Source organism: Streptococcus infantis (assembly GCF_047465525.1).
GTDB lineage: Bacteria > Bacillota > Bacilli > Lactobacillales > Streptococcaceae > Streptococcus > Streptococcus infantis_R.
Map to the genome: position 1 here is coordinate 1 of NZ_JASGZS010000014.1, position 53,467 is coordinate 53,467.

45 protein-coding genes, 1 tRNA gene, 2 pseudogenes and 1 other annotated feature are annotated in these 53,467 nt (G+C 39.2%); of the genes and pseudogenes, 39 read left to right on the forward strand and 9 right to left on the reverse strand.

Annotation, left to right across the window (positions count from 1 at the left end; translation table 11 throughout):
• Positions 1-227: 227 nt before the first annotated feature.
• The 9 genes and pseudogenes from pgdA to pyk all read left to right on the forward strand — a co-directional run bounded on the left by pgdA (position 228) and on the right by pyk (position 9,908).
• Complete coding sequence (gene pgdA / locus QM374_RS06395; protein WP_414311211.1) at positions 228-1,619, forward strand: peptidoglycan-N-acetylglucosamine deacetylase PgdA; 1,392 nt, start codon at positions 228-230, stop codon at positions 1,617-1,619.
• A gap of 85 nt (positions 1,620-1,704) precedes the next feature.
• Positions 1,705-1,835 (forward strand) — a sequence feature (ribosomal protein L20 leader region).
• A gap of 15 nt (positions 1,836-1,850) precedes the next feature.
• Complete coding sequence (gene infC / locus QM374_RS06400; RefSeq protein WP_000848177.1) at positions 1,851-2,381, forward strand: translation initiation factor IF-3; 531 nt, start codon at positions 1,851-1,853, stop codon at positions 2,379-2,381.
• A gap of 32 nt (positions 2,382-2,413) precedes the next feature.
• Positions 2,414-2,614, forward strand: coding sequence for a 50S ribosomal protein L35 (gene rpmI, locus QM374_RS06405; protein WP_001125942.1), 201 nt, complete (start codon positions 2,414-2,416; stop codon positions 2,612-2,614).
• Positions 2,615-2,665: 51 nt separating this feature from the next.
• Complete coding sequence (rplT, locus tag QM374_RS06410; RefSeq protein ID WP_000124830.1) at positions 2,666-3,025, forward strand: 50S ribosomal protein L20; 360 nt, start codon at positions 2,666-2,668, stop codon at positions 3,023-3,025.
• Between the two features lie 55 nt (positions 3,026-3,080).
• Entirely contained in the window at positions 3,081-3,467 is a 387-nt protein-coding gene (locus tag QM374_RS06415) for a VOC family protein (RefSeq protein WP_000157160.1), read from the forward strand.
• 64 nt (positions 3,468-3,531) lie between these two features.
• Positions 3,532-4,029: pseudogene (locus tag QM374_RS06420) on the forward strand (B3/4 domain-containing protein); the annotation flags it as partial.
• A gap of 117 nt (positions 4,030-4,146) precedes the next feature.
• Entirely contained in the window at positions 4,147-7,248 is a 3,102-nt protein-coding gene (locus QM374_RS06425) for a DNA polymerase III subunit alpha (RefSeq protein ID WP_414311212.1), read from the forward strand.
• Positions 7,249-7,329: 81 nt separating this feature from the next.
• The gene (gene pfkA / locus QM374_RS06430) at positions 7,330-8,337 is read left to right on the forward strand and encodes a 6-phosphofructokinase (RefSeq protein ID WP_000820873.1); all 1,008 of its coding nucleotides are present in this window, start codon (positions 7,330-7,332) and stop codon (positions 8,335-8,337) included.
• Positions 8,338-8,402: 65 nt separating this feature from the next.
• Positions 8,403-9,908: a pyruvate kinase gene (gene pyk, locus QM374_RS06435; RefSeq protein ID WP_014713116.1), complete on the forward strand. Its 1,506-nt coding sequence runs from the start codon at positions 8,403-8,405 to the stop codon at positions 9,906-9,908.
• A gap of 82 nt (positions 9,909-9,990) precedes the next feature.
• On the opposite strand, the pseudogene QM374_RS06440 reads toward pyk, so the two are convergent.
• The 3 genes and pseudogenes from QM374_RS06440 to QM374_RS06450 form a co-directional block, all read right to left on the reverse strand.
• A pseudogene (locus QM374_RS06440) lies at positions 9,991-10,837 on the reverse strand (IS630 family transposase).
• A gap of 481 nt (positions 10,838-11,318) precedes the next feature.
• Positions 11,319-11,391 (reverse strand) — tRNA-Thr (locus QM374_RS06445).
• Positions 11,392-11,508: 117 nt separating this feature from the next.
• On the reverse strand, positions 11,509-12,258 hold the full coding sequence (locus QM374_RS06450; RefSeq protein WP_371607430.1) for a lysophospholipid acyltransferase family protein: 750 nt from the start codon (positions 12,256-12,258) through the stop codon (positions 11,509-11,511).
• A 132-nt stretch (positions 12,259-12,390) separates the two neighbouring features.
• On the opposite strand from QM374_RS06450, the gene QM374_RS06455 reads away from it, so the two are divergent.
• Positions 12,391-14,727: a cation-translocating P-type ATPase gene (locus QM374_RS06455; protein ID WP_414311213.1), complete on the forward strand. Its 2,337-nt coding sequence runs from the start codon at positions 12,391-12,393 to the stop codon at positions 14,725-14,727.
• Between the two features lie 435 nt (positions 14,728-15,162).
• Here QM374_RS06455 and QM374_RS06460 read toward each other — a convergent pair whose 3' ends face one another.
• Positions 15,163-18,309, reverse strand: coding sequence for an SNF2-related protein (locus tag QM374_RS06460; RefSeq protein ID WP_414311214.1), 3,147 nt, complete (start codon positions 18,307-18,309; stop codon positions 15,163-15,165).
• 225 nt (positions 18,310-18,534) lie between these two features.
• On the opposite strand from QM374_RS06460, the gene QM374_RS06465 reads away from it, so the two are divergent.
• The 5 genes from QM374_RS06465 to QM374_RS06485 all read left to right on the forward strand — a co-directional run bounded on the left by QM374_RS06465 (position 18,535) and on the right by QM374_RS06485 (position 23,167).
• Positions 18,535-19,212 carry a tRNA (adenine(22)-N(1))-methyltransferase gene (locus QM374_RS06465; protein WP_414311215.1) on the forward strand — a complete coding sequence of 226 codons (678 nt, stop codon included), beginning with the start codon at positions 18,535-18,537 and terminating at the stop codon, positions 19,210-19,212.
• A complete protein-coding gene (locus tag QM374_RS06470; protein ID WP_414311216.1) occupies positions 19,199-19,996 on the forward strand; it encodes a Nif3-like dinuclear metal center hexameric protein in 798 nt (265 codons plus the stop codon). Before QM374_RS06465 ends, QM374_RS06470 begins: the two co-directional genes overlap by 14 nt.
• Positions 19,997-20,012: 16 nt before the next feature.
• Positions 20,013-21,110, forward strand: a complete 1,098-nt coding sequence (locus QM374_RS06475) for an NAD(P)/FAD-dependent oxidoreductase (RefSeq protein ID WP_414311217.1) — start codon at positions 20,013-20,015, stop codon at positions 21,108-21,110.
• A gap of 103 nt (positions 21,111-21,213) precedes the next feature.
• Complete coding sequence (gene galE / locus QM374_RS06480) at positions 21,214-22,233, forward strand: UDP-glucose 4-epimerase GalE (protein WP_414311218.1); 1,020 nt, start codon at positions 21,214-21,216, stop codon at positions 22,231-22,233.
• Positions 22,217-23,167, forward strand: coding sequence for a glycosyltransferase family 2 protein (locus QM374_RS06485; protein WP_414311219.1), 951 nt, complete (start codon positions 22,217-22,219; stop codon positions 23,165-23,167). Before galE ends, QM374_RS06485 begins: the two co-directional genes overlap by 17 nt.
• Before the next feature lie 102 nt (positions 23,168-23,269).
• Here QM374_RS06485 and QM374_RS06490 read toward each other — a convergent pair whose 3' ends face one another.
• Positions 23,270-23,467 (reverse strand): ferredoxin, encoded by a 198-nt coding sequence (locus QM374_RS06490; RefSeq protein WP_075230460.1) that lies wholly within the window; start codon positions 23,465-23,467, stop codon positions 23,270-23,272.
• A 45-nt stretch (positions 23,468-23,512) separates the two neighbouring features.
• Between QM374_RS06490 and QM374_RS06495 the strand changes: the two genes are divergently transcribed.
• The 6 genes from QM374_RS06495 to pdxT all read left to right on the forward strand — a co-directional run bounded on the left by QM374_RS06495 (position 23,513) and on the right by pdxT (position 27,380).
• Positions 23,513-24,001, forward strand: a complete 489-nt coding sequence (locus QM374_RS06495; RefSeq protein WP_281334601.1) for an SAG1386/EF1546 family surface-associated protein — start codon at positions 23,513-23,515, stop codon at positions 23,999-24,001.
• 8 nt (positions 24,002-24,009) lie between these two features.
• The gene (gene cmk / locus QM374_RS06500) at positions 24,010-24,681 is read left to right on the forward strand and encodes a (d)CMP kinase (protein ID WP_414311220.1); all 672 of its coding nucleotides are present in this window, start codon (positions 24,010-24,012) and stop codon (positions 24,679-24,681) included.
• Positions 24,682-24,819: 138 nt separating this feature from the next.
• Positions 24,820-25,158: a zinc ribbon domain-containing protein YjdM gene (locus tag QM374_RS06505; RefSeq protein ID WP_045762909.1), complete on the forward strand. Its 339-nt coding sequence runs from the start codon at positions 24,820-24,822 to the stop codon at positions 25,156-25,158.
• Positions 25,159-25,160: 2 nt separating this feature from the next.
• Positions 25,161-25,793, forward strand: coding sequence for a Pr6Pr family membrane protein (locus QM374_RS06510; protein WP_414311221.1), 633 nt, complete (start codon positions 25,161-25,163; stop codon positions 25,791-25,793).
• A 138-nt stretch (positions 25,794-25,931) separates the two neighbouring features.
• Positions 25,932-26,807 (forward strand): pyridoxal 5'-phosphate synthase lyase subunit PdxS, encoded by an 876-nt coding sequence (gene pdxS / locus QM374_RS06515; protein WP_314945437.1) that lies wholly within the window; start codon positions 25,932-25,934, stop codon positions 26,805-26,807.
• On the forward strand, positions 26,808-27,380 hold the full coding sequence (pdxT, locus tag QM374_RS06520) for a pyridoxal 5'-phosphate synthase glutaminase subunit PdxT (protein WP_414311222.1): 573 nt from the start codon (positions 26,808-26,810) through the stop codon (positions 27,378-27,380).
• Positions 27,381-27,411: 31 nt separating this feature from the next.
• Here the strand turns inward: pdxT and trhA are convergent, their stop codons facing one another.
• Both trhA and QM374_RS06530 read right to left on the reverse strand, forming a co-directional pair.
• A complete protein-coding gene (gene trhA, locus QM374_RS06525; protein ID WP_414311223.1) occupies positions 27,412-28,059 on the reverse strand; it encodes a PAQR family membrane homeostasis protein TrhA in 648 nt (215 codons plus the stop codon).
• A complete protein-coding gene (locus tag QM374_RS06530; protein WP_414311224.1) occupies positions 28,049-28,504 on the reverse strand; it encodes a DUF1836 domain-containing protein in 456 nt (151 codons plus the stop codon). Before QM374_RS06530 ends, trhA begins: the two co-directional genes overlap by 11 nt.
• A gap of 134 nt (positions 28,505-28,638) precedes the next feature.
• Here QM374_RS06530 and QM374_RS06535 point away from each other — a divergent pair, with 134 nt between their 5' ends.
• The 7 genes from QM374_RS06535 to trxB all read left to right on the forward strand — a co-directional run bounded on the left by QM374_RS06535 (position 28,639) and on the right by trxB (position 32,994).
• Positions 28,639-29,139 (forward strand): N-acetyltransferase family protein, encoded by a 501-nt coding sequence (locus tag QM374_RS06535; protein WP_414311225.1) that lies wholly within the window; start codon positions 28,639-28,641, stop codon positions 29,137-29,139.
• A 13-nt stretch (positions 29,140-29,152) separates the two neighbouring features.
• Positions 29,153-29,644 carry a methylated-DNA--[protein]-cysteine S-methyltransferase gene (locus tag QM374_RS06540; RefSeq protein ID WP_414311226.1) on the forward strand — a complete coding sequence of 164 codons (492 nt, stop codon included), beginning with the start codon at positions 29,153-29,155 and terminating at the stop codon, positions 29,642-29,644.
• A 12-nt stretch (positions 29,645-29,656) separates the two neighbouring features.
• Complete coding sequence (locus QM374_RS06545; protein ID WP_414311227.1) at positions 29,657-30,013, forward strand: Spx/MgsR family RNA polymerase-binding regulatory protein; 357 nt, start codon at positions 29,657-29,659, stop codon at positions 30,011-30,013.
• A 156-nt stretch (positions 30,014-30,169) separates the two neighbouring features.
• A complete protein-coding gene (locus QM374_RS06550) occupies positions 30,170-30,970 on the forward strand; it encodes an amino acid ABC transporter permease (RefSeq protein WP_414311228.1) in 801 nt (266 codons plus the stop codon).
• Positions 30,970-31,713 carry an amino acid ABC transporter ATP-binding protein gene (locus QM374_RS06555; RefSeq protein WP_311522753.1) on the forward strand — a complete coding sequence of 248 codons (744 nt, stop codon included), beginning with the start codon at positions 30,970-30,972 and terminating at the stop codon, positions 31,711-31,713. Before QM374_RS06550 ends, QM374_RS06555 begins: the two co-directional genes overlap by 1 nt.
• 79 nt (positions 31,714-31,792) lie before the next feature.
• Positions 31,793-32,017, forward strand: coding sequence for a DUF4059 family protein (locus tag QM374_RS06560; RefSeq protein WP_000960970.1), 225 nt, complete (start codon positions 31,793-31,795; stop codon positions 32,015-32,017).
• A gap of 65 nt (positions 32,018-32,082) precedes the next feature.
• Positions 32,083-32,994: a thioredoxin-disulfide reductase gene (gene trxB / locus QM374_RS06565; protein WP_414311229.1), complete on the forward strand. Its 912-nt coding sequence runs from the start codon at positions 32,083-32,085 to the stop codon at positions 32,992-32,994.
• 32 nt (positions 32,995-33,026) lie between these two features.
• Here trxB and rlmB read toward each other — a convergent pair whose 3' ends face one another.
• Both rlmB and def read right to left on the reverse strand, forming a co-directional pair.
• Positions 33,027-33,755 carry a 23S rRNA (guanosine(2251)-2'-O)-methyltransferase RlmB gene (gene rlmB / locus QM374_RS06570; RefSeq protein WP_414311230.1) on the reverse strand — a complete coding sequence of 243 codons (729 nt, stop codon included), beginning with the start codon at positions 33,753-33,755 and terminating at the stop codon, positions 33,027-33,029.
• Between the two features lie 43 nt (positions 33,756-33,798).
• Positions 33,799-34,410, reverse strand: a complete 612-nt coding sequence (gene def / locus QM374_RS06575; protein ID WP_414311231.1) for a peptide deformylase — start codon at positions 34,408-34,410, stop codon at positions 33,799-33,801.
• Positions 34,411-34,569: 159 nt separating this feature from the next.
• Here def and QM374_RS06580 point away from each other — a divergent pair, with 159 nt between their 5' ends.
• The 11 genes from QM374_RS06580 to QM374_RS06630 form a co-directional block, all read left to right on the forward strand.
• On the forward strand, positions 34,570-35,895 hold the full coding sequence (locus QM374_RS06580) for a CapA family protein (RefSeq protein WP_414311232.1): 1,326 nt from the start codon (positions 34,570-34,572) through the stop codon (positions 35,893-35,895).
• A 21-nt stretch (positions 35,896-35,916) separates the two neighbouring features.
• Positions 35,917-36,744 (forward strand): HAD family hydrolase, encoded by an 828-nt coding sequence (locus tag QM374_RS06585; protein WP_414311233.1) that lies wholly within the window; start codon positions 35,917-35,919, stop codon positions 36,742-36,744.
• Position 36,745: 1 nt separating this feature from the next.
• Entirely contained in the window at positions 36,746-37,381 is a 636-nt protein-coding gene (locus QM374_RS06590; RefSeq protein ID WP_315639327.1) for an SGNH/GDSL hydrolase family protein, read from the forward strand.
• 523 nt (positions 37,382-37,904) lie between these two features.
• Positions 37,905-38,612: a glucosamine-6-phosphate deaminase gene (locus QM374_RS06595; RefSeq protein WP_049526994.1), complete on the forward strand. Its 708-nt coding sequence runs from the start codon at positions 37,905-37,907 to the stop codon at positions 38,610-38,612.
• A 503-nt stretch (positions 38,613-39,115) separates the two neighbouring features.
• Positions 39,116-39,292 carry a 30S ribosomal protein S21 gene (gene rpsU / locus QM374_RS06600; protein ID WP_000048054.1) on the forward strand — a complete coding sequence of 59 codons (177 nt, stop codon included), beginning with the start codon at positions 39,116-39,118 and terminating at the stop codon, positions 39,290-39,292.
• Between the two features lie 129 nt (positions 39,293-39,421).
• A complete protein-coding gene (hprK, locus tag QM374_RS06605) occupies positions 39,422-40,357 on the forward strand; it encodes an HPr(Ser) kinase/phosphatase (protein WP_194251822.1) in 936 nt (311 codons plus the stop codon).
• Entirely contained in the window at positions 40,350-41,138 is a 789-nt protein-coding gene (lgt, locus tag QM374_RS06610; RefSeq protein ID WP_075231806.1) for a prolipoprotein diacylglyceryl transferase, read from the forward strand. Before hprK ends, lgt begins: the two co-directional genes overlap by 8 nt.
• Before the next feature lies 1 nt (position 41,139).
• On the forward strand, positions 41,140-41,523 hold the full coding sequence (locus QM374_RS06615) for a DUF948 domain-containing protein (RefSeq protein WP_410530676.1): 384 nt from the start codon (positions 41,140-41,142) through the stop codon (positions 41,521-41,523).
• A 15-nt stretch (positions 41,524-41,538) separates the two neighbouring features.
• Positions 41,539-41,934, forward strand: coding sequence for a YtxH domain-containing protein (locus QM374_RS06620; RefSeq protein WP_301560024.1), 396 nt, complete (start codon positions 41,539-41,541; stop codon positions 41,932-41,934).
• A 465-nt stretch (positions 41,935-42,399) separates the two neighbouring features.
• Positions 42,400-47,910 (forward strand): G5 domain-containing protein, encoded by a 5,511-nt coding sequence (locus tag QM374_RS06625; protein WP_414311234.1) that lies wholly within the window; start codon positions 42,400-42,402, stop codon positions 47,908-47,910.
• Between the two features lie 519 nt (positions 47,911-48,429).
• Positions 48,430-53,467: sialoglycan-binding domain-containing protein (locus QM374_RS06630; RefSeq protein WP_414311235.1), on the forward strand; the 5,038-nt coding region annotated here is incomplete at its 3' end.

Consider the following 53,467-nt stretch of genomic DNA (forward strand, 5'->3'; position numbering starts at 1 on the left):
CTTTCTAAAGCTCTCTCCTTGCTTTTTGAGTTCATAGATCCGAACTTTATCTTCATAAGTTAGTTTCATAATAAAAACACCCCAAAAGTTAGATTTTCTTTTGTCTAACTTTTGGGGTGCAGTTCATCTTTTGTCCCAACCTCTTTCTTTTACCTATCTTTTTTGAAAAAATGGACATTTTCCTATTTATCATTGAAATTATAGGCCTGATTTGATATGATAAGACTATGACTAAAAAAAGAACAAATTGTAAAATAAATGACAAGAAGAGAAGAAATTTGTGGATTATTGTGGGGCTTCTATTCTTCACAATCTTAACATTAGGTGCTGGTATTGCTTATAAAGTCTTGACGAAGCAAGCTTTTGAGCAAAAAATTGAAGCACTGAAAAAAGAAAAAGATGATTCTTATTCACAAGGAAGTCAGAAGGATCATTTTCGTAAGGGGCAGGCAGAAATCATCACCTACTATCCTATGACGGGGGACAAGGTCATTACCTCTGTTCAGGATATCATTGTAAAAGATATCACGGATAAGGTAGAAGATAAAGAACATTTGATTTTTTACTACTCTGAAAAAGATTCATCCTCTATCAAAGGCGTGGAGAGCCATCTTGTAAAAAAACAGGCCTATGACCTGAGTGATTCTACTGTGGTGGAATTAGAAAATACATCGTTAGATCAGCTTTATCTTAAGGAAGATGGGACCCTGTTTACATTAGATCAGCTCTTTACAGATGCTAACAAAGCTAAGGAAAAGTTTCTTGAGGATATCAAGTCAACACTTCTTGATAAAAAGATTGAACAAACTCTTGTTGATCAAGTAATAGCCGATTTTACAGCTAGCGATTTATCATCTTGGAAGTTTGCATATAAAGATAGTCAATTGGTTCTTTATCCAATCAAAGCAACCAATAATGTAGAAGAAATAGCTTTGCCTATTTCAGACTTCTTTGATGTTATCCAATCGTCCTATCTAACTGAAAAGGATGAAGAACTTTATAAGAAGGCTCAGGCTGAGAAAAATAAAAAAGTAGTAGCTCTTACCTTTGATGATGGACCAGATGGAAATACAACTCCACAAGCTTTAGATATTCTAGCCAAGTATAAGATCAAAGCAACCTTCTTTGTACAAGGAAAGAATATTGCAGGTAATGAGTCGATTCTTAAACGTATGCAGTCTGAAGGTCATGAAGTTGGAAACCATAGTTGGAATCACCCGGTTTTAACAAAACTGTCATTGGAAGACGCTAAGAAACAGCTTACAGATACCGAAGATGCTATTACAAAAGTTCTTGGGAAAAGCTCTAAATTGATGCGTCCACCATACGGAGCAATCTCAGATGATATTCGTAATAGCCTTGATTTAAGCTTTATCATGTGGGATGTGGATAGTTTGGATTGGAAGAGTAAAAATGAAGCAGCGATTTTGACAGAAATTCAGCGTCAGGCAAGCAATGGATCTATCATTTTAATGCATGATATCCATCAAACATCTGTTAATTCGCTACCAAAAGTAATTGAGTATCTACAGGAACAAGGCTATAGTTTTGTGACTGTATCAGATCTACTCAATACTCGTTTGAAGCCACATGAGATTTACTATTCTCGTAATCAATAGATTGCAAGTCGGAAAAATAGAAAAAATTAAAAAAAGATAGTTTTAATCTTGACAAGTAGGGGAAAACTTGATATCATATAAAAGTTGAGAAAAGCAGAAGTGAGAACTTCTCGCCTTGCGACTAACGTTGTCTGGCCCCTACGGATCAAATTTCAGAAATGAAATACAATCATGTAGTGCGGGTTTGCGTTAGCAAGTCCGCTCTTGTTTTTCTCTAAATTAAAAAAAGAGGTGAAAACCATAGCAAAGCAAGACTTATTCATCAATGATGAAATTCGTGTACGCGAAGTTCGCTTAATCGGTCTTGAAGGTGAGCAATTGGGTATCAAACCACTAAGCGAAGCGCAGGCACTTGCGGACGAAGCTAATGTGGACTTGGTTCTCATTCAACCTCAAGCTAAACCTCCTGTTGCGAAAATTATGGACTACGGTAAGTTCAAATTTGAGTACCAGAAGAAACAAAAAGAGCAACGCAAAAAACAAAGCGTTGTGACCGTGAAAGAAGTTCGTTTGAGCCCAGTTATCGACAAGGGTGATTTCGAAACTAAACTTCGCAATGCTCGCAAGTTCCTTGAAAAAGGAAACAAAGTGAAGGTATCCATTCGCTTTAAGGGGCGTATGATCACCCATAAAGAGATTGGTGCAAAAGTTTTAGCCGAGTTCGCTGAAGCAACTCAAGATATTGCTATCATTGAACAACGTGCTAAAATGGATGGACGCCAAATGTTCATGCAATTGGCGCCAGCAACTGACAAAAAATAATTGTCAGAAAGTTAAATAAAGGAGAAAAAATCATGCCAAAACAAAAAACACACCGCGCATCAGCTAAACGTTTCAAACGTACAGGTTCTGGTGGACTTAAACGTTTCCGTGCTTACACATCTCACCGTTTCCACGGAAAAACTAAAAAACAACGTCGTCATCTTCGTAAAGCATCTATGGTGCATTCAGGAGATTTCAAACGTATCAAAGCAATGCTTACTCGCTTGAAATAATCGCGTATTTGTAAGTAAACAATTCTAGGAAATATTTGGAGGAAATAAAACATGGCACGTGTTAAAGGTGGCGTTGTATCACGCAAACGTCGTAAACGTATTCTTAAATTAGCAAAAGGTTACTATGGAGCTAAACACATCTTGTTCCGTACTGCAAAAGAACAAGTAATGAACTCTTACTACTATGCATACCGTGACCGTCGTCAAAAGAAACGTGACTTCCGTAAATTGTGGATCACACGTATCAATGCGGCAGCTCGTTTGAACGGACTTTCATACTCACAATTGATGCATGGTTTGAAATTGGCTGAGATCGAAGTTAACCGTAAAATGCTTGCTGACTTGGCTGTTAACGATGCAGCAGCTTTCACAGCTCTTGCAGATGCAGCTAAAGCAAAACTTGGTAAATAATTATTCATAAGACTGGTGCAAGTTTGTCCCAGTCTTTTTTAACAAAGGAGAAAAAATGGCTTCAAAAATGCTACACACTTGCTTGCGAGTAGAAAATCTTGAAAAATCAATCGCTTTTTATCAAGATGCTTTTGGTTTTAAGGAATTACGTCGTAGAGACTTTCCAGACTATGCATTCACTATTGTTTATCTTGGACTTGAAGGTGATGATTATGAGTTAGAGTTGACTTACAACTATGATCACGGACCTTATGTTGTTGGTGACGGTTTTGCTCACATCGCCTTAAGCACACCTGATCTTGAGGCTCTTCATAAAGAACATAGCGACAAAGGCTACGAAGTGACAGCGCCTAATGGACTTCCAGGGACTCAACCAAACTATTACTTTATCAAAGATCCAGATGGATACAAGGTAGAAGTGATTCGTGAAAATTCATTATAGTTCCTATCGAGTAGCTTGTATGCTACTCGTTTTTTTAATTTGTAGTAGAATGAAAGAAAAATAATGGCGTCAGGCATTCACTTAATTCAAAACCAAAAATGGTGCTCGTTCTTCTATTGAAGCTTTATTAAAGCGTGTGAGTCAAGGAAGAGAATGTAATCTAATAAATCTTTTGGTAGATTTCTATAATTTACGCAGTTCCTTGTGGGGGAGAGGATTTAGCTAAGATTGTTGGTGACTTATGTCTTGGGAGAGCTCAAGGGAATGAATCCTTCTTCCACTAGGGGCTGAAAGTGATGCTTCTGCATTAGCTGATGAAATGATTTATTTTGATGAACAAGGTGCGGTTTGTCGGTGTTTAAACTGGCGTGAAGCCCAAAGAACCATGTTAACAGAAGAAACCAAAGATGCTGTTTTAGTCATTGAAGCTATCAATGAAGAACAGGCATCACGAGCTCGGGAAGCAATGCTAGAATTACATACTAAAATTGAGGAATATTTTGGTATCAGTGGCAAGATAAGCCACTTGACAGCTACAAATCCTATCCTAGAGGTAGAATAATGAATGGGAATCACGGTTAATTCAACTGTGGTTCTTTTTTCTACAAGGGAAGAAAGAAATTGTTTTTCTATTTTCTAAAATGGTATAATATAAGAAGAAAAAGGGAGGTGATAGCGAGTGATTGCACAACTTGATACAAAAACGGTTTATAGTTTCATGGAGAGTATGATTTCCATTCAGAAGTATGTTGACCAGGGGAAAGCATACGGCTACTCAGCACTTGGAATCATGGATGTTGACAATCTCTATGGAGCCTATTATTTTATCAAAGAGTGCCAAAAACAGGAGATTCAGCCTTTATTAGGTCTTGAGATGACCGTTCATCATGAGGAGGAACTTGTCAACCTTCGATTTTTAGCCTTGTCAAATCATGGTTATCGAAATCTCATGAAGCTTTCGAGTCAAAAAATGACAGGTAAAAAGGAATGGACTGATTTTTCTACCTATCTAGAAGATATTTGTGTTATTGTTCCCTATTATTCTGCAATTGATTCCTTGGACTTAGGGCATGACTATTATATCGGAGTGTATCCAGATACACCTCAGTCGAATTTTTCTCACTCCATTCTCCCACTTTATCGTGTTAATTCCTTCGAATCTGAGGATTTAGAAACGCTTCAAATGCTCAAGGCGATTAAGGAAAATGTGACCTTGCGAGAGGTAGATGTTCAATCTCAACAGGGCTTGTTTTTGCCTGCTGAACGTCTTGAACAGTTTTTTCTAGAGAAGTTCCCAATTGCACTGGATAATCTTGCAAGATTGGTCAAGGATACTTCCTACGAGATTGATAGTAGTCTCAAGCTTCCACGCTTCAATCCAGAGAGACCAGCTGTTGAGGAATTGAGGGAAAGAGCTATTAAGGGCTTGGAACAGAAAGGCTTACTAGATTCAGTTTATCAGGCTCGTTTAGAAGAAGAGCTATCTGTGATTCATGACATGGGATTCGATGACTATTTCTTGGTTGTCTGGGATCTCTTACGTTTCGGACGTTCTCAAGGATATTATATGGGTATGGGACGTGGATCTGCAGTTGGAAGTCTGGTGGCCTATGCCCTAGATATCACTGGTATAGATCCTGTTGCTAAGAATCTCATCTTTGAACGCTTTTTGAATCGTGAACGCTATACCATGCCCGATATCGATATTGATATTCCTGATATCTATCGTCCTGAATTTATCCGCTATGTTCGTGACCGCTATGGCAGTATTCACGCTGCTCAGATTGTCACCTACTCAACCTTTGGTGCTAAACAGGCCGTCAGAGATGTTTTTAAACGCTATGGTGTACCTGAGTATGAATTAACGGCTATTACCAAAAAAATCGGTTTCAAAGACACCTTAACAAGTTCCTATGAAGGGAATCTAGGCTTTAGACAACTGATTCAAGGTAAGATTGAGTACCAAAAGGCTTTTGAAATTGCCAAGAAAATAGAAGGAGCACCACGTCAAACCTCCATCCATGCTGCTGGTGTTGTGATTAGTGATAAAAATCTAACGGACTATATTCCTCTTAAGTATGGTGAGGATATGCTCATTACCCAGTATGATGCGCATGGAGTTGAAGGAAATGGCTTGCTCAAGATGGATTTCTTGGGCTTACGAAACCTCACCTTCGCTCAAAAAATGCAGGAGCTCTTATTTGAAACTCAAGGAATTCAGTTAAGGATTGAGGAAATTGACCTTGAGGATAGGGAAACTTTAGCCCTCTTTGCAGCTGGGAAGACCAAGGGAATTTTTCAGTTTGAACAACCTGGTGCTATTCGCTTATTAAAGCGTGTGAAACCAGAAAGCTTTGAAGAAGTAGTGGCAACGACTTCCCTCAACAGACCGGGGGCGAGTGACTATATCGACAACTTTGTAGCTCGAAAACATGGGAAAGAAAAGGTAACAGTTTTGGACCCAGTTCTGGAAGATATTCTGGCTCCAACTTATGGCATCATGCTCTATCAAGAACAGGTAATGCAAGTTGCACAGCGTTATGCTGGTTTTAGCCTTGGAAAAGCTGATATTTTACGTCGCGCCATGGGGAAAAAAAATGCTGCGGAAATGCATCAAATGCAAGAGAGCTTCATTCAAGGTGCCCTTGAAAAAGGCCACGGAACAGAGCAGGCTCAGCAGGTTTTTGCTGTCATGGAAAAATTTGCTGGTTATGGTTTTAACCGTTCCCATGCCTATGCTTATGCAGCTTTAGCCTTTCAGCTTGCCTACTTTAAGACACATTATCCAGCAATCTTCTATCAAGTAATGCTCAATTATGCAAGTGGAGACTATATCCTCGATGCTCTTGAGATGGGCTTTGAACTTGTGCCCTCATCTATCAATACAGTACCTTTTCAGGACAAGCTGGCAGAAAAAACAGTTCATTTGGGCTTAAAGAGTATCAAGGGAATGCCTCGTGATTTTGCCTATTGGATCTTAGACAATCGTCCTTTTACAAGTGTTGAAGATTTTGTCACTCGCTTGCCTAAAAATTATCAGAAGTTGAGTCTTTTAACTCCCCTAGTCGAGATTGGTTTATTCGATAGTTTTGAAAAAAATCGCCCAAAAATCTTATCCAACTTACCTACTTTGTTTATTTTTGTGGAAGAATTGGGTAGTTTGTTTGCAGATAATAGCTACAATTGGCTTGAGAGTGAGGATTTTACGCAAGTCGAAAAGTTTCGTAAGGAACAGGAGTGGCTTGGAGTCGGTATCAGTCCGCATCCCTTACTGATTTTAGCAAAGAATTCCCTCTATCCAATTGTGAGTTTGTCTGAACTATCTGAAGGACAGACAGCTACAGTACTCGTTGAGATACAATCCATTCGTGTCATTCGTACTAAAAAAGGTGAAAACATGGCTTTTCTGAAAGTTAGTGATAGTAAAACGAAGCTTGAAGTCACAGTTTTTTCTGACCAGTATTGTCAATTTAACAATCTCTTACATGAAGGAAGATTTTACTACCTTAATGGAAAAGTGCAGGCAAGAGACGGTCGCCTTCAGTTAGTATTAAATAATCTAAAAGAAGCAGTGAGTGAACGATTCTGGATTCAGGCTGCTGATCATGAACATGATTCTGAAATTTATCATATTTTAGAACAATACAAGGGACAAATTCCAGTCATTATTCGCTACGAAAATGAACAAAAAAATGTTCTTTTGCCGGGCTATTTTGTTGCAAAAGATGTTAGTTTGCAGGAATCTTTGAGTCAAATAACTATGAAAACGATTTATCGTTAAAAATCAATGAAAATAAAAGAATTTTAACTTTAATTATGGTATAATCAGTTAGAATGTTAAAAGAAAAAGGAGCAAAACCAAATGAAACGTATTGCTGTTTTGACTAGTGGTGGAGACGCCCCTGGTATGAATGCTGCCATTCGTGCAGTTGTTCGTCAAGCAATCTCAGAAGGAATGGAAGTTTTTGGTATCTATGATGGATACGCTGGTATGGTTGCCGGTGAAATTTATCCACTTGATGCTGCTTCAGTAGGAGACATCATTTCACGTGGTGGTACTTTCCTTCACTCTGCTCGTTACCCTGAGTTTGCAAAACTCGAAGGTCAACTTAAAGGGATTGAGCAGTTGAAAAAACACGGTATCGAAGGTGTCGTGGTTATCGGTGGTGACGGTTCTTATCACGGAGCTATGCGCTTGACTGAGCATGGATTCCCTGCTATTGGACTTCCAGGAACAATCGATAACGATATCGTAGGTACTGATTTCACAATCGGATTTGATACTGCAGTTACGACTGCAATGGATGCCATTGATAAGATTCGTGATACATCATCAAGTCACCGTCGTACTTTCGTAGTTGAAGTAATGGGACGTAATGCCGGAGATATCGCTCTTTGGGCAGGTATCGCTACTGGTGCTGATGAAATTATCATCCCTGAAGAAGGCTTCAAGATGGAAGACATCGTAGCAAGTATCAAGGCTGGATATGAACACGGTAAGAAACACAACATTATCGTTTTGGCAGAAGGTGTTATGTCAGCGGCAGAATTTGGTCAAAAACTAAAAGAAGCTGGCGATACAAGTGACCTTCGTGTAACTGAACTTGGTCACATCCAACGTGGTGGATCACCAACTGCTCGTGACCGTGTATTGGCGTCACGCATGGGTGCACATGCTGTTAAACTCCTTAAACAAGGAATCGGTGGTGTCGCTGTTGGTATTCGTAATGAGAAAATGGTTGAAAATCCAATTCTTGGAACTGCAGAAGAAGGAGCTTTATTTAGCCTAACAGCTGATGGTAAGATCGTTGTTAATAACCCTCATAAAGCTGACCTTGAACTTTCTGCTTTAAACAAGAGCTTGTCTTAATCAACTTTAACTAAACTGGTAAAATGACCATAAAAGGTCGAATTATATAAAGGAGTCACAAAATCATGAACAAACGTGTAAAAATCGTTGCAACATTGGGTCCTGCGGTAGAAATCCGCGGTGGTAAAAAATTTGGTGATGACGGATACTGGGGTGAAAAACTTGACGTTGAAGCTTCAGCTAAAAACATTGCTCAATTGATTGAAGCAGGAGCTAACACTTTCCGTTTCAACTTCTCACACGGTGACCACCAAGAACAAGGTGACCGTATGGCAACTGTTAAACTTGCAGAAAAACTTGCAGGTAAAAAAGTTGGTTTCCTTCTTGATACTAAAGGACCAGAAATCCGTACTGAATTGTTCGAAGGTGAAGCTAAAGAGTACTCATACAAAACTGGTGAAAAAATCCGTGTTGCAACTAAACAAGGTATCAAATCAACTCGTGAAGTGATTGCTTTGAACGTTGCTGGAGCTCTTGACATCTATGATGACGTTGAAGTTGGTCGCCAAGTATTGGTTGACGATGGTAAACTTGGTCTTCGTGTTGTAGAAAAAGACGATGCAACTCGTGAATTTGTCGTTGAAGTTGAAAACGACGGTGTTATCGCTAAACAAAAAGGTGTAAACATCCCTAACACTAAAATTCCTTTCCCAGCTCTTGCTGAACGTGATAACGCTGATATCCGCTTCGGTCTTGAACAAGGTATCAACTTTATCGCGATCTCATTCGTACGTACTGCAAAAGACGTGAACGAAGTTCGTGCAATCTGTGAAGAAACTGGTAACGGTCACGTTCAATTGTTCGCTAAAATCGAAAACCAACAAGGTATCGATAACTTGGACGAAATCATTGAAGCTGCTGATGGTATCATGATCGCTCGTGGTGACATGGGTATCGAAGTACCATTTGAAATGGTTCCAGTTTACCAAAAAATGATCATCACTAAAGTGAACGCTGCTGGTAAAGTTGTCATCACTGCAACAAACATGCTTGAAACAATGACTGAAAAACCACGTGCAACCCGTTCAGAAGTATCAGACGTATTCAACGCTGTTATCGACGGAACTGATGCTACAATGCTTTCAGGTGAGTCAGCAAATGGTAAATACCCACTTGAGTCTGTTCGTACAATGGCAACTATCGATAAGAACGCTCAAACTCTTCTTAACGAATACGGACGTTTGAACTCAGATTCATTTGAACGTAACTCTAAGACAGAAGTTATGGCTTCAGCAGTTAAAGACGCTACAAACTCAATGGACATCAAATTGGTTGTAACTCTTACTAAGACTGGTCACACAGCACGTTTGATCTCTAAATATCGTCCAAATGCTGATATCTTGGCATTGACATTTGACGAATTGACAGAACGTGGATTGATGTTGAACTGGGGTGTTATCCCAATGTTGACAGAAGCTCCATCATCAACTGATGACATGTTTGAAATTGCAGAACGTAAAGCAGTTGAAGCAGGTCTTGTACAATCTGGTGACGATATCGTTATCGTTGCAGGTGTGCCACTTGGTGAAGCAGTTCGTACTAACACAATGCGTATCCGCACTGTACGTTAATCTAATATTAAAAAACCTATCATATCAAGCTTTATAGCTTGTATGATAGGTCTTTTTTTGTTACGAGGGGTAAAATATATAGTCATTTAGTTTTAAAAAAGCACTCTAATGATTCAAAGATATTGGGGACTTCCCTTAATAAATCTGTCACTTTCTTTTTCAAGATAGCCCAAGCCTGCTCAATAGGATTCAAATCTGGTGAATACGGTGGTAGAGGTAAGAAAAAGTGTTTATCTTGAATGCAAAGCTCATCCAAGATGTTCTTGGGATGAAAACTAGCATTGTCCATGACAATGACATGAGGGGTCTTCAAAGCAGGTAGAAGTTGCGTTTTGAACCACTCCACAAAGAAATCGCTCGCCATACTTTCCTTGTAAATCATAGGAGCTATAAACTCTCCGTCTACTTGTCCTGCAACAATTGAAGTCCGCTCAAAACGCCGTCCACTAATCTTTTCATAGACTTTCTCCCCTCTAGGAGCCCGTGCATAAGGACGATAGAGGTAGCGGTCGATTCCTGTTTCGTCAATATATACGACTGGTAAATCTTTTAGGCTATTCAAAATATCAAGAAACTCAGCGACTTTCTCAGGATCTTGTTCCTTAAAGCTAGTCGTCTTTTTTTAAAGTGACCTTAATCTGCTTTAAAGCTGCCCATACTGAAGGAACAGCACAATCAAAATGTGTCGCAATTTCCCGTAAGAAAGCATCTGGATGAGCCTCTACAAAGGCCTTCAACTCCTCCAAAGGAATCTTTCGGCTTTTGGCGACTCGCTTTTTCCGCTCTAAGTGTCCTTGTTCACGTAATTTCTTTTCCCATGTGAAGAGAGTTCTGACGCCAACATCAAAAACTTTGGCCGCCTCGACATGGCTGTGTCCCTCTTTGATGTAATCTAATGCTCGTTGTTTAAAATCTGTACTATATGCCATAACTTTATTATAACATGTATTTTATAAACTAAGCGACTATATCATTTTCCTTTCAATGCTAAGGTATATAATACAGTTTACCCTGTAACTTTTGCTATAATTAGAGACAGCAATGGTCATCTTTGTATCTTTACGACTAAACCTAGCTAGGATTTTTTGGATAATAAGTCTATCAGTGTATGATTGAGGCTTGAGCTTTTTGCTGTTTGTGCAGAAAGGATTGCTAAAAGATAGGATGTAATAGTGTTTAGGAAAATAAAAAAAGCTCTCTGGAAAAACCAGAAAGCTTGAGAGGCATCTCCATGTGAGAAATCGGTTCACACAATTTCTCAAGGTCCGCTCCTGCGTTATGACCTCCTTTGCTCAATAGTAGCTCTCGCTACATATCGACTCATCGCAAGTTTTATTTTACTATAAGGTCAATAAAATGTCAATAAAATGTCAATAAAAAAAGTTCCTATACCAAGGAACTGATGAACAATGCTAATTGCCGGGATCGAACCGGCGACCTCATCCTTACCATGGATGCGCTCTGCCTACTGAGCTAAATCAGCTTACTTAAAAAGTATACTATAGATTCAAATCTTTGTCAATAAAATGTTTTATTTAAAAGTAATCGGCTATCAGTCAAACTAAAATAGCTTTAGGGAATGTCCTAAAGCTATTTTATTCTAACCTAATTGATTTTGTTTTTTCTCTGGATTCCAGATAAAACTTGCAATAAAGCTAAAGATGATGGTAACAATCGCAACTAAGACAGCAAGAATCAGTGCTGGTATGCGAATAAACCACCACAAAGGATTTGGTTTTTTGTTATTGTGCCATTGTTTTGTTTCCTCATCCAGACGTTGGAATTCTGATTGGATACGTTCAGCAACCATCTCAATTCCTTCATCATTCATCTTCTTAATGTCCGAGATATCGATAGGATTTCCGAAGTTCATATCGACACGTTCACAACTGATGAGTCCTTTTAAGGTCATTGGACCAGTGTAAGTAACTGGCATGATGCGAACCTTGGCCATTTTAGCAATCAGAGCAACACCACCTTTAACATCGTTGGAATGACGACTGCCACTTGGGAACATGATGAGAGAGCGGTCGCTCTTTTTAAGAACATTGATAGGGTATTTGATAGCCGAAGCGCTAGGATTTTCACGATCGATTGGAAAGGCACCGCACATGCGAATCCACCAGCCAAAGATACGGTTGGTAAAGAGTTCCTTTTTAGCCATAAATACAAATTGCTTCGGTTTGGTCGCAAAGGCCATATAAACTGGATCCCACCAGGTACGATGGGGCGCAACTAGAATATAGTTTTCATCTTGACTCGGAATTTTATCCGTATTATGATAATGAGCATTACCGTTGATAGACCAAAGAATCAACATAACCAGCCCACGAAGATAAGTATAAAACATGGTATCTCCTTCAATTTTCTTTCTTTTATTATACCTTATCATACTAGGACAAGCAAATGTTTTTTTGTTTAGGCGGAATTGCTCTTCATATGAAATTAGAATTATTTTTAAAAAAATGATATGATAGAACTTATGGATAAAAATAAAATTATAGGCTTAAGCCAATCAGAAGTTAAAGAACGTCAGAAACAGGGACAGGTCAATGATTTCAAAGCATCAGCTAGTACCAGTACTTGGCAGATTGTAAAACGAAATGTCTTTACTCTCTTCAATGCTTTAAACTTTGCTATTGCATTAGCGCTCGCTTTTGTTCAAGCCTGGAGCAACCTGGTTTTCTTTGCGGTTATCTGTTTTAATGCTTTTTCAGGAATTGTAACCGAGCTACGTGCCAAGCATATGGTTGATAAACTCAATCTCCTGAATAAAGAAAAGATTACCACTATCCGTGATGGACAAGAAATTGCTTTAGACCCTGAAGAGCTTGTTTTGGATGATGTGATTCGCTTGTCTGCAGGGGATCAAATTCCAAGTGATGCGATTGTATTAGAAGGTTTTGCAGAAGTCAATGAAGCCATGTTAACGGGCGAGAGCGACTTGGTGCAAAAAGAAGTAGAAGACTTAATGTTGTCAGGTAGTTTTCTTGCCAGTGGTTCTGTCTTTGCTCAAGTTCATCATGTAGGAGCAGATAACTATGCAGCCAAACTCATGCTTGAAGCTAAGACAGTTAAACCCATCAACTCACGTATCATGAAATCGCTAGACCAGCTAGCAGGTTTTACGGGTAAAATCATCATTCCATTTGGAATTGCTCTTTTGCTTGAAGCTTTGGTCTTAAAAGGTTTACCACTGAAGTCTTCTGTAGTGAATTCATCTACGGCTCTTTTGGGAATGTTGCCTAAGGGGATTGCCCTCTTAACCATTACCTCTCTCTTAACTGCTGTTATCAAGCTTGGGTTGAAAAAGGTCTTGGTGCAGGAGATGTACTCTGTTGAAACCCTAGCGCGCGTGGATATGCTCTGCTTGGATAAGACAGGTACCATCACCCAAGGGAAGATGCAGGTTGAGACTGTCCTTCCTCTGACCCAGACTTATGACAAGGATGCTATTGCCGACATACTAACCAGCTATATGGCAAACAGTGAGGATAAAAATCCTACAGCTCAAGCTATCCGTCAACGTTTTCAAGGTCAAGTAGCTTATCCGATGATTTCTAGTCTTCCATTTTCTAGCGATCGTAAATGGGGAGCAATGGAGTTGGAAGGTCTCGGAACTGTTTTCCTAGGTGCACCGGAGATGTTGTTGGATGCTGAAGTTCATGAGGCTAGAGAAGCTCTTGAACGAGGATCTCGTGTCTTAGTTCTGGCCCTCAGTCAAGAAAAACTTGATCACCACAAGCCACAAAAGCCATCTGATATTCAGGCTTTGGCTTTGCTTGAAATTCTAGATCCAATCCGAGAAGGGGCAGCTGAAACTCTAGACTATCTTCGTTCTCAGGAAGTGGGGCTGAAAATTATCTCTGGTGATAATCCAGTTACGGTTTCAAGTATTGCTCAAAAAGCTGGTTTTGCAGATTACCACAGCTACGTAGATTGCTCGAAAATTACTGATGAAGAGTTGGTTGCCATGGCTGAGGAGACAGCGATTTTCGGACGTGTCTCTCCTCATCAAAAGAAACTGATCATCCAAACGTTGAAAAAAGCAGGTCATACGACTGCAATGACAGGAGATGGTGTCAATGATATCCTTGCCCTCCGTGAGGCAGATTGTTCCATCGTGATGGCTGAAGGAGATCCAGCGACTCGTCAGATTGCAAATCTGGTCCTCTTGAACTCAGACTTTAATGATGTTCCTGAGATTCTCTTTGAAGGTCGTCGTGTGGTCAATAACATTGCCCACATTGCTCCAATTTTCTTGATTAAGACAATCTATTCCTTCCTGCTTGCAGTCATCTGTATTGCGAGTGCTTTGTTGGGACGTACTGAATGGATTTTAATTTTCCCATTCATTCCGATTCAGATTACCATGATTGACCAGTTCGTGGAAGGCTTCCCACCGTTCGTATTGACCTTTGAACGAAATATCAAACCAGTCGAACAAAACTTCCTCAGAAAATCCATGCTCCGTGCACTACCAAGTGCCTTGATGGTAGTTTTTAGCGTTCTATTTATTAAAATTTTTGGAACCAGTCAAGGTTGGTCGGCAATTGAAATTTCGACACTTTTGTATTATCTATTGGCATCGATTGGTTTCATGTCTGTAGTTAGAGCTTGTTTGCCATTTAGTCTGTGGCGTGTTCTCTTGATTATTTGGTCAGTTGGTGGCTTCCTTGGAACAGCTCTATTTCCAAGAATTCAAAAATTGCTTGAAATTTCAACACTGACAGGACAAACATTACCTGTCTATGGCATCATGATGGTCATCTTTGCTATCATTTTCATCCTGACAAGTCGTTATCAATCTAGAAAATAGAGAAAGACTGCAATCTATGATTGCGTTTTTCTTATACGACGAGTCTATCGTAGATCTGATGTGCAAGACCTAGGTGCCTATTATCTATCGGTGAACCCAAGAGCGTTTCTTAAGCCTGCTTGTATTGAGGTAGAAGAATCAAATGTCTGTGGCTAGACTATTTGAAGTTTGAAGAAATAATACTCTTCGAAAATCTCTTCAAACCAGATCAGTGCTATCTGCAATCTCGAAGCTGTACTTAGAGCAACTTGTGGTTAGCTTCCTAGTTTGCTTTTCGGTATAAAAACTGTCAGATGAAGGGATGGCAAAATCGTATCTCTCCGAACAGAAACATGAAAGTAAGGTGTATAGAGCTCGTAAGAGGACGCGAAAGTCTGTAACCTAAAAAAGAACTAGATAAATCCACTAAGTGTAGTTATTCTAGTTCTTTTTCGTTTATTCAACACCCAAGATTTCTTTAATATCATCAACGCTCAGATTGCTTCTGCTTTCTTGTCCTTCAAGGACGGTATTGAAGAGTTCTTTTTTACTTTCTTGGAGTTCTTGGATTTTTTCCTCTATGGTTCCAAGGGTGATGAGGCGATAGACATCAACTTGTTTGGTCTGGCCAAGGCGGTGGCTTCGTCCGATGGCTTGCATCTCGACTGCTGGATTCCACCAGAGGTCACAGAGGATGACGGTATCAGCTCCTGTTAGATTAAGTCCTGTTCCACCTGCTTTTAGGGAAATGAGGAAGCAGTCTTTTTCTCCCTGATTGAAGAGATTGACCATCTCTTGACGTTTATCTGAAGGAGTTTGTCCTGTGATTTTAAAGTGAGATAATCCCTTTTTCTCTAGTTCTTGCTCAATGAGATCAAGCATAGAGGTGAATTGTGAAAAGATAAGTGGTCGTGATCCTTTTTTACGAATGGCGTCCAGGAGTTCGAATAAGCTGTCCATTTTTCCACTATCCCCTGTGTAGTCTTCTAAAAAGAGAGCTGGGGTATTACAGATTTGTCTGAGTCGGGTCAGTCCTGCTAAGATTTCAATTTTATGACGTTTAATCTCATCAGCGCTGGCTCCTGCAACCATTTCTTGCATACGTCGAAGTTGAGCTAGATAGAGCGTTTTTTGTGAACTGCTGAGTTCATTGCTGTAGAGGTGCTCGCTCAGTTCAGGCAATTCTGTCAGCACTTCGTCTTTTTTCCTACGCAGAACAAAAGGTTGAATCAGTTTAGCAACGAGTTGAGGTGACAATTTTGAAAATTCCTTTTTACTTGGTAGGAGTCCTGGTAATACTATCTGGAAAATAGACCAAATCTCTTCGAGACGGTTTTCGATAGGAGTTCCAGATAGGGCATAGCAGGTTTTGACATCAAATTCTCTCAAAGCTTGTGCTGTTTTGGTCTGACTATTTTTTATCATCTGTGCTTCATCTAAGATGAGGTAGTCGTAAGACTGCTTTTGATAGTGTTCAAGGTCAGATCGAAAAGATGGATAGCTTGTAATAGTGATAGTGGCAGATTTTTCAATTTGTTTGATACGCTCAGTTTTTGTGCCATAGGCTACTTCCACCTGTTTGTGAGGTACAAATTTTCGGAATTCTTCTTTCCAATTGTAAAGAAGGCTAGCTGGAGCTAGGATAAGAGCTTTCTGTTCTGGTTTAAGGTTGGCTTCCAGAAGAGTGATGGTTTGCAAGGTTTTCCCTAGCCCCATATCATCCGCCAGGATTCCACCAAAATGATAATGATCCAACATACTCAGCCACTTGACTCCTTCTTTCTGATAGGAGCGGAGTTTGGCCTTGACTTCATAAGGCTTGATGTCAAATTCTTCAGGGTGGGTCAGGTCATAAGCCATCTTTTTGAAATCACGAGAAAAATTGACATGTTCATTGTCTTTGAAGGTTTCAGAAAGGCTAAAGGCACGAGATTTGTGCATCTTGATTTTTCCGTCTGAAAATTTAGCGCGAAGCTCTTGGAGACTTTGGGCAACCTTGAGACTTTCATCGTCAAAGACTAGAACCTTTCCTTGCTTGGTTTGGTAGTGGCTTTCTTGATTCCATAAAGCTTGGATAGCCTTTTCAACCTCATCTTCTGAAATCATAGAAAAATCAAACTGCACTGAAAGGAAGCCTTCGTCGTCAAAAATGTCAATGACAGCAGGATCTTCTATTAAGAGTTTTTCAAGCGATTCATCTAGTTGAACTTGACCCAGAGTACGAAAACGAGGTAGTTCTTTTAGGAAGAAATCAACGACTTTGATTTTAGAAAGACTATGAAATTCCTCTTTGAAACCAACAGAAAGCAGTTGATGATAGATTTTTCTAGCTTTGCTAGCTTGGTAAGTATAGGGGAGGCTTAGGAGCTCTTGTTTAGAGTGGACTTGCTTTTCTCCAAATGACCACACCATGTTGAGAGCAATTTCATTTCTAGTCTTGGAGAAGGCAAAGGTGGGGATGAAGTCATGGATTTGTAATTCATCTGGGATACTGATAGGAACATAGTTTGAGATGATATTACAGATTTGCATGAGTTCAGCCTTATTTTCCTTTGAAAAGATAAGCGGAGAACTTTCCTGATAATGGTAGATCCAAGTAGCTAATTTATGTAAAAAGTAACGGTGCTCTTTTTTGATGATGTGGAAGTGATTGTGCCGAATCCAAAGTTTTTTTTGAATAATGAAACCAAAATAAGCTGTATTGATGATTTCATAATGGTTATCAGATTTGACAACTTTAAAAATTTCTTCTTCTGGGATAAAGGGATTATCATCTAAGAATATAAGAGGATATTCGGCTTTTGAGGTTACATATTGAAAGACGTCCAAAGCTTGAAAAAGTGGGATGAGGTCGTTTAAATAGCTAACAGGAGCCTCTAAATAGCGTCCACAATCTCTAGGGCTAATGCCATAACTGAAGTTGGAATAAGAAGGTTCATTTCTATCGATGAAATATTTTTTGATATAGAGGAGTAGATTTTGAGAAGCTTTATTAAACTGGTCTAATGATAAGTTGATTGTCCCGATTTTCTGTGAAACAAAGTAATCTTCCTGTTGAAAAATGAGAAAAATGAAGTGAGCTATATCCTTGATAACATAGGCACGAGGAGCCTGTTCCACCTGTAGTTTTAAGGTCCAGAATAGGCTATGATTTCGAATTTCGAATTGTCCATGAAGTGCAAGTGAAGGCGCCACCGCTTTTTCTTCTAGCAGTTCGTCTTGGAGCTCTTCAGATGGCAAAGTAGGAATCAGTTGGCTGGCAAAACTTGGTTTATGACTAGATTTACGAATGCGTTCTTGAATAACTTGGGGGAGACTACGAAAGTAGAGATCCATGGCAACCCAGTGTTTACAGACTTCCTGATCTTGGAAATCATTACATTCGCAATGAAAGCCAGTCAAATCGAAGTGCTCCATACTGGTCAGGATGTTGGGTTCCAGATACATGGAGATGCCATTATAGGTATTGGGATGCTTAAAATATTCTTTGTTTTCAGTATCAAAATAGTTTTTTATCTGTTGGAAAATAGTTCGTCCATCCATTCTCATACGAGCAGGTAGTCTATCGGGAACCGTCATTGAAGTAACCTCTGTTCTAATCATTCTTTCCTCTATCTTATCAGATTTTATAGGAAAAGAATAGGCCTATCTTACATAAATTGCACTTGATAGGGATTGGAAAAATAAAGAGTTTCTCTTGATTGTAAATCTTTGAATTAAATCCATCTATTGTGTTAGGCCATTGAAACTTCTTTCGCTGTTACTGGAAAGTTGAGGTTTGAAATATGGTATAATAAAGAGAAATAGACTTTTGGAAAGTGAGAGAAGATGATTTCAAAGAGATTAGAAACGGTAGCTTCCTTTGTACCTCAAGGAGCCGTTTTGCTAGATGTAGGAAGCGATCATGCTTATCTACCCATTGAATTGGTTGAAAAAGGTCACATCGATCGTGCCATTGCAGGAGAGGTTGTAGAAGGTCCCTATCAATCTGCAGTAAAAAATGTTGAAAGTCACGGATTAGCTGAGAAAATCCAGGTTCGTTTAGCCAATGGTTTAGCAGCATTTGAAGAAAGTGACCAGGTTTCTGTCATCACTATTGCAGGAATGGGTGGTCGCTTGATTGCTACGATATTAGAAGAAGGATTAGACAAACTTGCTACTGTTGAGCGTTTGATTCTTCAACCCAATAATCGAGAAGATGAGTTGCGTTCTTGGTTACAAGAGCATGGTTTTCAAATCATAGCAGAAAGTATCCTAGAAGAAGCTGGAAAATTCTACGAGATTATAGTTACAGAAGCTGGCGAAATGAATCTATCAGCAACTGATGTCCGCTTTGGCCCATTCTTGTCCAAAGAAGTTAGTCCAATCTTCATCCAAAAATGGCAAAAAGAAGCCAGCAAGCTTGAGTTTGCCCTTAATCAAATTCCAGAAAAAAATCAAGAAGAACGTCAGGTTCTAGCAGATAAAATTCAAGCCATCAAGGAGGTGCTCCATGAAAGCAAGTGAAGTGATTAAGCGTTATGAAGCCTATTGTCCTCAAGAATTTTCTATGGAAGGCGATAGTCGTGGTCTGCAAATTGGCACCCTAGACAAGGAAATTCAAAAGGTCATGGTTGCTCTTGATATCCGTGAAGAGACAGTCGCTGAAGCTATTGAAAAGGGTGTTGATCTGATTATCGTTAAGCACGCACCTATCTTTCGTCCGATTAAGGACTTGGTAGCTAGTCGTCCTCAAAATCAGATTTATATCAATCTCATCAAGCACGATATTGCAGTCTATGTCAGTCATACCAATATTGATATTGTTGAAAATGGTCTCAATGATTGGTTCTGCCAACTATTGGGGATTGAGGATACAACTTATCTGCAAGAAACAGGTTCTGAACGTGGGATTGGACGTATTGGCACTATTAGACCTCAAACCTTTAAGGAATTTGCTGACCATGTTAAGGAAGTCTTTGGTCTAGATAGCCTTCGTATGGTGTATTATCAAGAGACTGATTTGCAAAATACAATCTCAAGAGTGGCTATCTGTGGTGGCAGTGGGCAATCTTTCTATTCTGATGCTTTAGCAAAAGGAGCAGATCTTTATATCACTGGTGATATTTATTATCATACTGCCCAAGATATGCTGTCAGATGGTTTGTTAGCTCTAGATCCGGGACACTATACCGAAGTGCTTTTTGTGGAAAAAATTGCAGAGCTCTTGAACGAATGGAAGGAAGAAAATGCTTGGTCTCTCGAAGTTATCGCAAGTCAAGCTTCTACCAATCCATTCCATCATATCTAGTTAGAAGGTAAAGACAATGAAAAAAGTTGCCATTGTAGGAGCAGGGATTGTAGGGGCAACTGCCGCCTACTACCTCTCTAAAGAAGCAGATATCGAAGTAACTGTCTTTGATCATGGATACGGCCAAGCGACCAAGGCAGCTGCAGGAATCATCAGTCCTTGGTTCTCTAAACGACGCAATAAGGCCTGGTACAAGATGGCGCGCCTAGGAGCGGACTTTTATGTAGATTTATTAGCTGATTTAGAAAAATCTGGTCAAAAGATTGATTTCTACCAGCGCTCAGGAGTCTTCCTTCTCAAAAAAGATGATTCCAAGCTCGAGGAACTCTATGACTTAGCCTTGCAACGTAGAGATGAATCTCCCTTAATTGGCGAATTAGCCATTTTGGACCAAGCTGCTGCAAGCAGTCTATTCCCTGGATTAGAGGGATTTGAGAGATTGCTCTATGCTTCTGGAGGAGCTCGAGTAGACGGGCAACTCCTAGTTAGTCGCTTGCTTGAAGCCAGTCAAGTGAAGGTCGTAAAGAAAGAGGTCAGTATAAAACCCTTAGCATCGTGTTATCAAATAGACAACCAAATGTTTGACCAAGTTATCTTGTCCACAGGAGCTTGGCTTGGACACATTTTGGAGCCTTTAGGCTATGAGGTTGATGTTCGTCCTCAAAAGGGGCAACTCCGAGATTACCAAGTGAAACAAGACATGGCAAGCTATCCTGTAGTTATGCCCGAAGGGGAGTGGGATTTGATTCCATTTCCAGGTGGGAAGTTGTCTCTAGGAGCTACTCATGAAAATGATATGGGATTTGACCTAACAGTTGATGAAAATTTGCTCCAACAAATGGCTGAGGCAGCGAGTCCATTTTATCCAGCCCTGGTTGAGGCAATTTTATCTGGAGAACGTGTGGGGATTCGTGCTTATACAAGTGATTTCTCTCCATTTTTCGGACAGGTTCCAAACTTATCAGGAGTCTATACAGCAAGTGGTCTAGGATCTTCAGGATTAACGACTGGTCCTATTATCGGTTATCATCTAGCTCAAATGCTTCAAGGGAGAAGTGGTGTATTAGATCCAGCAGATTATCCGACTGAAAGATACATTAAAAAGAAACAATAGTAAAACTTTTACCTAGTTTTTACGATAGTGTTAGGATAGTAAATGACTTTCCCTATCAAAAATGGTAAAATGAAAAAAATAATCCAAGAATTGAGGAAATAAAATGCAAGAAAAAATTCTGGTAACAGGTGGAGCAGGTTTTATCGGAACTCACACTGTCATCGAACTGGTCCAAGCTGGACACCAAGTAGTTGTCGTGGATAATTTGGTAAATAGTAGTCGTAAAAGTCTTGAAGTAGTCGAAAGAATCACTGGGGTAGAAATTCCTTTCTACGAAGCAGATATTCGTGATACGGAAACTCTTCGTGATATTTTCAAGCAAGAAGAACCAACAGGAGTCATCCATTTTGCTGGTTTGAAGGCTGTAGGGGAATCTACACGTATCCCACTAGCCTACTATGATAACAATATTGCTGGAACTGTCAGTCTATTGAAAGTTATGGAAGAGACTAACTGTAAGAATATCATCTTCAGCTCATCAGCAACTGTTTATGGAGATCCTCATACAGTCCCAATCTTAGAAGATTTCCCTCTTTCAGCTACTAACCCTTATGGTCGTACCAAGCTAATGCTTGAGGAAATCTTGACAGATATCTATAAAGCCGATTCAGAATGGAACGTTGTGTTGCTTCGTTATTTCAACCCAATTGGTGCACATAAGAGTGGTGATTTGGGTGAAAATCCAAACGGTATTCCAAATAACCTTCTTCCATATGTGACACAAGTCGCAGTTGGTAAGTTGGAACAAGTTCAGGTCTTTGGAGATGACTACGATACTGAAGATGGAACAGGTGTACGTGACTATATCCACGTTGTTGACCTAGCAAAAGGACATGTTGCAGCCCTTAAGAAGCTTCAAAAAGGTTCAGGTCTAAACATATACAACCTTGGTACAGGAAAAGGTTACTCTGTGCTTGAAATTATCCAAAATATGGAAAAAGCAGTCGGACGTCCAATTCCTTACCGTATCGTTGAACGTCGTCCGGGTGATATCGCAGCTTGCTACTCAGATCCAGCAAAAGCTAAGGAAGAGCTAGGATGGGAAGCAGAACTTGGTATTACAGAAATGTGTGAAGACGCATGGCGTTGGCAAAGCAAGCATCCAAATGGATTTGAAGACTAAGATGATGATTTCAATCATAGTCCCATGTTTAAACGAAGAGGAAGTACTTCCTCTTTTTTATCAAACTCTTGAAGCACTGATCCCAGATTTGGAAACAGAAATCGAATACATTTTTGTAGATGATGGTTCGACTGATAAGACTTTGGATCTTTTAAAGGTTTATCGAGAGAAAAATCCTGCAGTACATTATATCTCTTTCTCGCGTAATTTTGGGAAGGAAGCAGCCTTATATGCAGGTTTACAACAAGCAACAGGAGATTTGGTGGTGGTTATGGATGCAGACCTTCAGGATCCACCAAGCCTCTTGCTTGAGATGAAGGAACTACTAGATCAGAATCCAGACTTGGACTGCGTTGGAACACGCAGAACCAGTCGAGAGGGTGAGCCCTTTTTACGTAGTTTCTGCGCCGATCTTTTTTATCGTTTTATGCAAAAAATTAGCCCAGTAGCTCTTCCATCGGGTGTTCGTGATTTTCGGATGATGAGAAGATCAGTTGTGGATGCAGTGTTAGAATTGACAGAATACAATCGCTTTTCCAAAGGACTCTTTGCCTGGGTTGGTTTCCGTACTCACTATCTAAAATACCCTAATGTTGAAAGGCAGGCAGGTAAGACAAGTTGGAGTTTTAGACAACTCTTTTTCTACTCTATCGAAGGGATTGTGAATTTTTCAGATTTCCCTTTAATATTAGCCTTTGTTGCTGGCCTTTCGTCGTGTTTTCTGGCTTTGGTGATGACCTTGTTTGTAGTTGTCCGTACTCTCGTACTGGGCAATCCAACTTCTGGTTGGACCTCTCTGATGGCTGTCATTCTATTTCTTGGTGGTGTCCAATTATTGACGATTGGTATTCTCGGAAAATATATCAGTAAAATTTATATGGAAACGAAAAAAAGACCCCTCTATCTGATAAAAGAACAGAGTGAGTCAAACTAAGATTTGCTAAAAATAAGTCCTTCAAAAGACTATAATTTTCTGGAAAAATATGCTAAACTAGAGGAAGTGGGATTTGGAAATTGAATCACCACTGATGACAAATTAATCTTTGATGAGCGCGCGAGTGGGACACTGTTTTACAGCTTCCAGTAGCTCTTCACTAGCTGGGATGTCTCTCTCTAGTAGATTCGGATCATCATAGAAACGCACAATACCATTATCATGGTAATCAAATAAATCAGAATAGGTTTGGCATAGACCGCAGGCAATGCATCGTTCAGGTATAAGTGTGATTTTCATATTTATATTGTAATAAGAAATTAGAAAAAAAACAAGGAGTAAGGTATGGAAAAGGAACCATGGCAAGAAGATATTTACGACATCGAGGAAAGTCGTTCGGAACGAAGAAGTAGAGGAAATAAGGGAACAGGAGTGGTAGCCAACCGTATTCTAACCATTTTGGCTTGTATTTTCTTTGTTATCGTTGTCGGTATGATTGCTGTTTTAATCTACCTGTCATCTGGTGGAAGTGATCGTACAGCAGCCTTGAAAGATTTTCATGATTCTTCTGCGCCTAAGGTAGAGGAAGTTTCTTCAACATCATCAAGTAGTTCAGTTGAAGTATCAAGTTCTGAAGCAGGATCAACTTCTTCAAGTAGTTCAGAGGAACATACAAATGCTGAGGGAACCATTACTGTCCTTGCAGGTGAAGGTGAAGCAGCTATTGCAGCTAGAGCAGGCATTTCTATTGCCCAGCTTGAAGCCTTGAACCCTGGTCATATGTCTTCAGGAACTTGGTTTGCAAATCCTGGTGATGTCCTTAAGACAAGATAGGAGTTAGAATGAAAACAATTCAGATCGCTATTGATGGACCAGCATCCAGTGGTAAAAGTACAGTAGCTAAGATTATCGCTAAGGACTTTGGCTATACTTATCTGGATACAGGTGCCATGTATCGTGCTGCGACTTACATCGCTTTGAACAACCAAGTAAGTCCAGAAGAGTCTTCTCGACTTCTTGAATTATTGGAACAATATCCGATTAGCTTTGGTCGTGCTGAAACAGGGGAACAGCTTGTTTTTGTTGGAGACGTTGATGTTACCAATCCAATCCGTGAAAATGAAGTAACCAATGCTGTATCTGCTTTTGCAGCCATTCCAGCTATTCGTGAAAAATTGGTAGCCCTTCAACAAGAAATTGCCCAACAAGGCGGAATCGTCATGGATGGTCGAGATATTGGTACAGTTGTATTACCTCAAGCTGAATTGAAGATTTTTCTTGTTGCTTCAGTGGATGAACGTGCAGAACGACGTTATAAGGAAAATCTTTCAAAGGGGATCGAAACAGATTTGGAAACTTTGAAAGAAGAGATTGCTGCGCGTGATTATAAAGATAGTCATCGTGAAACTTCTCCTCTTAAGCAGGCAGATGATGCAATCTATTTGGACACAACAGGGCTAAGTATTTTAGAAGTTGTCGAAAAAATTAAATCAGAAGCAGTCAAACATTTTTAATTGAAATTTTAACCGATTGACCACGATAGTGGTGAGTCGGTTTTTTAGCAATTTGTCAAATTTTTAATTTTAAGGTATAATAGTCTTTGTTAACGAAAATTTGACATTCAAACCATCATGAAAATAGAAGGAGATAAGATGAACAATCTACCAAATTGCCCAAAATGTAATTCAGAATATGTCTATGAAGACGGAGCCTTGCTAGTCTGCCCAGAGTGTGCTTATGAATGGAATCCTGCTGAGCAAGCTGAGGTTGAAGAAGGCCTTGTTGCTATCGACGCTAATGGAAATAAATTGGCTGACGGTGATACAGTAACCTTGATCAAAGACCTTAAGGTAAAAGGTGCTCCAAAAGACCTTAAGCAAGGGACACGTGTTAAAAATATCCGTATTGTTGAAGGTGACCACAACATCGATTGTAAGATTGATGGTTTTGGTGCTATGAAATTGAAATCAGAATTTGTTAAAAAGATCTAATCATGACTGCTTGGAATAAAATAATTTTTTTCAGTCGGGCTTTTATGTTTTTAGCAGCATTTACAGGTATTTATCTGGAAATTACCAAGCACGGTGGTTTCGGAATGTTGCTCTACTATACAGTGCTTTCCAACCTCTTGGTGATGATTTTTACAGGTTATCTTTTATGGAAGATGCGACGTGAGGGTGATTATTGGCAAAGTTCAAGTCTTTTGCGACTCAAGGGTGGTATCACCATGAGTATCATGATTACCTGTGTCATCTATCATTTCATGTTGGCTCCCTTGACAAAAGATTTTTACCGTTTGGAAAACTTCCTTTGCCATTATATCGTACCCCTCTGGTTTCTAGTTGATACCATCATTTTTGATAAGAGTCGTCAATATAAGTGGTTTGATCCTATTGTATGGACAGTTTTACCACTGCTCTATATGGGATTTGCAATCTTAAACGGCTTTGTTCTAAAGATGGACGTTCCTAACGCTAAGGATAGTCCCTTCCCTTATTTCTTCTTGAATGCCAATAAATATGGTTGGGGATTTGTCTTTAGATGGGCAGCCATTATCTTTGTTGCCTACATGGTTTCAGGATATCTGTTTTATCTTGTTAAAAACATTAAAAAATTTAAGAAATAAGAGTACCTTATATGGGTACTTTTTTTGATGATTGATATAATTGTACCCGGACAAATCAATTTTTTTTATCTTGTTCTTGAGTCATTTCTACCTTACAATAAAACTGTAGCTACCAATACAACTATTGAGGAAGAGAAAATGACTGAAAATCGTTATGAATTAAATAAAAATTTGGCACAGATGCTTAAAGGTGGCGTCATCATGGATGTTCAAAATCCTGAACAAGCAAGAATTGCAGAGGCTGCAGGTGCAGCAGCGGTTATGGCCTTGGAGCGAATCCCAGCGGATATTCGTGCAGCTGGTGGTGTCTCTCGCATGAGCGACCCTAAGATGATCAAGGAAATTCAAGAAGCAGTCAGCATTCCAGTTATGGCCAAGGTTCGAATTGGGCATTTTGTCGAAGCACAGATTTTAGAAGCCATCGAGATTGACTATATCGATGAGAGTGAAGTGTTATCTCCAGCTGACGATCGTTTTCATGTGGACAAGAAAGAATTTCAAGTTCCTTTTGTTTGTGGTGCAAAAGACTTGGGTGAAGCCTTGCGTCGTATTGCTGAAGGAGCATCGATGATCCGTACAAAAGGAGAGCCAGGAACAGGAGACATCGTTCAGGCAGTCCGCCATATGCGTATGATGAATCAAGAAATCCGCCGCATTCAAAATCTCCGTGAAGATGAGCTCTATGTCGCAGCAAAAGAACTCCAAGTTCCAGTAGAATTAGTTCAATATGTTCACGAACATGGGAAATTACCAGTTGTCAACTTTGCAGCTGGAGGAGTTGCAACACCAGCAGATGCTGCTCTCATGATGCAGCTAGGTGCAGAAGGTGTCTTTGTTGGTTCAGGGATTTTCAAGTCAGGTGATCCTGTTAAACGTGCGACAGCAATTGTCAAGGCAGTCACAAACTATCAAAATCCTCAAATTTTAGCTCAAATCTCAGAAGATTTGGGAGAAGCCATGGTTGGTATCAATGAGAATGAAATCCAAATTCTCATGGCTGAGCGAGGAAAATAGATGAAAATTGGAATATTGGCCTTGCAAGGTGCCTTTGTAGAGCATGAGAAAGTCCTTGCAAAACTAGGAGTAGAAAGTATTGAACTGCGAAATCTTGAAGACTTTCAACAACATCAGAGTGACTTGTCAGGTTTGATTTTACCTGGCGGTGAGTCGACAGCTATGGGAAAACTCCTACGTGATCAGAATATGCTACTCCCTCTAAGAGAGGCTATTCTCAATGGTTTACCAGTCTTTGGAACTTGTGCAGGTTTGATCTTGCTAGCGAGTCAAATCACTTCTCAAGAGGAAAGTCATCTAGCGACTATGGATATAATAGTTGAGCGCAATGCCTATGGACGTCAGCTAGGAAGCTTTTATACCGAAGCAGAATGTAAGGGTGTTGGCAAAATTCCCATGACCTTTATCCGTGGACCTATTATTAGTGAAGTTGGTAAGGGTGTTGATGTTCTGGCAGTAGTGAATCATCAAATCGTTGCTGCTCAAGAAAAGAATATGCTAGTGACTTCATTTCATCCGGAATTGACAAATGATCTTCGCTTGCATCAATACTTTATCAATATGTGCAAATAAAAATAGGTCGAGATTTTGTCTCGACCTATTTTTACATGTAATAAACAATGGCAATGTATTGGAGAGCGGAAGCTGCCAGAATGAAGAGGTGCCAGATCATGTGGAAGTAAGGTTTCTTCTTAGCATAAAATCCAGCACCAACTGTATAACAAAGACCACCTGATACCATAAGAGTCCAAAAGATTGGATTTGTTTGACTGATGATTGCTGGTAGGATAGCCACAACTAACCAACCCATGATGAGGTAGAGCAACAGACTAAATTTTTCATTGACTTTTTTGGCAAATATTTTATAAAGAATACCGAAAATAGTTGTTCCCCACTGAATGGCGATAATCAGATAACCAAACCAGTTATTCATCAAGGTCGAAACGACAGGAGTATAAGAACCAGCAATCGCAACATAAATCATGGAATGGTCGATAATGCGTAAGACATACTTATGAGTGGAACCATACGCCATAGAATGATAAATGGTCGATGAAAGGAACATGAGAAAGAGGCTAATAACGAAAATCGACACCCCAATCGATGATAAAAATCCATGAACTTCATAACTATAAGTCGATGAGATAGGGAGCAAAATCAGCATGATAAGTGCCCCTACAGCATGGGTGACACTGTTTGCTATTTCTTCTCCAAAACTAAGGCGTTTACTGAGTTTAAAACTAGTATTCATTTGTTTCCTCCTCTTCATTTTCTGTATAGACTAGTGCTAGTGTTTGATGATAGAGTTTGACCGTTTGGCAGCTTGCTTGGATAATAGGATTGGCTGGGTCTAGGTCCTCATTCATATAGTCTACAAAAGCATTGTAAAGTTCTTCTGAGTTAGTCTCTGTGTGTAGGCTATTCAGGGTTTGGGCAATTTCCTGGATTGAAAAAACAGACTTGAGCGTTGTGATAGCAATCAATCGGGCGATTTGTCTGCGTTGGTATTTTTTCTTTTCAGGTTTGCTGATATAGCCGTGTTTGACATAGTTGTTCACCATTGATGCAGTTAAACCTTTCTCTTTAGCAAGAGAAATAGGGGAACAAACTTTATTTACATAAAGTAGGACCTGGTCCAAATAGAGATCAATGTTTGGAATTTCGTCCCATTCTGGGTAGGAAAAAGTAGATTTCATTTCCAACTCCTGATTATCTAGTTTCGATAACTAGATTATAAAATAATAGAAATCAAAAGTCAAGTTTTAACTGCTTGTAGAAAGCCTTAAATTATGCTATGATGAGAGAAACTAGTCAGAAAAGAGGAGATAAGATGGAAATTCGTTTAGCCTTTCCAAACGAAGTAGATGCAATTATGCAAGTGATTGAGGAAGCTAAAAAATGCTTGGCGGAAGCTGGTAGCACTCAGTGGCAAAATGGTTACCCAAATACTGATACGATTATCGAAGATATTATCTCAGGTCAGGCTTATGTAGCCCTGGAAGAAGGAGAGCTCTTAGCTTATGCAGCAGTAACCAAGAGTCCAGAAAAAGCCTATGAAGCCATTTATGATGGAAGCTGGGAAGGAAGAGAAACAGAATACTTAGTATTTCATCGTATCGCAGTTGTCAGTGATGTGCAAGGTCAAGGTGTTGCTCAGACCTTTTTGGAAGGCTTGATTGAAGGCTTTGATTACCTGGATTTTCGTTCAGATACACATGCTAAAAACAAGGCCATGCAGCATATCTTTGAAAAACTTGGCTTTAAACAGGTCGGTAAAGTTCCAGTAGATGGGGAACGTTTGGCCTATCAAAAATTAAAATCAAATGCCTAAGCAGTATGCAAAGATGCTGTACAAGTCTCCGATTGGGATCTTATCTTTGGTAGCAGATGATCGCTATCTGTTTGGAATATGGGTTGAAGCACAGAGCCATTTTGAGAGAGGTTTGTCGCTAGGTAATCTAGTTGAGGTGAAAAGTCATCCCATCTTAAATCAGATTACTAGCTATTTAGATGCTTATTTTAAAGGACAAAACCAAGATTTGTCTCAGTTACCTTTGGCTCCTGTTGGTAGTGACTTTGAAAAAAGAGTCTGGAACTACTTGAGGGGAATTCCTTTCGGTCAGACAGTTACTTATGGACAGATAGCTAAGGACTTGCAGATAGCTTCGGCTCAGGCAATCGGAGGTGCTGTGGGGCGCAACCCATGGTCTATCCTAGTACCTTGTCACCGCGTATTAGGTGCAGGTAATCGTCTAACGGGCTATGCTTCAGGAATTGACAAGAAGGCTTGGCTCTTGAAGCATGAAGGTGCAGTATTTCAAGAGAATAAGGAATAGAAAGAAAAGAAAATGTTAGAATTTATCGAATACCCAAAATGTACAACTTGTAAGAAAGCAAAAAAGGAGTTAGATCAACTCGGGTTAGAGTATAAAGATGTTCATATTGTAGAAGAAACTCCGAGCGAGGAGGTCATTTTAAACTGGCTTGAAACTTCAGGATTTGAGTTGAAGCAATTTTTCAATACCAGTGGAATTAAATACCGTGAACTGGGCTTAAAAGATAAGGTTGGGACTATATCCAAAAAAGAAGCAGCCAAACTCTTGGCCAGTGATGGTATGTTATTAAAACGTCCAATATTAGTGGAGAATGGTGTTGTTAAACAAATTGGCTATCGTAAAACCTACGACAACTTAGATTTGAAATAGTTTTTTTCTATCTCCTTGATAGGTAAAATATATAACCTCACACTTTTAAAGTATGATAAACTAGTAGGTAGACAAAGTCTCTTCTGCACGTAGCAAATATTTTAAATCTAGGCAGAAGTATGATAGAATGATTCATTATCAGGAGAGGATGTTTCTATGAATGTTACAACACTTTTAGCATCAGATTGGTATCAAAACTTGATGCAGTATATTCCAGACGGCAAACTGTTTAGTTTTCGTTCTGTCTTTGATGGGATTCCAAGAATTGTACAACAATTGCCAACAACATTGATGTTGACAGTATTTGGTGCTTTTTTTGGTATCATCTTGGCCTTGGTTTTTGCTATTGTAAAAATTAATCGCGTTAGAATTCTTTATCCATTACAAGCATTCTTTGTTAGTTTCTTAAAAGGGACACCAATCCTAGTGCAGCTGATGTTGACTTACTATGGAATTCCTCTAGCATTAAAAGCGTTGAATCAACAATGGGGAACTGCTTTTAATGTTAATGCGATTCCGGCTGCAGCTTTTGCCATTGTAGCTTTTGCCTTTAATGAAGCAGCCTACGCTAGTGAAACTATCCGTGCAGCCATTCTTTCTGTAAATCCTGGAGAGATTGAAGCCGCTCGTAGTCTTGGGATGACACGTGCTCAAGTCTATCGTCGTGTGATTATTCCAAATGCAGCGGTAGTAGCGACTCCAACCTTGATTAACTCCCTAATCGGTTTGACTAAGGGTACTTCCCTAGCCTTTAGTGCTGGTGTTGTAGAAGTCTTTGCCCAAGCTCAGATTTTGGGTGGTGCAGACTACCGTTACTTCGAACGTTTCATCTCAGTTGCTCTTGTATACTGGGTGGTAAATATCGCTATTGAAAATCTTGGTCGCTTTATTGAGAGAAAAATGGCCATCGAAGCACCAGATAATGCGAAAACAGATGTGAAAGGAGACCTTCGCTAATGATTAAGATTTCAAATTTAAGCAAATCCTTTTCAGGTCAAACCGTCTTGGATCATCTGAATTTAGATATTCAAAAAGGGGAAGTAGTGGCTTTGATTGGTTCATCAGGAGCGGGAAAATCAACCTTTCTTCGTAGCCTAAATTATCTGGAAACACCTGATAGTGGAAGTATTCAGATTGATGACTTTAAAGTCGACTTTTCTCAAATCACTCAAGAAGAAATCCTGACTCTTCGTCGCAAGTTGTCTATGGTGTTCCAACAGTTCAACTTATTTGAACGTAGAACAGCCTTAGACAATGTCAAGGAAGGTTTAGTAGTTGTCAAGAAATTATCCGACGAAGAAGCAACTAAGATTGCCAAAGAAGAGCTAGCTAAGGTTGGTCTTTCAGATCGTCAACAGCACTATCCTCGCCACTTATCAGGTGGACAAAAACAACGGGTAGCTTTGGCGCGTGCTTTAGCCATGAAGCCAGCAATCTTGCTCTTGGATGAACCTACTTCAGCCCTTGATCCAGAATTAGTTGGTGAGGTAGAACGATCTATTGCTAATGCTGCCAAATCAGGTCAAACCATGATTTTAGTCAGTCACGATATGTCCTTTGTTTCTCAGGTAGCTGATAAGGTTTTGTTCTTGGATAAAGGAAAGATTATTGAGTCTGGAACACCAGATGAGATTATCAATCATCCTAAAGAAGAACGAACAAAAGAATTCTTTGCTAGTTACAAACGGACCTATATTTGATATAATAGAAGATAAGAAAGACTCAGTTGGCTAGGCTAACTGGGTTTGCTCTTTAAAATTAATAGAAATGAGAGAGAGCATGCTAGTTCAGCTATTTGCTTTGTATTTAGAGAGTTTAGTGTTGACAATTCTACTGGTCTTGATTATTTTGGGACTCTGGATTGGACTTAGAGCTCTGTCGGGGGTTGACAAAACTGCTAAAGCACGTCAAGCCCATCTCTACGATATGATTATGATTGGAGTTTTGACCATTCCAGTATTATCATTTGCAACCATGAGCATCTTGTTGGTTCTCAAGGCTTAATAGTTGTAAAATGGGATTTAATCCGTTAGAATAAAAATAGTTACAACAAGAAAGAAGGAAAGAGAATGTACGATACGATTATTATCGGTGCAGGCCCTGCTGGGATGACTGCAGCCTTGTATGCAGCACGCAGTAATCTGAAAGTGGCTTTGATTGAAGGTGGACTTCCAGGAGGTCAGATGAATAATACTTCTGACATTGAAAACTATCCAGGTTATGCTAATATCAGTGGCCCAGAATTAGCAGAAAAGATGTTTGAACCTCTTGAAAATTTGGGTGTTGAGCATCTCTATGGCTTCGTTGAAAATGTTGAGGACCATGGCGAATTAAAAAAAGTCGTAACAGACGACCAAGTTTATGAAACTCGCACAGTTATCGTAGCGACAGGTTCTAAGCACCGTCTATTGGATGTTCCAGGCGAAGAAGAACTCAATAGCCGTGGTGTTTCTTACTGTGCGGTTTGTGATGGCGCCTTTTTCCGCGACCAAGATTTGTTGGTCGTAGGTGGAGGTGACTCAGCAGTTGAAGAAGCAATCTTCTTAACACGATTTGCTAAGTCTGTAACTATCATTCACCGTCGTGATGAGCTTCGTGCTCAAAAAGTCTTGCAAGATAGAGCTTTTGCCAATGAAAAAATCAACTTTATTTGGGATTCGGTTGTCAAAGAAATCAAGGGTGAAAATCGTGTTGAGTCGGTTGCCATTGAAAATGTAAAAACAGGACAAGTGACAGAACAAGCCTTTGGTGGTGTCTTCATCTATGTTGGATTGGACCCTGTTAGTGACTTCGTCCAAGAGTTGCAGATTCGAGACCAAGCGGGTTGGATTGTGACAGATGATCACATGAAGACAAGTGTTGCTGGTGTCTTTGCAGTTGGGGATGTTCGTCAGAAAGACCTTCGTCAAGTTACAACAGCAGTTGGGGATGGTGCTATTGCAGGTCAAGAAGCCTATAAATATATCATTGAACATAATTAAAAAAATTTCCAATCAAACGATTGGAAACTTTTTTATAATCGATTTCGGAAGACTTCGTACATGAGAATAGCAGCAGCAACACTGGCATTGAGGCTTTGTACATGTCCATTCATTGGAATAGTTATCATCTCGTCCACTTGCTTCTTGATGTTACTTGAAATACCTTTTCCTTCATTTCCGATAATGAGAGCAACTTTGCCACTTGTATTCCATTTATGGCAAGGTGTTCCGTTCATATCAGTACCGAATGTCCAGAAGCCTTCATCCTTGAGTTTGTCCAAGGTTTGGCTGAGATTGGTCACGCGAGCGATTGGAACATGTTCAATCGCACCTGTTGCTGTTTTTGCTACGACAGGAGTGACGCCGACAGCTCGGTGTTTGGGAATAATAACACCTGAAACATTGGTTGCATCCGCTGTTCTCAAGATAGAACCGAGATTATGTGGGTCTGTTAAACCATCAAGAATTAGCAGTAGTGGGTTTTCTTCTTGGCTTGTCTTAGCAAGAATGTGCTCAAGTTCAGTATAGGCAAACTCGGAAACACGCAAAACAAAACCTTGGTGAACAGCACCCTCAGTCATTTCAGAAAGTGATTTTTTTGAAGTCCAAGAGATAGATACTTTCTTTTCTGTAGCTAGTTCCTTAACCTTTTCTACATTTTTTCCTCGTAGATCATCTTGGAGATAGAGTTTATTTCCTGTGTTTGCTAAAAGTGCTTCCGTAACGGCGTGAACGCCATAGACAATATCATTTGTTTTCATGGCTCTATTATAACATAAAACCCCGTTTTTTAACGGGATTTTTTTATTCAAGAATGAGTAAACCTTCTTTGACTGCAAAGGGATCTTTTTCATTGATTCGGTCGTAAAACATAACACCATTCAAGTGGTCGATTTCATGTTGGACAACGATTGAGTTGTAGCCTTTTAGCTTGATACGATGTTTTTCGCCATCCTTGTCAAAGTAGTCAACAGTCACTCGAGCATGACGGATAACATAACCAGGTACAGCTCGATCGACTGATAGACAACCTTCTCCCTCGCCTAGAGCAGCATCTTGAACTGAGTGTGAAACAATCTTAGGATTGTACATAACAGCTTGTAAATCATAGGCTTCCTGAGGTGTTTCACCATCCTCAGTGATATTTGGAACCAAAACAGCGATGATGCGTTTTGAGATGTCCAATTGTGGTGCTGCAAGTCCAACACCTCCACGAAGACCTAACTTTTCAGCCATAACTGGGTCTTGTGAATGTTTCAAAAATTGCATCATTTTCTCACCGAGGATAATATCTTGATCACTCAATGGGAAAGTGACCTCCTCAGCAACAGCACGTAGGGTTGGATTGCCCTCGCGAATAATATCTTTCATATCGATTAAATGAGAAGCTTTTGTAATACGTTCTATAGCAGACATGTTCTCTCCTTCCTTCCATTACAATTACATGATAACACAAAACAGATGAGAAAGAAAGTCACAGAAGTTGCTAAAAAATAATATAATAAAAGGAAATACCTATTTGTCTGTGGTATAATAGAGTAAGAAATATGACTTTGAAATTATGGGAGAAAAGATATGGAACAACGTAGTAGAAAAAGAAAAAAAGGTCCTGTTCTACATGCTATTAGACATTCTGTTCGATTTTTCAGGAACTATAAGCAGTGGAACAATCGCACTTTTATTGTGGTCTTGTTAGCTTCGGTAGCTGTCTCGATGATTTTTACTTTATTAGTGGAAGGAGCTCGAGGGATTTCTTTAAGCAGTAGTGATCCAAGTTCCACACACCAACACCAACAGTCAAGTTCTCAGGAAAAGAATGCAGATACGGAGCAAGAAACAAGTGCGCGTATTATGGCAAATGGGGATTTGCTCTATCATATTCCTATTTATCGTACAGCTTTAAAAGATGACGGAAGTTATGATTTTCATGAAAATTTTGACTATGTAAAACCATGGCTCAAGCAAGCGGACTTAGTCATCGGTGATTTTGAAGGAACTGTAAATAAAGACCATTATCTCGCAGGTTACCCCTTGTTTAATGCACCTGGTGAAGTCATGGATGCTATAAAGGATGCTGGTTATCAGGTCTTAGACTTGGCTCACAATCATATCTTGGATTCTCAGATTGAGGGAGTTTTTTCAACTGCAGATGCTATCGAAAAAGCTGGAATGACACCAATTGGTGTTTATACCCATGAACCACGAGAGAAAGCACCGATAGTTATCAAGGAAGTCAATGGAATTAAAATTGCCCTTTTAGCCTATTCTTATGGTTTTAACGGCATTGAAGAATACATTTCAAAAGAAGACTATGATAATCATCTTTCTGACCTAAATGAAGACAAGATGAAGGCTGAAATTGAACGAGCAGAGAAGGAAGCGGATATTACAATTATCATGCCTCAGATGGGAATTGAGTACCAATTGGAACCAACTGAAGAGCAAAAGACTCTCTATCACAAGATGATTGATTGGGGAGCTGATATTATCTTTGGTGGCCATCCTCACGTAGTTGAGCCTGCTGAAACGGTTGAGAAAGATGGGGACAAGAAACTCATTATCTATTCTATGGGGAATTTCATCTCAAATCAGCGAATTGAGACTATGCAGGATGAGGAAAATGCAAAATGGACAGAACGTGGTGTTCTCATGGATGTGACTATTAAGAAAAAAGCAGGTAAGACTATAATTGAGACGGCTCAAGCTCATCCTAGCTGGGTTAATAGAACACCAAAAGGAACTTATTCTCCAGAAGGCTACCCACTCTATCTTTACCAAACCTATATCTTGGAAGATTTTATAGAGGGCGGGAAATACCGTAGCCAGTTAGATGAAGATACCAAGGAACGGATTGATACAGCCTATAAAGAAATGAACGAGCATGTAGGTTTGAAGTGGTAGTGACATTAAAAGAGGAGCAAGATGGATATTAAGATAATAGCGACGGATATGGACGGTACTTTGTTGGATCCTCAAGGACAACTGGACCTACCTCGACTAGAGAAAATTTTAGATCAGTTAGATCAACGTGGCGTTCGTTTTGTCATTGCAACGGGAAATGAAGTTCATCGAATGCGACAATTACTGGGACATCTAGCAGAAAGAGTGGTTCTTGTGGTTGCTAATGGTGCTCGTATATTCGAAAATGATCAATTGATTCAAGCTCAGACTTGGGATGATACTATGGTTGATAGAGCTTTAGCTCATTTTAAAGGTAGAGAATGCCAAGATCAATTTGTAGTGACCAGTATGAATGGTGGTTTTGTGAAAGAAGGCACCGTTTTTACTCAACTTGAAAATTTTATGACTCCGGAGATGATAGAGAAATTCTATCAACGAATGCACTTTGTTGATGAATTTGACTCCAGTCTCTTTGGAGGTGTCCTCAAGATGAGTATGGTTGTTGGAGAAGAACGATCAGATACGGTTTTACAGGAAATCAATGACTTGTTTGATGGTCAGGTTCGAGCTGTTTCTAGTGGCTATGGCTGTATCGATATCTTACAAGATGGGATTCATAAGGCATGGGGCCTAGAAGAATTGCTCAAGCGTTGGAACTTAAAATCTGAACAGATCATGGCTTTTGGAGACAGTGAAAATGACATTGAAATGTTGGAACTAGCAGGAATTTCTTACGCCATGGAAAATGCTGAGGAGTCTGTTAAGGAAGTTGCGACAAAAGTGGCGCCAGCCAACAGTCAGGCAGGTGTTTACCAAGTTTTAGAAAATTGGCTAGAAAGAGGAGAATAACTTGGCAGTACAGCTTTTAGAAAACTGGCTCTTAAAAGAGCAAGAGAAAATTCAAACCAAGTATCGTGAACTTAATCAAATCTCGGTAATTGAACCAGATATCATTTTTATCGGGGATTCTATTATTGAGTATTATCCCTTGCAAGAATTATTGGGAACGTCAAAAACCATTGTGAACCGAGGGGTTCGAGGCTATCAGACGGGACTTTTACGAGAAAATCTTGATGCCCACCTCTATGGCGATGCAGTGGACCAAATTGTACTATTGATTGGGACAAATGACATTGGAAAAGATGTTCCAATGAATGAAGCGCTAAACAATCTTGAGAGCGTGATTCAAACCATTTCTCGCGACTATCCACTGTCACAGATAAAGCTAGTTTCCATTTTGCCGGTCAATGAGAGTACGGACTTCAAGCAGACAGTTTATATTCGTACCAATGAGAAAATCAAGGCCTGGAATCAAGCTTATCAAGACTTAGCTTCCAGCTACATGCAGGTAGAATACGTTTCTGTTTTCGAGAACCTACTCGATCAGGAAGGACAACTCAAGGAAGACTACACAACGGATGGGCTTCACCTCAGCGTTTCTGGTTATCAAGCTTTATCAAATACTTTAAAGAAATATATTTTCTAGGTTCATTATAGATGAACAAGATTTTTTATGATTAATATTTTTTGTAAAATAAATATGTTGCTAATATTATTAAAAAAATTCTTTCAATGCTAGCAATCTCATGTTAGTTGATGATACTATTCACTTGTCGGAGGATATACTAAATAATAGACCTTGAAAGTATAGTGAAGTGAAATAAAATCTGGATAAATTGATTAAGGAAGTCAAATCAATTTCTCGCAATGTTTTAGAAGTCACAGTGCACTATTCTGTATGCAATCTACTATCTGCTCTTCATTTGACAATTCGATACAATAAAAAGCTCCATAATATCTATAGGAATTTGCCTATTACAAATATTATCGAGCTTTTTTTGGCTCTTTCCTACTATTTGTCAAGTCTATCAAGGTTTTAAGAATCAAATGAGACAAGACAGTAGCTATTTTGAGGCTACTGTCATATTTTCAACAAAAATAAATCGTTTTCACTTGACAAAAATTGGTCTATACCATATAATAAAATAAAGAATATGGAGGACAAAATTATGAAAGTTATTCAAGTGGAAAATCCAATTGAAGGTGGAAAAGTTGCTTTTGATATCTTAAAAGAAAAATTGGAAAACGGTGCACAAACATTGGGACTTGCAACAGGAAGTAGCCCTCTGGAGTTTTACCAACAAATCGTTGAGAGCGATCTTGATTTTTCAAATCTTACAAGTGTGAACTTGGATGAGTACGTAGGTCTTGATGGGGACAATCCTCAATCATATCGTTACTTCATGCAAGAAAATCTTTTCAATAAGAAACCATTTAAAGAAAGCTTCTTGCCACGTGGTGTCAAGGATAATGCAGAAGCAGAAGTAGAACGCTACAACCAAATTCTTGCTGACCATCCAGTTGACCTACAAATCTTAGGAATTGGTCGCAATGGTCATATAGGCTTTAATGAACCAGGCACACCATTTGATAGTCAAACTCACCTTGTAGAGCTTGACCAGTCTACTATCGAAGCTAACGCGCGCTTCTTTGAGAAGATTGAAGATGTTCCAACCCAAGCTATTTCAATGGGGATTAAGAACATTTTGGATGCTAAGTCTATCCTTCTATTTGCTTATGGTGAATCAAAAGCAGAAGCTATCGCTGGAACTGTTGAAGGCCCTGTGACAGAAAGTCTACCTGCAAGTAGCCTGCAAAACCATCCAGATGTGACCATTATCGCAGATGCAGCAGCACTCAGCTTGTTAAAAAAATAAGATTTTAATCATTAAAGACCATTCGATCCTATGGATTGGGTGGTTTTTTGGTTTGGGTATATTTCAAATATGATAAGGGTTGAAAATCAAAATTTTTATATTTTTTACATGAAGAAGACAAATTTGACTGTTCTTCACTTTCTGCTTTATGTCAGTATTTAGCAAAGTTAGAAACTATTAGTTTAGGTCAAGTAAAGGATTTATATTTTATTCGAGAGCAAATACTGAAACATCTTGTTGATCACGTTGGCAGCAAGGACTTATATACCATTTTTGATCTACCGTCAGATTATTGGGAGTACCTAGACCACATGGGGTTAGAAATTAAAAAATTAAGTGTTCGTTTAGAACAAACTTTAGAAGTGGAGAACTAGGCTAGACATAATGGTAAAATCTTGTAAATTTTAAATGGAATGATTTGGGAGAATTTCATTTTTTTCTTGACAATTTTCTTTATTCCGTGTAAAATAGAATAGATCTTGAACTTGAAGGGAGTGAAAAAAATGTCTAAAACAGTAGTACGTAAGAATGAATCTCTTGACGATGCTCTTCGTCGTTTCAAACGTGCAGTTACTAAAGCTGGTACTCTTCAAGAAACACGCAAACGTGAATTCTATGAAAAACCTTCTGTAAAACGTAAACGTAAGTCAGAAGCAGCTCGTAAACGTAAAAAATTCTAATTAATAAGAAAGGCTAGAGTGATCTAGTCTTTTTTGCTTTAAATAAATCCTATAAATCCTGCAAAATTCTGAAACTTCCTCCTACAATTTGATATAATAGAGGGAAGAACTTGATTGAAGGAGAAAATTATGTCGGTTTTAGTCAAAGAAGTGATTGATAAGCTCAGACTAGACATTGTCTATGGTGAGACTGAATTACTTGAAAAGAAAATCAATACTGCGGATATTACGCGACCAGGGCTTGAAATGACGGGGTATTTTGACTACTATACTCCAGAGCGGATTCAACTTTTGGGAATGAAAGAGTGGTCTTATCTGATTAGTATGTCTTCTCATAATCGCTACCAGGTTTTGAAAAAGATGTTTCAACCAGAAACACCTGCAGTTATTGTTGCGCGTGGTTTAGTAGTTCCAGAGGAAATGCTAAAGGCTGCTAGAGAATGTAAAATCGCTATTTTAACGAGTCGTACAGCAACAAGTCGTCTGTCTGGGGAATTGTCAAGTTACCTAGATTCTCGTTTGGCTGAGCGTGAAAGTGTACATGGTGTCTTGATGGATATCTATGGTATGGGTGTGCTCATTCAGGGTGACAGTGGTATTGGTAAGAGTGAGACAGGTTTAGAACTCGTGAAACGAGGACACCGTTTGGTAGCGGATGACCGTGTAGATATCTTTGCTAAGGATGAAATGACTCTCTGGGGTGAACCAGCTGAAATCTTGAAGCATTTACTTGAGATTCGTGGTGTTGGTATTATAGATGTGATGAGTCTTTATGGTGCCAGTGCAGTTAAGGATTCTTCACAAGTTCAGTTAGCTGTCTATCTAGAAAATTATGACACACAAAAGACTTTTGATCGCCTAGGCAATAATGCTGAAGAATTGGAGATTTCTGGAGTAGCCATTCCGCGTATCCGCATTCCTGTAAAAACAGGACGTAATATTTCTGTCGTTATCGAAGCAGCAGCGATGAATTATCGTGCTAAGGAAATGGGCTTTGATGCTACTCGATTGTTTGAAGAAAGATTGACAAATCTGATTGCAAAGAACGAGGTGAAAGATGATTGATCCAATTGCTTTTCAAATTGGCCCTTTAGCTGTTAGATGGTATGCACTCTGCATTGTTTCAGGTCTTGTTTTAGCGGTATACCTTGCCAGTAAAGAAGCGCCTAAAAAGAAGATTTTATCTGATGATATTTTGGACTTTATCTTAATTGCCTTTCCTTTATCCATCATTGGTGCTAGACTCTACTATGTTATTTTTAGATTTGATTACTATAGCCAACATCTGGGAGAGATTTTTGCTATTTGGAATGGTGGTCTTGCGATTTATGGCGGTTTAATTACTGGAGCGATTGTTCTCTATATCTTTGCTGATCGCAAATTAATCAATACTTGGGATTTCTTAGATATTGCAGCTCCGAGCGTCATGATTGCTCAGAGTCTAGGGCGTTGGGGAAACTTTTTTAACCAAGAAGCTTATGGAGCAGTCGTTGACAATCTAGACTATTTACCTGGTTTTATTAAGAATCAGATGTATATTGATGGCTCATACCGCCAACCAACCTTCTTATACGAATCTATCTGGAATCTGATCGGTTTTGCCTTGATTGTCATTTTTAGACGCCGATTAAAGAGTATCCGTCGTGGTCATATCACTGCCTTTTATCTAATTTGGTACGGATTTGGACGTATGATTATCGAGGGTATGCGTACGGATAGTCTCATGTTCTTTGGGCTCCGAGTATCCCAGTGGTTGTCCGCGCTATTGATTGGCCTTGGTATTTATATCATCTTTTATCAAAATCGGAAAAAAGCACCATTTTATAATGTAAAAAAGGAGAATTAAAATGTTAGAAGTGGCTTATATTTTTGTGGCAATTGCCTTGGTTGTATTTTTAGTTTATCTGATTATTACCCTTCAAAAAGTTGGTCGTGTAATCGATGAAACTGAAAAGACTGTTAAAACTTTAACATCAGATGTAGATGTAACTCTTCATCAAACAAATGAATTGCTTACAAAAGTCAACGTTCTTGTTGATGATATCAATGTCAAAGTTGCTACAATTGATCCCCTCTTTACAGCAGTTGCAGACCTTTCTGTTTCTGTTTCTGACCTAAATGAGCAAGCACGTGTTTTGAGTAAAAAAGCATCATCTGCTGGATCAAAAACTATAAAAACTGGTGCAAGTTTATCTGCCATTCGTGTTGCAAGTAAATTTTTTAAAAAATAAAAAAGGAGTTGACTAATGGGAAAACTATCATCTATCCTTTTAGGAACTGTTTCAGGTGTTGCAGCTGCCTTGTTTCTAACTAGTGACAAAGGTAAACAAGTTAGAAGCCAAGCACAAGAATTTTTAGAAGATCTAAAAGAAGATCCTGAGTATGCTAAAGAGCAGGTTTGTGAAAAATTAACGGATGTCAAAGAACAAACCAAAGAATTCGTTCTTAAAACAAAAGAGCAGATTGAATCTGGGGAAATTACTCTTGACACTGTCTTAGATAAAGCAAAATACCATGCTCAACAAGCGACTGAAGCTTCAAAAGAAACCTTGAATCATTTCAAATCACAACTAGAAGAAAAAGTAGTTGTGGAAGAAAATGGAAATGGTCAAGAAATTGTCATTGAGCTTCAAGAAAATTAACATAGAGTCACCATTCTTTGTTTTCTAGAAAATCAAGAATGGTGATTTTTTTCTTTTAAGGAATTCTTTGTGATATAATGGCAGTATAGAAAGTTCAGTATTTAGATTTCTTTCTTAATTTAGTGAAATTTTAACAGCAGGTTATTGATCTTTATACGGATGGGAAAATGGAACTAGATGATAAAATAGAAAAAGATAACCTTGTACTTTTTTACAGAGTTGTTTGGAAGTCTAAAATTAGCGGTTCTGTCCGTAACCTAAATAACATGCCTGATGAACTGGGTGACTGGGTTTAGCTATTATAACAAATAGTTGTTTAAAAATTGAAAGGATTTAAAATGTGATGTATTAAAGTAGAGTAAACTTCCTAAATTTTAGGAAAAGAAAAAATTGTGATTTTGTTAACAGAAAATGTTAATGTTTTCTAAGTTTTATATGAAAAATTGTTAAAAAGGATTGGATAACATGAAAGATATCTTTAATAAACGCCAGCGTTTTTCGATTCGAAAGTTTTCTTTTGGAGTGGCGTCGGTACTAATAGGGGTTTCCTTATTTGCTCCAACTCAAGGAGTTTTGGCTTCTACGGAAAATAATAAAACAGGGATAGAAGTTAATTCTGAAAATGATAATTCACTGCCGACTGTGGAGATTAAAGAAGAAGTTCAAAATATTTCAGAACATCGAGACAATGCTTCTTCTGAGATAGATGCTAAAGAGCTCTCAACAGTAGCTACGAGTACGACAATTCTGGATACTTCTGGTGATAAGGAAACTGTCAATTCGACGGCAACTACTTTGGTGGCAGGTGAAGACAGATCAAGCGCTCCAGAGGTTAGAGCAGCATCAAATCCTTCTGAGCTTAAAAAGTATGAATTAACTGATGAGTATGCGAATCAAATAAAAGCAGGAATAATCGGTTCAGAAGGTGATCAACTGGATAGTTTGTTAGTTAATGGTCCCAAGTTAAATCCAGAAGGTTATACAGATGATGATTACTTGAAGGATAAAGAAGAAGTTTATATATATGAAAAAAATGGGAAAAAGTATGTAGGCTATAACAGTCATCCACTTTTAGATGATACTGATGGTGATGGTATTATTGATAGTAACGAAAAGCCAGATGAAAAATTAAAATGGAATGTAAGTGAACGTGATATGATTATGTTCATGGAATTGGCTTACCGTGACGATAAGTATATTGACAGAGTACTGGATCATAAGACACCCTTAACAGAAGCAGAGTTATACAAAAAGAATGGGGAAAGTAAACCACGCTATGAATACATGATGATGAATAGGGAATTGGGACCTTATTGGGAAAGAAAGAAAAGTTATCATACATCCAGTGGACTTGATGCTGTCTTATTTGAGACCAAGAGCGATTTCTTATATTTACCAAATGGAACTGCCCAAGTACTAGCATTTCGTGGGACTAGTGATTCTAAAGATATAGGTGCTGATATCACACTTGGAACAGGGAGTAATCCTAAACAGGCGATAGAAGCAGAAGAAATTATGCGTGAATTAGCTAAGGATAAGAGTATCACCAACCTTTATCTAACAGGACATTCTTTGGGAGGATATTTAGTACAACGTGCGATGGTTGAAGCCTATCAGTTGGCATATTCTGATAGCAGAGTTATGTCTCCTAAGGAACAATTAGATTATAGAAATTTCTATAACAATATTTTAAAAAAAGGAACAACATTTAATGCTCCAAAAGTGAGGACAGGTTTGTTCTCGTCATCTGAATTTTGGCAAAAAGGTTTAGATAGTAAAAAAATAGCTAAGTCAGGTAAACTGACTCATTATATTGTTGATAATGATTCTACTATAGGGAAAAGTGTCAGCAATGATAGTGATGTTGTTATAAATGTTGGACGAACAAGCAGAGGTCATAGTTCACGTTCTTATTTTGAAGCCGATATGATTAATAGACGACCAGAGTTTATTTCTGGGAAACGAATTTCCTTAGATGGAATAGGTTATCAAGATAAAAAAATTACAACCGATAGGTCTGTAGAAAAAGTTGGAGAAACTGTTGTATATAGCAAACGTGGAGACGACATCATTAAGTCAACAACTGTTAGTATCAAGGATCCTGATACAGGACAGATTACTAAAAATGCACTTGATCAAGTGTTCAAGGAAAATGGTGCGAAGGACAAAGTAGAAACAACAGAAATCCCATCACCTAAGAAATACGTGAAAGATGATACACGCGAAAAAGGACAAGCTAATGTTGAAGTACCTGGAAAAACTGGGAAACAGACGGTAACAACAACTTATAGTGTAAATCCTAACACTGGAGATCTTATTGAACATGTAGGACAACCAGTAGTTAAGCAACCGGCAATAGAAACAGTTGTCAAAGTCGCAGCCAAGGATGAAGTAGAATACATTAAAAGAGGAGCCGACGTTGTTAAGAAGACAACAAGCTACACAGTAAACTCAAAAACTGGCAGTCTTACTTCGACTGAGAAGCAAGAAGTAGTCAATAGAGGGGGCGCGAAGGATATAGTTGAGTATAATTCAGTTGAACCCAAAACAGTTTATTTAAAAGATGAGAACAGTCCAAAAGGTACTGATACTGTTCAATTTTCAGGGAAATCAGGACAAACTAAAGTCACCACAACATATAGCGTAGATCCAGTAAATGGAACCCTAACTCCATCAAAAGGCAAACCAGAAGTCGTAACTATACCAATAGCTAGAGTTGTCAAAGTGGGAGCGAAGGATAAAGTAGAAACAACAGAAATCCCATCACCTAAGAAATATGTAAAAGATGATACGCGCGATAAAGGCCAAGACAATGTAGAAGAAGCAGGACAAGCAGGTTCAAGCACAGTAACAACTACTTACGAAGTAAATCCATCAGATGGAACAATTACAGAAAGAGTAGGAAAACCAGTAGTAGTAAATCCAACAGAAACAATTGTCAAGGTTCCAGCGAAGGACAAAGTAGTAGAAACCTCGATTGAACCAGAGGTTGAGTATGTCAGAGCTGGTGAACGAGAAGTTGGCACACCTGATGACCGCGTTGAAGGAGCTAAAGGTAAAATAGTTACTACAACCACTTACGATGTAGATTCACACGACGGTCATATCACAGAACACGTTGGTACCCCAGTCGTCACCCCAGCAGGTAAGATAATCGTTAAAGTAGGAGCTAAAACTAAGGTTGAACAATCTAAAGATTCTGAAGGTCGTGATGTGATTGATACCACTACCTATGAAGTTGATCCAAAAACAGGTAAGGTAACTCCAACAACCGTTCGAACTTATGGGAAAACGAAAGAACCAACAGTAGATAAGAGAGTAGTACCATCACCTGTTGTCTATGAAAAAGATGATACGAAAGAAAAAGGTACAGCCCCAACTACTGTTAAAGGTGAAGATGGTGAAGACACTATCACAACCATTTACACTGTGGATCCTAATACTGGAAAGATTATAGTAAGTGAAGGTAAACCAGTTCGTACGAAAGAACCAACGAATACAGTCGTCAAAGTCGCAGCGAAGGATAGAGTAGTAGAAACCCCGATTGAACCTGAAGTTGAGTATGTTAGAGATGGTGAACGAGATGTTGACACATCTAATGAACGTATTGAAGGAGCTAAAGGTAAAATAGTTACTACAACCACTTACGATGTAGATTCAAACGACGGTCATATCACAGAACACGTTGATACCCCAGTCGTCACCCCAGCAGGTAAGACAATCGTTAAAGTAGGAGCTAAAACTAAGGTTGAACAATCTAAAGATTCTGAAGGCCGTGATGTGATTGATACCACTACCTATGAAGTTGATTCAAAAACAGGTAAGGTAACTCCTACAACAGTTCGAACTTATGGGAAAACGAAAGCACCAACGGTTGTGAAGAGAGTAGTACCGTCTCCAGTAGTTTATGAAAAAGATGATACGAAAGAAAAAGGTACAGCTCCAACTACTGTTAAAGGTGAAGATGGTGAAGACACTATCACAACCATTTACACTGTGGATCCTAAAACTGGAAAGATTACAGCAAGTGAAGGTAAACCAGTTCGTACGAAAGCACCAACGAATACTATTGTCAAAGTCGCAGCGAAGGATAAAGTAGAAACAACCGAAATCCCATCACCTAAGAAATATGTAAAAGATGATACGCGCGAAAAAGGTCAAGACAATGTAGAAGAAGCAGGACAAGCAGGTTCAAGCACTACCACAACAACGTATAGTGTTGATCCTACTACAGGCGCTATTACAGAAACAGTAGGAAAACCAGTAGTAGTGAATCCAACAGAAACAATTGTCAAAGTCGCAGCCAAGGACAAAGTAGTAGAAACCCCGATTGAACCAGAAGTGGAATACGTTAAAGATGTTGAAAAAAACTTCGGTACACCAGATCAGCGTATTGAGGGTAAAAAAGGTAAAACGGTTACTACAACCACTTACGATGTAGATCCAACCGACGGTCATATTACAGAACACGTTGGCAATCCAGTAGTCAGCCCAGCAGGTAAGACAATCGTTAAAGTTGGTGCGAAAACTAAGGTTGAACAATCTAAAGATTCTGAAGGCCGTGATGTGATTGATACCACTACCTATGAAGTTGATTCAAAAACAGGTAAGGTAACTCCTACAACAGTTCGAACTTATGGGAAAACGAAAGCACCAACGGTTGAGAAGAGAGTAGTACCGTCTCCAGTAGTTTATGAAAAAGATGATACGAAAGAAAAAGGTACAGTCCCAACTACTGTTAAAGGTGAAGATGGCGAAGACACTATCACAACCATTTACACTGTGGATCCTAATACTGGAAAGATTACAGCAAGTGAAGGTCAACCAGTTCGTACGAAAGAACCAACGAATACAGTCGTTAAAGTCGCAGCGAAGGACAAAGTAGTAGAAATCCCGATTGAACCAGAAGTTGAGTATGTTAGAGATGGTGAACGAGAAGTTGACACGCCTAATGAACGCGTTGAAGGAGCTAAAGGTAAAACAGTTACTACAACCACTTACGATGTAGATTCAAACGATGGTCATATCACAGAACACGTTGGCAACCCAGTCGTCACCCCAGCAGGTAAGACAATTGTTAAAGTTGGTGCGAAAACTAAGGTTGAACAATCTAAAGATTCTGAAGGTCATGATGTGATTGATACCACTACCTATGAAGTTGATCCAAAAACAGGTAAGGTAACTCCAACAACCGTTCGAACTTATGGGAAAACGAAAGAACCAAAAGTAGAGTTAGAACAGGATCCTAAGACAGGTGATGTTACAGTGACACCGAAGAAGCCAGATGGGTCAACATATCCACCAGGAACTAAGGTAGAAATCTCAGGTAAAGATGGTAATCCAATCGTCGTTACAATCGATGAAGATGGTAAAGGTAAAGTACCAAACAGTGATCTACCAAACGTAGAAAAAACAGGTACAGGTAAGATTACTGAACCAGGTAAATCATCTGTGGAAGTTCCTAAGGTAACAACTTTTGAAAACGATGCATTATCGGGTTCAATTGCATTGCCAGAGCTAATGATTGAGGTTCGATGGATTGATGAAGACGGAAATGTATTGAAACCATCCGTTAAGACAGGTAATGAAAAGGATGCTGAACATGGATCAATTCCAGTATATGAATTTGTACGAACTGTGATTGATGAAAATGAACCAGTAATTACTCACATTTTCAGAAAAGTAAGTGGAAATACAAATCCAAATACAATTCCAGTCACTCCAGTCACACCTGATACTAAAGGAAATTCTGGCCAAGATACACATACGCCAACAACTCCAATTCCAAATGCAGTTACTCCGAATGTAAATTATGAAGATACTACAGATACTATTGACAATGGAGCTAAAGCAAATGATTCTCAAAATGTATTGCCAAGACTTGGAACAGAGTCAAGTATGACTCTTGCATCTTTAGGGCTTCTTGGTATGCTAAGTAGCCTTGGACTTGCGTTTGGAAAGAAAAAAGAAGACTAAAAATTTAGTCAAAATATGAATGGTTCATTGTTAAGTGGACAATGAATACAAAAGATCAAGAAACGGCTTTGTTCCTCATTTGAAGAGGTACAAGGCCGTTGTTTTATTCTTGAAAAAGGGAGACATCAGTATTCGTACCACCCCCCTCTCAAAATATTGTATGTCTTTAATCCTAGTGCTCAGTTTTAAAATGTTCCCAAAAGTTCTCAATCGGTGAGCGATTAGTACACTTTCTAATCTAATATATAGAGAATGTCATCAGAAAGGAGAATCTTTCTGTTTTATTTAAACAAACTGTATATTAATGTGTTATAAACATTCGCATATGTTTGCGCTTTATTCGAGAGGTTGAATGGCTTTATGATTGCTTAAATGAATTGAAAATGATATAATCGAGCTGTGATAGCTGTAATAGCTGTAATGTGTAAAAATTGCTCAAAAGAGTGATTTTTATTGTATTATTCCCCAGAGGGAATACTGCTTCTCAATTTGATTTTGTCTTTAATATAAGGAGGAACGATGGAAAAAAAATCAAATTCACTAAGTAGAGTAAAGCGTCGACAACAGGAAAAAGTCTTACGCTTCTCTATTCGTAAGTATAGCTTCGGTGCGGCTTCAGTTGCTGTTGCAGCGCTGATGTTTTTGGGTGCGCGTGTCGTTAGTGCGGATAGCGTGACACCTGTTGATCAACCTCATGTAGAGGCTTTAACTCAAGATACTAGTCCGCTAGCATCGCAGGATAAGGAAGAGCCTGCTAGTTCTGTAAAAGTGGATACAGCTACTGCAAGTCAGCTTGTGGCACAGATCAAAGACCAGCTCCACGTCAAGGAAGCTACTAATACAGATCTTTTAGTCCGTGCCAAGGAAGAACTTGTTAAGGCTGAACAGACTCTCGCTGATTCAAAAGTGAGTCAAGAAGAAGTGGACGCTTTAGTAGCTCGCTTGACCAATGTTTTGGACCAACTACGAGCAGTGGAAACTCCTCAAGTCAAAGAAGATAAAAATGGTGAAAGTACACAGGAAGCAACTCCGGAAATCAAGCCAGAAGGAGTGAAGCCAACTCCAGAAATTTCAGCTAAGTCTGAGGAAACTTCAGAAAATACTAATGCTGAGCAACTGGAAAAAGCTAAAGCTAGTCTCAAAGTATCTATTGATCGTTTGGAACAGGCTATCGCCCAAACACCTGAGAATGACTTGACACGTGAAATCTTGGAAAAAGCTATTGCTCAAGTTGCTGTAGCCAAGTCTGCATTTGGTGGTGTAGAAGTTAGCCTTCGTGATGTTGAGGATATGAATCGTGTCATCAAACGTAACGAAAGCTCTGTTATGATTGCACGTAATCGTTTGACTTCGGGGCGTAATGACGTCCGTAATGGCGCAGCTATCCCAGTTGGGACAACGCTTCGCGCTGATGCGGGGGCAACCTATGACAATGCTGTTGGGCTCTACTTCACAAAGGAAGGAGATGGCTCAGGTTATCCAGCTGGTACCATGCTCTTTAGAGACCGTAACCAAAATACTGCGGATAATCAAAGAGTTAAGGATGTCAAGGATGTCGTTAAGGTTGATGTCACTAAAAACGGAGATACCTACGATTGGGTCATTGAGTTTGAAGCTAATCCTGAAAATCACCAAAATGCTCATGCTTGGTTTACCATTCCAACTGGACATACCTTGGTAGACGACGGTTCGGCATCATTTGGTAGTTACTGGGGTGGTTCTGGTGGAAAACGACGTATTGAAACTCAAGGAAGATTACCACGAAACTTATACGACATCTTTAAAGATCAGGTTAGCGCTACGTCTAAGGCTGTTAACTTTGGTACCCCTGGTGGAGCTATCGAGCAGGCTTGGGGCAAAGCCGCCACTACCGATGCTTTCTGGAAAGGTGCTGATGGAGAGATTAAAACATTTGAAGAAATCATTTCAAAACCTGATGCGCTATACTGGACTCGTACAGGGGGCGCTCGTACGACAACGGAGAAGGATGTTCTGGTATCAGATTATTTGAAGGATTGGTTGATACGAAATACGCAAAAAGTCTATCATTTTGATATTGATTATCGTGGTAGAACTAAGGATAGTGCATCAAACTATATCTTTCGTTTCAAAACCAAGGCTGCTGAGGGGACTCCACTCATGTATGCAGCAGGGATGCGCTCCTATGAGTTCAGCACCCACCGAAATGATATGCAATGGTATGGTTTGCCATCTCCTAAGGTGACGGGGGCTGATCAAACTATCGAAAAAGGTAAGGAAATTCGACTTGAATTTACAACTACAGATAAGCTAGCAGGATTTTCACTTGGTGATCCAAAACTAGGTTATAATCCAGCTGATTCTATCAAGTTAGTGGATAGTAAGCTGGAACTTAAAGATCAAAAAGTTGAAGTTCAAAAAGTGAGTGATTATGAGCACAAGCTTATTATCACAGGTCGTGTTACTTCAGATCCTGGCGACTATAAGGTCAAGGTCAAGTCTGTCAATAACGTTGGACAAAGTGCGGAGTTTACATCAACTGTCAGGGTTACACAATCTATTACACCAACATTAGAGTTGAACCAAGATCCTAATACAGGTGACGTTACAGTAACACCGAAGAAACCAGATGGCTCAACATACCCACCAGAAACTAAGGTAGAAATCCCAGGTAAAGGTGACAAGCCAATCCCAGTCACAATCGGTAAAGACGGTAAAGGTAAAGTACCAAACAGTGAATTACCTGAAGGTAATGTCCCAGGTATAGGTAAGATTACAGAACCAGGTCAACCAACTGTTGAAGTTCCTGATGTAACAACACCAGGTAAGATAACACCAGCTGACCAGGTAGCACCAACAATTACTAAATTAACTGATAATCGTAATGCAGAAATTGATAGTAAAAACCCACGTAAGATTATCGTTTATCGTGAAGAAGAGTTTAGCGTTGATGTGAACTTAACTGATAACAGTGGTCGCTTGGATAAGATTAAGGTTCACGACAATGCTCAAGCAGTAGCACCATCAGGTAATTTCGAAGTTACAAATGGTGGTCGTCTTGAACTTCCTGCTAATGGTACAAGTATTAACTTCACGGATAAGACAAGTAATTTAGGTCAAGCTGGCAATGCGACAGATACTAACCCATATAAAGTTAATATTTCAGGTCATGTTGGTAAAAATCAGGAAGTCAAAGCTGATGCTAGCAAAAATATCTGGAATCGTTATATTAGTGGATATGACCAAGGAGGTCTGACAAATAATGACACAAACAATAACACTGCTAATAACGCCAATATTCAGATTGAGTTCCGTAAGCAAGCTGATAAATATACACCAACAGCAGTAACAGGCTCTAAAATCGATGTAGCGACAGATGGTACAATCAGTGGCTATAACTCACCAGAGACTTATATTGCGAACAAGTCAGACTTACCAACTAAAGGTACAACACCAGGTACTGCAACGACTTATACATGGAAAGATGGTGAAAATCCAACTGTTACAAATGGACAAGTAACACGAACAGTTGTGGTTACTTATCCAGATGGTTCAACAGATGAAGTACCTGTTACCTTCACAGTTAATGATACAGTACCACCAACGATTACTAGCTTAACACCTATTAGTAATGCAGAAATCGACAAAACTAACCCACATAAGATTATCGTTTATCGTGAAGAAGAGTTTAACGTTGATGTGAACTTAACTGATAACAGTGGTCGCTTGGATAAGATTAAGGTCCACGACAATGCTCAAGCAGTAGCACCATCAGGTAATTTCGAAGTTACAAATGGTGGTCGTCTTGAAATTCCTGCTAATGGTACAAAGATTAACTTTACGGCTAATACAAGTAATTTAGGTCAAGCTGGCAATGCGACAGATACTAATCCGTACAAGGTAAATATTTCAGGGTATGTAGGTAAAGGTCAGACAATTAATCCTGATGCTAGCAAAAATATCTGGAATCGTTATATTAGCGGATATGACCAAGAAGGTCTAACAAATAACAGTGGAAACAATGGTCCTGCTAATAACGCCAATATTCAGATTGAGTTCCGTAAGCAAGCTGATAAGTACACTCCAACAGCAGTAACAGGTTCTAAAATCGATGTAGCAACAGATGGTACAATCAGTGGCTATAACACACCAGAGACTTATATTGCCAACAAGTCAGACTTACCAACTAAAGGTACAACACCAGGTACTGCAACGACTTATACATGGAAAGATGGTGAAAATCCAACTGTTACAAATGGACAAGTAACACGAACAGTTGTGGTTACTTATCCAGATGGTTCAACAGATGAAGTACCTGTTACCTTCACAGTTAATGATACAGTACCACCAACGATTACTAGCTTAACACCTATTAGTAATGCAGAAATCGACAAAACTAATCCACATAAGATTATCGTTTATCGTGAAGAAGAGTTTAGCGTTGATGTGAACTTAACTGATAACAGTGGTCGCTTGGATAAGATTAAGGTTCACGACAATGCTCAAGCAGTAGCACCATCAGGTAATTTCGAAGTTACAAATGGTGGTCGTCTTGAAATTCCTGCTAATGGTACAAAGATTAACTTTACGGCTAATACAAGTAATTTAGGTCAAGCTGGCAATGCGACAGATACTAATCCGTACAAGGTAAATATTTCAGGGTATGTAGGTAAAGGTCAGACAATTAATCCTGATGCTAGCAAAAATATCTGGAATCGTTATATTAGCGGATATGACCAAGAAGGTCTAACAAATAACAGTGGAAACAATGGTCCTGCTAATAACGCCAATATTCAGATTGAGTTCCGTAAGCAAGCTGATAAATATACACCAACAGCTACAAATCCTACAGTGAATCTGACTTCAAATGGAACTGTTCCAGATTTGGGATCACCAGAGACTTATATTGCCAACAAGTCTGACTTGCCAGATAAAGGAACAACACCAGGTACGACAACGACTTACGCATGGAAAGCTGGAGAAACTCCAACTGTTAACAATGGTAAAGTCACACGTACAGTTATAGTAACTTATCCAGATGGTTCAACAGATGAAGTTCCAGTAAAAGTAACGGTAACAACACCAGAAACACCAGAAACTGAAAAACCAGTTGAGATTGAAATTACCCCACAACCAAATGGAGATGCGATTGTAACGCCTAAGAAACCAGATGGCTCAACATACCCACCAAAAACTACGGTAGAAATCCCAGGTGAAAATGGTCCAATCACTGTTGAAATCGGTAAAGACGGTTCAGGTAAAGTACCAAATGACAATCTTCCTAAGAAAGCTGTCCCAGGTACAGGAACAGTAACCGAACCGAATAAGAAACCATCACAACCGGTGAATGTAACAACACCAGGTAAGGTAACACCAGCAACACCAGAAACCGAAAAACCAGGTAAGATTGAAATTACTCAACAACCAAATGGTGATGCAGTAGTAACACCGAAGAAACCAGATGGCTCAACATACCCACCAAAAACTACGGTAGAAATCCCAGGTGAAAATGGTCCAATCACTGTTGAAATCGGTAAAGACGGTTCAGGTAAAGTACCAAATGACAATCTTCCTAAGA

Bases quoted from the DNA above. Each gene is read 5' to 3' on its own strand.
- def (WP_414311231.1), bottom strand. From the start codon at position 34,410: ATGTCTGCTATAGAACGTATTACAAAAGCTTCTCATTTAATCGATATG.
- QM374_RS06465 (WP_414311215.1), top strand. From the start codon at position 18,535: ATGATTTCAAAGAGATTAGAAACGGTAGCTTCCTTTGTACCTCAAGGA.
- QM374_RS06535 (WP_414311225.1), top strand. From the start codon at position 28,639: ATGGAAATTCGTTTAGCCTTTCCAAACGAAGTAGATGCAATTATGCAA.
- QM374_RS06540 (WP_414311226.1), top strand. From the start codon at position 29,153: ATGCTGTACAAGTCTCCGATTGGGATCTTATCTTTGGTAGCAGATGAT.
- QM374_RS06585 (WP_414311233.1), top strand. From the start codon at position 35,917: ATGGATATTAAGATAATAGCGACGGATATGGACGGTACTTTGTTGGAT.
- QM374_RS06460 (WP_414311214.1), bottom strand. From the start codon at position 18,309: ATGATTAGAACAGAGGTTACTTCAATGACGGTTCCCGATAGACTACCT.
- cmk (WP_414311220.1), top strand. From the start codon at position 24,010: ATGAAAACAATTCAGATCGCTATTGATGGACCAGCATCCAGTGGTAAA.
- trhA (WP_414311223.1), bottom strand. From the start codon at position 28,059: ATGAATACTAGTTTTAAACTCAGTAAACGCCTTAGTTTTGGAGAAGAA.
- trxB (WP_414311229.1), top strand. From the start codon at position 32,083: ATGTACGATACGATTATTATCGGTGCAGGCCCTGCTGGGATGACTGCA.
- QM374_RS06505 (WP_045762909.1), top strand. From the start codon at position 24,820: ATGAACAATCTACCAAATTGCCCAAAATGTAATTCAGAATATGTCTAT.
- QM374_RS06485 (WP_414311219.1), top strand. From the start codon at position 22,217: ATGGATTTGAAGACTAAGATGATGATTTCAATCATAGTCCCATGTTTA.
- rplT (WP_000124830.1), top strand. From the start codon at position 2,666: ATGGCACGTGTTAAAGGTGGCGTTGTATCACGCAAACGTCGTAAACGT.
- hprK (WP_194251822.1), top strand. From the start codon at position 39,422: ATGTCGGTTTTAGTCAAAGAAGTGATTGATAAGCTCAGACTAGACATT.
- pdxT (WP_414311222.1), top strand. From the start codon at position 26,808: ATGAAAATTGGAATATTGGCCTTGCAAGGTGCCTTTGTAGAGCATGAG.
- QM374_RS06615 (WP_410530676.1), top strand. From the start codon at position 41,140: ATGTTAGAAGTGGCTTATATTTTTGTGGCAATTGCCTTGGTTGTATTT.
- QM374_RS06455 (WP_414311213.1), top strand. From the start codon at position 12,391: ATGGATAAAAATAAAATTATAGGCTTAAGCCAATCAGAAGTTAAAGAA.
- QM374_RS06415 (WP_000157160.1), top strand. From the start codon at position 3,081: ATGGCTTCAAAAATGCTACACACTTGCTTGCGAGTAGAAAATCTTGAA.
- QM374_RS06495 (WP_281334601.1), top strand. From the start codon at position 23,513: ATGGAAAAGGAACCATGGCAAGAAGATATTTACGACATCGAGGAAAGT.
- QM374_RS06510 (WP_414311221.1), top strand. From the start codon at position 25,161: ATGACTGCTTGGAATAAAATAATTTTTTTCAGTCGGGCTTTTATGTTT.
- QM374_RS06490 (WP_075230460.1), bottom strand. From the start codon at position 23,467: ATGAAAATCACACTTATACCTGAACGATGCATTGCCTGCGGTCTATGC.
- lgt (WP_075231806.1), top strand. From the start codon at position 40,350: ATGATTGATCCAATTGCTTTTCAAATTGGCCCTTTAGCTGTTAGATGG.
- galE (WP_414311218.1), top strand. From the start codon at position 21,214: ATGCAAGAAAAAATTCTGGTAACAGGTGGAGCAGGTTTTATCGGAACT.
- QM374_RS06550 (WP_414311228.1), top strand. From the start codon at position 30,170: ATGAATGTTACAACACTTTTAGCATCAGATTGGTATCAAAACTTGATG.
- pdxS (WP_314945437.1), top strand. From the start codon at position 25,932: ATGACTGAAAATCGTTATGAATTAAATAAAAATTTGGCACAGATGCTT.
- rpmI (WP_001125942.1), top strand. From the start codon at position 2,414: ATGCCAAAACAAAAAACACACCGCGCATCAGCTAAACGTTTCAAACGT.
- pfkA (WP_000820873.1), top strand. From the start codon at position 7,330: ATGAAACGTATTGCTGTTTTGACTAGTGGTGGAGACGCCCCTGGTATG.
- QM374_RS06530 (WP_414311224.1), bottom strand. From the start codon at position 28,504: ATGAAATCTACTTTTTCCTACCCAGAATGGGACGAAATTCCAAACATT.
- QM374_RS06545 (WP_414311227.1), top strand. From the start codon at position 29,657: ATGTTAGAATTTATCGAATACCCAAAATGTACAACTTGTAAGAAAGCA.
- pyk (WP_014713116.1), top strand. From the start codon at position 8,403: ATGAACAAACGTGTAAAAATCGTTGCAACATTGGGTCCTGCGGTAGAA.
- QM374_RS06555 (WP_311522753.1), top strand. From the start codon at position 30,970: ATGATTAAGATTTCAAATTTAAGCAAATCCTTTTCAGGTCAAACCGTC.
- QM374_RS06580 (WP_414311232.1), top strand. From the start codon at position 34,570: ATGGAACAACGTAGTAGAAAAAGAAAAAAAGGTCCTGTTCTACATGCT.
- QM374_RS06450 (WP_371607430.1), bottom strand. From the start codon at position 12,258: ATGTTTTATACTTATCTTCGTGGGCTGGTTATGTTGATTCTTTGGTCT.
- QM374_RS06560 (WP_000960970.1), top strand. From the start codon at position 31,793: ATGCTAGTTCAGCTATTTGCTTTGTATTTAGAGAGTTTAGTGTTGACA.
- QM374_RS06625 (WP_414311234.1), top strand. From the start codon at position 42,400: ATGAAAGATATCTTTAATAAACGCCAGCGTTTTTCGATTCGAAAGTTT.
- pgdA (WP_414311211.1), top strand. From the start codon at position 228: ATGACTAAAAAAAGAACAAATTGTAAAATAAATGACAAGAAGAGAAGA.
- QM374_RS06475 (WP_414311217.1), top strand. From the start codon at position 20,013: ATGAAAAAAGTTGCCATTGTAGGAGCAGGGATTGTAGGGGCAACTGCC.
- QM374_RS06595 (WP_049526994.1), top strand. From the start codon at position 37,905: ATGAAAGTTATTCAAGTGGAAAATCCAATTGAAGGTGGAAAAGTTGCT.
- rpsU (WP_000048054.1), top strand. From the start codon at position 39,116: ATGTCTAAAACAGTAGTACGTAAGAATGAATCTCTTGACGATGCTCTT.
- QM374_RS06470 (WP_414311216.1), top strand. From the start codon at position 19,199: ATGAAAGCAAGTGAAGTGATTAAGCGTTATGAAGCCTATTGTCCTCAA.
- rlmB (WP_414311230.1), bottom strand. From the start codon at position 33,755: ATGAAAACAAATGATATTGTCTATGGCGTTCACGCCGTTACGGAAGCA.
- QM374_RS06620 (WP_301560024.1), top strand. From the start codon at position 41,539: ATGGGAAAACTATCATCTATCCTTTTAGGAACTGTTTCAGGTGTTGCA.